Annotated in this window: 36 protein-coding genes; 15 read left to right on the forward strand and 21 right to left on the reverse strand. The window is 55.4% G+C overall.

Features of this window, described 5'->3' with window-relative positions; all coding sequences use genetic code 11:
• Positions 1–62: 62 nt before the first annotated feature.
• Positions 63–314, reverse strand: coding sequence for a hypothetical protein (locus tag QN359_RS11810; protein ID WP_323493582.1), 252 nt, complete (start codon positions 312–314; stop codon positions 63–65).
• A gap of 192 nt (positions 315–506) precedes the next feature.
• Positions 507–1,709, reverse strand: coding sequence for an ammonium transporter (locus QN359_RS11815; RefSeq protein ID WP_322250184.1), 1,203 nt, complete (start codon positions 1,707–1,709; stop codon positions 507–509).
• Positions 1,710–2,000: 291 nt separating this feature from the next.
• On the opposite strand from QN359_RS11815, the gene QN359_RS11820 reads away from it, so the two are divergent.
• On the forward strand, positions 2,001–2,393 hold the full coding sequence (locus tag QN359_RS11820; RefSeq protein WP_322250185.1) for an MAPEG family protein: 393 nt from the start codon (positions 2,001–2,003) through the stop codon (positions 2,391–2,393).
• A gap of 27 nt (positions 2,394–2,420) precedes the next feature.
• Positions 2,421–2,672 (forward strand): hypothetical protein, encoded by a 252-nt coding sequence (locus QN359_RS11825; protein WP_322250186.1) that lies wholly within the window; start codon positions 2,421–2,423, stop codon positions 2,670–2,672.
• Here the strand turns inward: QN359_RS11825 and QN359_RS11830 are convergent.
• Positions 2,649–3,212, reverse strand: a complete 564-nt coding sequence (locus QN359_RS11830) for a GNAT family N-acetyltransferase (protein WP_322250187.1) — start codon at positions 3,210–3,212, stop codon at positions 2,649–2,651. The two genes, QN359_RS11825 and QN359_RS11830, sit on opposite strands and share 24 nt — an antisense overlap.
• A 121-nt stretch (positions 3,213–3,333) precedes the next feature.
• Here QN359_RS11830 and QN359_RS11835 point away from each other — a divergent pair, with 121 nt between their 5' ends.
• The 3 genes from QN359_RS11835 to QN359_RS11845 all read left to right on the forward strand — a co-directional run bounded on the left by QN359_RS11835 (position 3,334) and on the right by QN359_RS11845 (position 8,351).
• Positions 3,334–3,825, forward strand: coding sequence for a low molecular weight protein-tyrosine-phosphatase (locus QN359_RS11835; protein WP_322250188.1), 492 nt, complete (start codon positions 3,334–3,336; stop codon positions 3,823–3,825).
• Positions 3,826–3,966: 141 nt separating this feature from the next.
• The gene (locus QN359_RS11840; protein WP_322250189.1) at positions 3,967–5,136 is read left to right on the forward strand and encodes an efflux RND transporter periplasmic adaptor subunit; all 1,170 of its coding nucleotides are present in this window, start codon (positions 3,967–3,969) and stop codon (positions 5,134–5,136) included.
• 2 nt (positions 5,137–5,138) lie between these two features.
• Entirely contained in the window at positions 5,139–8,351 is a 3,213-nt protein-coding gene (locus tag QN359_RS11845) for an efflux RND transporter permease subunit (RefSeq protein ID WP_322250190.1), read from the forward strand.
• Between the two features lie 92 nt (positions 8,352–8,443).
• Here the strand turns inward: QN359_RS11845 and QN359_RS11850 are convergent, their stop codons facing one another.
• Positions 8,444–9,427 carry an LLM class flavin-dependent oxidoreductase gene (locus QN359_RS11850; RefSeq protein ID WP_322250191.1) on the reverse strand — a complete coding sequence of 328 codons (984 nt, stop codon included), beginning with the start codon at positions 9,425–9,427 and terminating at the stop codon, positions 8,444–8,446.
• 204 nt (positions 9,428–9,631) lie between these two features.
• Between QN359_RS11850 and QN359_RS11855 the strand changes: the two genes are divergently transcribed.
• Positions 9,632–9,880 carry a hypothetical protein gene (locus QN359_RS11855; RefSeq protein WP_322250192.1) on the forward strand — a complete coding sequence of 83 codons (249 nt, stop codon included), beginning with the start codon at positions 9,632–9,634 and terminating at the stop codon, positions 9,878–9,880.
• Between the two features lie 258 nt (positions 9,881–10,138).
• Positions 10,139–10,681: a hypothetical protein gene (locus QN359_RS11860; RefSeq protein WP_322250193.1), complete on the forward strand. Its 543-nt coding sequence runs from the start codon at positions 10,139–10,141 to the stop codon at positions 10,679–10,681.
• Positions 10,682–10,736: 55 nt separating this feature from the next.
• Here the strand turns inward: QN359_RS11860 and QN359_RS11865 are convergent, their stop codons facing one another.
• From QN359_RS11865 to QN359_RS11875, 3 genes are all read right to left on the reverse strand, one after another.
• Positions 10,737–15,494, reverse strand: coding sequence for an NAD-glutamate dehydrogenase (locus tag QN359_RS11865; RefSeq protein ID WP_322250194.1), 4,758 nt, complete (start codon positions 15,492–15,494; stop codon positions 10,737–10,739).
• 246 nt (positions 15,495–15,740) lie between these two features.
• The gene (locus QN359_RS11870) at positions 15,741–17,840 is read right to left on the reverse strand and encodes a hypothetical protein (protein ID WP_322250195.1); all 2,100 of its coding nucleotides are present in this window, start codon (positions 17,838–17,840) and stop codon (positions 15,741–15,743) included.
• A gap of 172 nt (positions 17,841–18,012) precedes the next feature.
• Positions 18,013–18,510 carry a hypothetical protein gene (locus QN359_RS11875; protein WP_322250196.1) on the reverse strand — a complete coding sequence of 166 codons (498 nt, stop codon included), beginning with the start codon at positions 18,508–18,510 and terminating at the stop codon, positions 18,013–18,015.
• A 323-nt stretch (positions 18,511–18,833) separates the two neighbouring features.
• Between QN359_RS11875 and QN359_RS11880 the strand changes: the two genes are divergently transcribed.
• Positions 18,834–19,790: a peptidylprolyl isomerase gene (locus QN359_RS11880; RefSeq protein WP_322250197.1), complete on the forward strand. Its 957-nt coding sequence runs from the start codon at positions 18,834–18,836 to the stop codon at positions 19,788–19,790.
• A 119-nt stretch (positions 19,791–19,909) separates the two neighbouring features.
• Positions 19,910–22,027 (forward strand): C1 family peptidase, encoded by a 2,118-nt coding sequence (locus QN359_RS11885; protein WP_322250198.1) that lies wholly within the window; start codon positions 19,910–19,912, stop codon positions 22,025–22,027.
• A gap of 74 nt (positions 22,028–22,101) precedes the next feature.
• On the opposite strand, the gene QN359_RS11890 is transcribed toward QN359_RS11885, so the two are convergent.
• Together QN359_RS11890 and QN359_RS11895 are read right to left on the reverse strand one after the other, a co-directional pair.
• A complete protein-coding gene (locus tag QN359_RS11890; RefSeq protein ID WP_322250199.1) occupies positions 22,102–24,420 on the reverse strand; it encodes a DEAD/DEAH box helicase in 2,319 nt (772 codons plus the stop codon).
• 214 nt (positions 24,421–24,634) lie between these two features.
• Positions 24,635–25,567 carry a 1-aminocyclopropane-1-carboxylate deaminase/D-cysteine desulfhydrase gene (locus QN359_RS11895; RefSeq protein WP_322250200.1) on the reverse strand — a complete coding sequence of 311 codons (933 nt, stop codon included), beginning with the start codon at positions 25,565–25,567 and terminating at the stop codon, positions 24,635–24,637.
• 60 nt (positions 25,568–25,627) lie between these two features.
• On the opposite strand from QN359_RS11895, the gene QN359_RS11900 reads away from it, so the two are divergent.
• Complete coding sequence (locus QN359_RS11900; protein ID WP_322250201.1) at positions 25,628–26,299, forward strand: GGDEF domain-containing protein; 672 nt, start codon at positions 25,628–25,630, stop codon at positions 26,297–26,299.
• Between the two features lie 2 nt (positions 26,300–26,301).
• On the opposite strand, the gene QN359_RS11905 is transcribed toward QN359_RS11900, so the two are convergent.
• The 5 genes from QN359_RS11905 to QN359_RS11925 form a co-directional block, all read right to left on the reverse strand.
• Positions 26,302–27,180, reverse strand: a complete 879-nt coding sequence (locus QN359_RS11905; protein ID WP_322250202.1) for a DMT family transporter — start codon at positions 27,178–27,180, stop codon at positions 26,302–26,304.
• 82 nt (positions 27,181–27,262) lie between these two features.
• Positions 27,263–27,700: an ANTAR domain-containing response regulator gene (locus QN359_RS11910; RefSeq protein ID WP_322250203.1), complete on the reverse strand. Its 438-nt coding sequence runs from the start codon at positions 27,698–27,700 to the stop codon at positions 27,263–27,265.
• 106 nt (positions 27,701–27,806) lie between these two features.
• Positions 27,807–29,132 carry an MFS transporter gene (locus tag QN359_RS11915; protein WP_322250204.1) on the reverse strand — a complete coding sequence of 442 codons (1,326 nt, stop codon included), beginning with the start codon at positions 29,130–29,132 and terminating at the stop codon, positions 27,807–27,809.
• A gap of 68 nt (positions 29,133–29,200) precedes the next feature.
• A complete protein-coding gene (locus tag QN359_RS11920; RefSeq protein WP_322250205.1) occupies positions 29,201–30,409 on the reverse strand; it encodes a porin in 1,209 nt (402 codons plus the stop codon).
• Positions 30,410–30,462: 53 nt separating this feature from the next.
• Positions 30,463–31,641 carry a M20 aminoacylase family protein gene (locus QN359_RS11925; RefSeq protein ID WP_416200214.1) on the reverse strand — a complete coding sequence of 393 codons (1,179 nt, stop codon included), beginning with the start codon at positions 31,639–31,641 and terminating at the stop codon, positions 30,463–30,465.
• A 171-nt stretch (positions 31,642–31,812) separates the two neighbouring features.
• Between QN359_RS11925 and QN359_RS11930 the strand changes: the two genes are divergently transcribed.
• Positions 31,813–32,721: a LysR substrate-binding domain-containing protein gene (locus tag QN359_RS11930; RefSeq protein WP_322250206.1), complete on the forward strand. Its 909-nt coding sequence runs from the start codon at positions 31,813–31,815 to the stop codon at positions 32,719–32,721.
• Positions 32,722–32,904: 183 nt separating this feature from the next.
• Positions 32,905–34,434: a peptide MFS transporter gene (locus QN359_RS11935; protein WP_322250207.1), complete on the forward strand. Its 1,530-nt coding sequence runs from the start codon at positions 32,905–32,907 to the stop codon at positions 34,432–34,434.
• Positions 34,435–34,494: 60 nt separating this feature from the next.
• Here the strand turns inward: QN359_RS11935 and QN359_RS11940 are convergent, their stop codons facing one another.
• The 6 genes from QN359_RS11940 to QN359_RS11965 form a co-directional block, all read right to left on the reverse strand.
• On the reverse strand, positions 34,495–35,670 hold the full coding sequence (locus tag QN359_RS11940) for an acetyl-CoA C-acetyltransferase (protein ID WP_322250208.1): 1,176 nt from the start codon (positions 35,668–35,670) through the stop codon (positions 34,495–34,497).
• A gap of 178 nt (positions 35,671–35,848) precedes the next feature.
• Positions 35,849–36,409, reverse strand: coding sequence for a phasin family protein (locus tag QN359_RS11945; RefSeq protein WP_322250209.1), 561 nt, complete (start codon positions 36,407–36,409; stop codon positions 35,849–35,851).
• Between the two features lie 161 nt (positions 36,410–36,570).
• Entirely contained in the window at positions 36,571–37,113 is a 543-nt protein-coding gene (locus tag QN359_RS11950) for a methylated-DNA--[protein]-cysteine S-methyltransferase (protein WP_322250210.1), read from the reverse strand.
• Positions 37,110–38,630: an AlkA N-terminal domain-containing protein gene (locus QN359_RS11955; RefSeq protein ID WP_322250211.1), complete on the reverse strand. Its 1,521-nt coding sequence runs from the start codon at positions 38,628–38,630 to the stop codon at positions 37,110–37,112. Before QN359_RS11955 ends, QN359_RS11950 begins: the two co-directional genes overlap by 4 nt.
• A 256-nt stretch (positions 38,631–38,886) precedes the next feature.
• Positions 38,887–39,171, reverse strand: coding sequence for an energy transducer TonB (locus QN359_RS11960; RefSeq protein WP_416200229.1), 285 nt, complete (start codon positions 39,169–39,171; stop codon positions 38,887–38,889).
• Positions 39,172–39,312: 141 nt separating this feature from the next.
• Positions 39,313–41,037, reverse strand: a complete 1,725-nt coding sequence (locus QN359_RS11965; protein ID WP_322251048.1) for a methyl-accepting chemotaxis protein — start codon at positions 41,035–41,037, stop codon at positions 39,313–39,315.
• Positions 41,038–41,525: 488 nt separating this feature from the next.
• Here QN359_RS11965 and xdhA point away from each other — a divergent pair, with 488 nt between their 5' ends.
• The 3 genes from xdhA to guaD are packed head-to-tail and all read left to right on the forward strand — an operon-like array spanning position 41,526 to position 46,624.
• Entirely contained in the window at positions 41,526–42,989 is a 1,464-nt protein-coding gene (gene xdhA / locus QN359_RS11970; protein ID WP_322250213.1) for a xanthine dehydrogenase small subunit, read from the forward strand.
• Positions 42,986–45,325, forward strand: a complete 2,340-nt coding sequence (gene xdhB / locus QN359_RS11975) for a xanthine dehydrogenase molybdopterin binding subunit (RefSeq protein WP_322250214.1) — start codon at positions 42,986–42,988, stop codon at positions 45,323–45,325. Before xdhA ends, xdhB begins: the two co-directional genes overlap by 4 nt.
• A 3-nt stretch (positions 45,326–45,328) precedes the next feature.
• The gene (gene guaD / locus QN359_RS11980; protein WP_322250215.1) at positions 45,329–46,624 is read left to right on the forward strand and encodes a guanine deaminase; all 1,296 of its coding nucleotides are present in this window, start codon (positions 45,329–45,331) and stop codon (positions 46,622–46,624) included.
• A gap of 330 nt (positions 46,625–46,954) precedes the next feature.
• Here the strand turns inward: guaD and QN359_RS11985 are convergent, their stop codons facing one another.
• Positions 46,955–49,888 carry a TonB-dependent receptor domain-containing protein gene (locus QN359_RS11985; RefSeq protein WP_322250216.1) on the reverse strand — a complete coding sequence of 978 codons (2,934 nt, stop codon included), beginning with the start codon at positions 49,886–49,888 and terminating at the stop codon, positions 46,955–46,957.
• Between the last annotated feature and the right edge of the window lie 371 nt (positions 49,889–50,259).

Consider the following 50,259-nt stretch of genomic DNA (forward strand, 5'->3'; position numbering starts at 1 on the left):
TTCAGATAAAAAAACAGCGCTGAAAAATTCAGCGCTGTTTTTTTAAACTTTTTCGTGAGAAATTATTTGCTCATTGCCGGTACTGCTGCCGGTGTTGCTGAATTTGCAGGCGCAGTAGTTTCTGCTGCTTTTTTCGCTTTCTTGTGATGCGTTTTTTTCGCTGTCGGCGCTGGTGTTTCCACACTCGCTGCCGGTGTCGCTGCAGCGCTGACTACCGCTGGCTTGGCAACGACTTTTTCAGCGGCTGGTGCTTGAGCAAAAGCGCTTCCAATTGCGCAGGAAGTGACGAGCAAAGCGACGATGATTTTATTCATGATAAATCCTGTTCTGGTGGGTTGGTCTGCTGCAGTACATTGTGTGCTGCATGAGGAGATAACGCCGGCCAGAACGGTGAGGTTGACGAGTTTTTTATTTATTTTTTTAATCGGCAGCCTGGGGGGGCAATGACGAAAAAAAAGCGTGCTGGTATCGCACGCTTTGTGTACCGCATAGTTACTGGACTACGGCTACCAGCGCGATTCCCGCTCCGGCGTCGAGGAGATATGATGGATCGACAGATCGGCACCTTGGAATTCTTCTTCTTGGCTCAGGCGTATGCCCATACTCCGTTTCAGCGCGCCGTAAATGACAAAGCCACCGGTCAGCGCAATCGCCACGCCCAAGCCGGTACCGATGAGCTGTGACATAAAACTCACGCCCCCCATACCACCGCAAGCCTTGAGTCCGAAAATACCAGCGGCCAAACCACCCCAGGTGCCGCATAAGCCATGCAAGGGCCAGACCCCGAGGACATCGTCGATCTTCCATTTATTTTGAGTGCGTGCAAACATCGAGACGAAGATGGCACCGGCAATTGCACCGGTGGCGAGTGCGCCGAGCGGATGCATGAGGTCGGATCCGGCACAAACGGCCACCAAGCCGGCCAATGGCCCGTTATACACGTAACCTGGATCGTTTTTTCCCAATACCAAGGCCGCCAGCGTACCGCCGACCATGGCCATGAGAGAATTAAGCGCCACCAAGCCATTCATTTTTTCCAGCGACTGCGCGCTCATGACGTTGAAGCCAAACCAGCCTACCGTCAAGATCCATGCACCGAGCGCCAGAAAGGGTATCGACGAGGGCGGATGCGCGGCTACGGCACCGTTTTTCATATAGCGACCGCTGCGAGCGCCAAGCAGTAAGACGGCTGGCAGGGCGACCCAACCGCCAACTGCATGCACCACCACGGATCCGGCGAAATCGTGGAATTCCGCCGAGAAGCTGGCCTTCAACCAGGCTTGTATGCCAAAACGCTGATTCCAGGCGATGCCTTCATACAGTGGGTAGACGAAACCGACCAGACAGGCGGTGGCGATCAATTGGGGATAAAACTTTGCGCGTTCGGCAATGCCGCCAGAGATGATGGCAGGTACTGCGGCGGCAAAGGTGAGCAAGAAGAAAAATTTGATCAACTCGTAACCATTTTTATTTGCCAGTACCTCGGCAGAGGCGTAGAAATCAACGCCGTAAGCGACGCCATAGCCGATGAAGAAATAGGCTAGCGTTGAAATAGCGAAATCAACCAGAATTTTCACCAGCGCATTCACCTGATTTTTCGACCTGACCGTGCCGAGTTCAAGAAAAGCAAACCCGGCGTGCATCGCTAAGATCATGATTGCGCCAAGTAATACAAAGAGCGCGTCGGCGCCGTTTCTCAGTCCATCCATTTTTATCCCCAATTTAGTGCAACTATGAAATAGAACTGTTCGATTAAGCAAAAACCGTTCCATTCTGGTGCGCATTCGTAATTCCTTGATATTTATGAGGAATATGAAAAAAATATATTTTTTTCGAGGCTGGCGCGCTGAAATGATGCGTTATTACTCCGCATTTTGGTGCGATCGAATAATCTTGCCGTACAGGAAGAGCGCGAATTGAATCGGCTCTTTCAAGCAAAAATTAGCCTGCGAAGAGAAGGATGCTTGCTATGATGGCGGCTCCACTGTGAAAGGAAGACCATGAACATTGCCAACTGGTGCGTACTCAGCGCCTGCTTACTACCGATTGTCACGATTGGTTTAGCCAAGGCCGCCTCAGCGCGGCGCGGCAAGGCTGACGAACTGTATGATAATCATGATCCGCGCAGTTGGAGCAATGCGCTCAAGGGCTGGCAACAACGTGCGAATGCCGCGCAGAATAACGGCTGGGAAGCCTTGCCCTTGTTTTGTGCGGCAGTGATTTTGGCGCAGCAAGGGCATGCCGAGCAAGCGCGCGTCGATCAGTTGGCGATGCTGTTTATCGGTTTGCGCATCGTCTATATCGCGGCGTATCTGGCGAATCTGGCGACACTACGCACCCTGCTCTTTAGTGCAGGCATATCTACCTCGATCGCAATCTTGCTGCTGTCTTGAGCGCGGACCTGCCGCCGGAGAGCTATGATGAACCCCGATGAGGCACAACAGTTGTTGCTCGGCTTACTGCCCTCCCCAGCCTATCTGTTCGGGGCTATCGTGTTTGGCATCATCGGTTACGCCGCCTACCGTTTCGGTAAAACCCACGCGCACAGCAAAATCAAGTGGACTGGCGTGGCCCTGATGTTCTATCCCTACCTCAGCGGCAGCGATACCGGCTGGCTCTACGCCATCGGCAGCGCGCTGTGTGTTGCTTTATGGGTGTTCCGGCGTCAGTGATTTTTCCAACACATCAAATTCCAGATGCTCAACGAGCATGCTTTCTTTGGCATTGTGTGGAAACGGCAGGGTGCGCCCGGTACGGACATAGCCACGCCGCTGGTAGTAGGCGATCAGTTCGGGACGGATGCTGATGACAGTCATCCACACCGTTTCGGCTTGCCACAATTGACGCGCATGCTGTTCGGCCGCGTGCATGAAATATTTGCCTAAGCCTTGGCCTTGCAAACCGGGACGCACGACGAACATACCTAAGTAGGCCGAGCTACGGTCTTTTTTCAATTGCACGCACGCGATCAGCTCGCTGTCGCGTACACATAACAAAATAAGAGAATCGGCGGCGGCCACCAAATCGAGCACCTCGGGTGCCAAGATGCGTGGGCCAGCCAGTAAATCGGCTTCGGTGGTCCAGCCTTGACGGCTGCTGTCGCCGCGGTAAGCGCTGTTGACCAGCGTGGCGATGGCAGTGGCATCGGCCGCCGTAGCGGGCCGCAAGGTACAGGGAAAAGGGGCACTGGCCGTAGCGCTGAAAGTCATCATCGAGGGAACTCAAAATAGGAACGAGGGCATCATAACACGGCCCGATTTATCGATTTTTGACATTTCATTTCAGTTGTCACGTGTAAGATAAACTACCGGAACTTATAGCCGCCATCCCGACATGCATGCCATTACCTCGATACTGTTCGTTTGCACAGGCAACATTTGCCGGTCGCCAACAGCAGAAGCTATCCTACGCGCCAAGCTCGAAGTGGCCGGCTTAGGTCAGCGTTTACATATCGATTCGGCCGGCACACATCTGCAACATATCGGCGAAGCGCCCGATTCGCGCTCACAACATTTTGCCTTGCTGCGCTCTTATGATTTACAACACCTCCGAGCACGGCAAATCAAGGCCGACGATTTTGCCAGCTTCGATTTACTACTGGCAATGGACAAACACAATTTGGCATTGTTAGAAGCGGCCTGTCCGCTGCCGCATCGTCATAAAGTGGCCTTGTTCATGAACTATGCGATCACCACCGAGGCGGACGAAGTGCCCGATCCATATTATGGCGGTGCCGCAGGATTCGAACAGGTGCTCGACTACATAGAAGATGCTGCCGCAGGCTTACTGGCCACTTTACTGGCAGAGCAGTCGCTCGATTGCTGACACACGGCTGACCGTTCATCCCTCAAATTTTGCGTTTCATCCACAAATAGTGCAACTTTGGCATTTACCGCTTGTCCAAGTCGGCTAGCTGCGGAATACTGCTGGATTCGTCTATCCCTGTGCCTTTCAACCGGATTTGCCATGTTACCTAAATTACTCTTCATCGCCGCCATCGGTGCGTCCTTGGTCGGCTGTAGCAATCAAAAAGATGCTGAGGCGACAAAATCGCCCATGCCAGTTGCGGCCACGGCTGGGCAGGGGGGAAATAAGACGACGCCAGCGCTGCTGATCGCTCCCGAAGATGTGTTTATCGTCAGCAGCAATGAAATCAACTCCGGCCCGGTGATTACCGGTTCGGTACAGCCGGAACGCAAAGCCGATCTGCGTGCGGAAGTACAAGCCATCGTGCTGCAGGTGTTGAAAGAGAACGGCGACGGCGTCAAGCGCGGCGATGTGCTGGTCAGATTGGATGAAACGGCGATCCGCGATAACCTCAATTCGGCCGAAGACAATGCCCGCAGCGCCACGCTGGCGATGGATCAGGCCGACCGCTCGCTGCAAAGGCTCAAGACGCTGCGTGCCTCGGGCATGACCTCATTGCAAGCGCTCGATGATGCCGAGCTCAAAGTCGACGCGGCGCGCAGCGAAGTATCGGCCGCCCGCGCCCGCGCTACCACGGCACGCCAACAATTACAGCGCACGGTGGTGCGCGCGCCGTTTGACGGCGTGGTCAGTGAACGCAAAGTCTCGGCGGGAGACACGGCAACGCTGGGCAAGGAATTAGTGAAAGTGATCGATCCGACCAGCATGCGCTTCGTTGGCAATGTGTCGGCTGATAAGATTGCCATCGTTAAAGTTGGACAAGTGGTGAGTTTCCGTATCAATGGTTATACCGGTCAAGAATTTCATGGCAAAGTGACGCGGGTCGATCCGGCGGCCAACGATGTCACGCGTCAGGTCGAGGTACAAGTCGGTTTTATCGATGCCAACCAACCGCGTGTGGCCGGTTTGTTTGCCGAAGGCGTAATCGAAGCCAGTACGGTGAATGCCTTGACGCTGCCGGAAGCGGCCTTGGTGCGCGCCGGTGATCAGGTCTATGTCTGGCGCGTTGCCGGCACGATACTCAAACGGGTCGACGTCGTGCTCGGCAAACGCGAGCAACGCAGCGGTAATTATGAGGTGCGCAGCGGTTTGGCACCGGGGGATGTGCTGATGCGTAGTCCGAACTCGGGCTTTCACGATGCCCAGACGATTACCCGGGTAGCAGCCAATAAAGCGGCACCGGTGGCACCTGCTGTGCGAGGAAATTAATCATGTTTTTATCTGATTTCAGTATCAAGCGGCCGGTCGCGACGATTGTCATGATCATCGCGCTCATGGCCATGGGCTTACTGGCCTTGAGTAAATTACGCGTGAATCAAAATCCCGATGTGGAAGTACCGGGTTTGTCGGTCATCATTAATTTTCCTGGTGCCTCGCCCGATACGGTGGAACGCGAAATCATTAATCGTTTGGAAAAATCTTTACTCAGTGTGCAGGGCGTGACCGAGCTCAATGCCTCGGCCAATGAAGGCGTGGCGCAGTTCGATATCATGTTCAATTTTAAAAAGAATATGATCGAAGCCTCGGATGAGGTACGCAATGTGATCTCCAGCGTGCGCTACAAAATGCCGACCGAAATGCGCGAACCGGTTATCCAGCGTTGGGACCCGGCGGCCCAGCCGATTTTAAATATGGCTTTGTCGTCGAAAACTTTAAGCCATGCGGAAATTTCGCGCTTAGCCGAAGACAAGCTGGCCGACCGCTTGCGTGGCATATCAGGGGTGGCGACGGTGCGCGTGAACGGCTCGCTCAAACGTGAGTTGTCGGTATTGCTGCGGGCCGAAAAATTGCGCGAATATAATGTGTCGGTCAGCGATGTAGTGAACGCCTTGCGCAATCAAAATACCAATGCGCCGGTGGGTAAGCTGCGCGGAAACTTGGATGAAGAGAGTATCCGTCTGGTAGGCCGAATCGAGTCGCCCGATGAATTTCAAAGTGTGGTGGTCAAACGCAATGGCGAGCAAATCGTGCGCTTGGCGCAGGTGGCGACGATAGCCGATGGCTTCGCTGATCTGGACAGTTTATCTATCCGTAGCGGTAAACCCAACGTCGGCATGCAGATCACCAAGTCGCGCGATGCCAGTACGGTTTCGGTGGCCAAGGCAGTGCATAAATTGGTCAAGGAAATCAATCACGAGTTCGAGCAAACTCATCCCGGTACGCTGTTGGAAGTGACACGCGATGGCGGCGAGGAAGCGCAAAGCAGCCTCGATAATGTGATCGATTCGCTGGTGCTTGGCGCTTGTCTGACCATTTTTGTGGTGTACGCTTTTCTCAACTCATGGCGCTCTACCCTGATCACCGCGCTCAGTCTGCCGACCTCGGTGGTGGCAGCATTCATCGCGGTGTGGTTATGCGGTTTCACGCTCAACTTCATGACCTTGCTCGGCTTGTCGCTGGCGATCGGCGTGTTGATCGATGACGCGATTGTGGTGCGGGAAAATATCGTTCGGCACATGCAGCTTGGCGCGGACCGTCGTACCGCCGCGCTCGAAGGCACGGCAGAAATCGGCATGGCAGTGGCCGCCACGACGTTTTCCATCATCGCTGTGTTTATTCCGGTCGCATTTATGCCCGGCATGCCGGGCGAGTGGTTCCGTCCGTTTGCGCTGACGGTGACCTGTTCGGTGCTCGTCAGTTTGGGGATTTCGTTTACGCTCGATCCGATGTTGTCGGCGTATTGGGGCGACCCAGTCGATCACCATCTGGCACCGAAACGCGGCATCAGCAAGTTGCTGGCGCGCTTCAATGATTGGTTCGATCAGCAAGCCGACCGCTATGGCAGAGTGATCGCCTGGGCCTTGCATCATCGCCGTGCCATGGCTGCCATCGCCTTCCTGAGTTTGGTGCTGGCCTTGGGCTTGCAGGTCAAGTGGGGTGGCACCAGTTTTTTACCGGCGACCGACTCGGGTACCTTGATGATAGAAGTGCGCACGCCGGCTTCGTCGTCGCTCGAATACGCCAAGTTGAAAATGGAACGCGCAGCCGAATTAGCGCGCCAAATTCCCGAGGTGCGCGATACCAACAGTACCATCGCGCCGTCGGGTGGGCGGATTTACGTCGACATCGGTAAGCGTCATCAACGGCTGCGCAATGCCAAGGCAATCAGCGCTGATTTACGCGCCAAAATACAAACCTTGGTCGGGGCGGAATATGTGGTGCTCGATGATTTGAACAATGGCGCGCAAAAGCCGGTGCAGATAGAATTCACCGGTCCCGATTCGCGCAAGCTGCTCGAAATTACCAGCGCGTATATGGAAAAATTGCACAGTGTGCGCGGCGCGGTCGACATCGGCTTGTCGCAGCAAGATCCAAAGAAAGAATTGAAGATCGAGCTCAATCGCGGCCTCGCCAATTCCATGGGCATTTCCTCGAATGATGCGGCACAGGCTTTACGGGTAGCGTTTGCCGGCATCGAAGTCGGTGATTGGGTTGATCCTACCGGTGAAACGCGCGATGTGGCGGTGCGCTTGCACCCGGACGATCGGGTCAACCGCGAAAACATCGAACGCTTGCCGATCGCCGTATCCGGCAGCAACCAGATGGTGCCGCTCGATCAGATCGCCACCATCAGCATGGGTAAGGGCCCTTCCGGGATTAACCACAGCAAGGGCAAACGCACGATTACCGTATCGGCCAATGTGGAGGGCCGTTCGACCGGCGAGGTGATTTCGGAAGCGAAAAAATTGGCAGAATCATTCGATTATCCACCTGGCTACGGTTTGTCGGTGGCCGGTTCCGGGCAAGATCAGGAAGAAGTGTTCGGTGCCATGGCGATTGCTTTATTATCCGGCATCGGCCTGATGTATCTGATCTTGGTCATGCAGTTCGGCTCGTTTACCGCACCATTGGGCGTGATGTTATCGCTGCCGCTGTCACTGATCGGTGTGGTACTGGCCTTGCTCATTACCAACAGCACGATCAATTTGATGAGTTTGATCGGTGTGATCATGCTCATGGGGCTGGTGGCAAAAAATGCGATTCTCTTGCTCGATGCGGCGCGTAAGAATGAAGCCGAAGGCATGGACCGGGAAGACGCGCTGATGCAGGCTGGCCGCGTGCGCTTGCGACCGATTTTGATGACCACGTTTGCGCTCATCGCCGGCATGATGCCGGTCGCACTGGGGCTCGGTGAAGGTGGTGATTTTTATCGACCACTGGCGATTGCTATCATCGGCGGCACCATCACCTCGACCTTTCTGACCTTGTTAGTGGTGCCGACGTTTTACGACAGTATAGAAATTGCACGCGAACGGATGATGGACAAAATGCGCGCGCGTATGAGCCGTTACAATGCCTTGTTCGGCTTCCTTGTTACCATGCTCGAGGCGCTGTGCACTTTGTGTCTGCTGCGTTTGGTGTACCGCGTGCTGGCACGGAGTGTGCGCTGGTTGGGGCAACACTTGCGCGCCCGTGCTGCCTGAGTATCATCGCCATCATCAACAGTCTGGCCTGTCAACTTCGGTTGACAGGCTTTTTTTTCAGCCTACGGCGTCGCTGATTTTTCTACTCAGACTCAGCGCAGCGACAACTGACTGACGATTTCATACGAGCGCAGTCGCATTGCGTGATCAAAAATATTGGAAGTAATCATCAATTCATCGGCACCGGTGCTGTCGATAAAATTTTGCATTTGTTTTTCGACCGTGGCAGCACTACCAATGGCTGAGCAAGCGAGGATTTGTTCCAGCAGACCGCGTTCGGCTTGGCCTAGCTGTTGCATAAAGCCGGCTACCGGTGGCGGCAAGGGGCCGGGACGGCCGCTACGTAAGTTGAGAAAAGCTTGCTGCGCAGATGTGGCGTGAAACTGCGCCTGTTCATCTGTTTCGGCTGCAAAAACATTAAATCCTAGCATTACATATGGTTTCGCGAGATAAGCCGAGGCTTGGAAACGCGTGCGATAGAGTTCGATGGCGGCCATCATTTGTTGTGGTGCGAAATGCGAAGCGAAGGCATAGGGCAAGCCGAATTCGGCGGCCAGTTGCGCGCCGAACAGGCTCGAACCGAGTATCCATACCGGTACTGCCAAACCCTGTCCTGGCACGGCCCGAACCGAGAGTCTGGCGTCGTCGGCGAAGTAAGCGAGTAATTCGGCCACGTCTTGCGGGAATTCATCAGCGTCACTGTTTAAATTGCGGCGCAGCGCACGTGCAGTGCGTTGGTCGGATCCAGGTGCGCGGCCGAGGCCGAGGTCTATGCGCCCGGGAAAGAGTGATTCCAGCGTGCCGAATTGTTCGGCGATCACTAAAGGTGCATGGTTGGGTAGCATGATGCCGCCGGCACCGACGCGTATGCGCTTGGTGCCGCCGGCAATATGCGCGATCAGCACGGCCGTGGCGGCGCTGGCGATGCCGGGCATGCCATGGTGTTCGGCCAACCAGTAGCGCCGGTAGTCCCAATTCTCAGCGTGTTGCGCTAGGGATAATGAATTGCGAAATGACTGCGCCGCCGTACTGCCTGCCGCGATCGGAGATAAATCGAGTACCGAGAGATGTGCCATTTGACGCCTGCCTGACTAGTCTGTGCGCGAAATAAGAAACTGCCGGGTAGCGCGCATTGTATCCCTACCCTGCTCTATTATGCGACAGTTCCGCTGCGGGGGTTTGCCGACCGGAATTGATGAGGCTGGCATGACGAGGTCCTCGGCAGTAAAATAGGCGGCATGGGCATACCTGATTAGAAAACTTTTTTTTAAAGGACTACGATGTTCACCCCTATTTCTCACGGCATCAACACAAGCACAACAGCCACTAAGGCGCATACTGAGCAGCAAGACGGTCTGGTCAGCTCGGCACTGGTAGTTGAACTCAAACAAGTCAGCACTTCAGCGCTGCTACCAACAGCAGCTGCACCAGCGCTGCAAAGCCTGAACCTGGCCGATCGCACCAGCATCTCTATGCGCTTCGCGCGGCTCAGCGTGACGCAGCCAGCAGCATCTCAGGATGCTGACTGAGAAAATAATTCGGCGTTCGTCAAACACAGGATATTGTTGCCATCAAGGGCAGATGTATGGTCTTTTTCCCATGCTTCATCGTACTGGTACGCAATGCTATCAGTGATTATTTCGTACTTGCTGCCAAACAAAAATGCCCTTTTTTTAAGACTGTTTTTCAGTGCTGCGCACGAGTGAACTTAACTAAAAATTAATGCTCCTATTGGTTCCGGAGCACTATCCGGCCATGCGTTTCACCATCCCTGTTAAGGAGTTTTAATGAAAAAAAATATCGTGCTCGGCATCTTGTTAATGGCTGGTGTTCCGATGTTAGCCGCAGCGGCGGTCAGCCTTCCTCGCAACATCGAGGTCGAATTGCGCAATCCGCGCGGTACGCCGGGCTTACCGGCTGATTTGACCGAGATCACCGGCGCCATTGTCTGTGCCAGTAAGGTGTTTGCGCTTGAGGCCAGTCAGTTCAATTTCAATATCAACCGCGCGTCCCTGCCGGTGATTGCCGATGAACGTTGTACGGTGATGTTGAGCAGCATGACACTGAAAGTGCGCGGTAGCACAAGCTTGATTACCTATCGCGCCAGCGATAAGCCCTTGCTGTTGCCACTGCGATCGCTGAGCCAGCGTGGTAGTGCGCAGCAACCTTTGCTGGCACCGGAAGACAGCGCGGTCAGCATCGATTTGCAATCGACCGTGCCGGGCTTCCCGGCCCAGTTGTGGATTGCCGCGATTGCCGCACCGGGCATGCGTGCTATCGTCGGGCTGGATTTTTCGCGCACGCAGGCGATCAGTAATGTGATGCCTTGATAAAAAAAATCCCCGACACCGTAAGCTGCCGGGGATTTGCATACTGATACAGTCTTTATGCCAGTTGTCGCAGTTCGCGCAAAGCCACCGAGACCGGTGCCAGATCGGCCGCTTGGGCGCTGATCAGCGCCAGCAAACCGGTCAGGCGCTCCACCACGGCCGCATTGCGCTCATGCCAAGCACTCAGTTCTTCCTGCCGCGATAACAAACCACGCGTGATTTGAGTAGCGATCGAATACACATCGTCACGCGCACTGCCACGCGCCTGGGTTTGCCACAGTGTTTCGGTTGGCAAGCGATTGATTTGACTGCGCCAGCCACTCAAGCCGAGCGCATCGTCGACCCCAAAATAGCTGCGGGCGACTTGTTCGAGATTGCTGCCGGTAAGCGCGGCCAGATCGACCAGATCGAGCGCCGGGAACAGGTACTCGAGCGCGCTGAGGTTTTGCGCCAAACTGGTTTCAACACCGGCGGCGGCAAGCGTCGCGGCGTCGTTCTGCCAAGCCGTGTAGGCGGCCGGCGGTAACCAATCATTCAATTGCGAACGCAATTCGCGCGCCGCCGGTTGGTAGCGCTGAATCAGGGTCGGCAGATCGCTGCTCTGTGCACGGATGCGCAACATCCAACGTGAAGCACGTTGGGTGATGGCGATCAGCTTGCTCAGTAAATCGAGCTGTAAGGTGGCGTCGACGACGTAGTCGAGCACATCGATCTGATCCCATAATACTTCGAGGTCGAAAATTTCACGCGCCAAGGTGAAGGCACGGATCACATCGGCCGCGCCGGCCGCCGCTTCGGTGGCGATGAAATTGACGAAGGTCGCGCCAACCCGATTGAGCACGGTGTTGGTGATGTAGGTGGCGACGATTTCACGCTTCAGGGGATGGACGGCAATCGCGGCCGGAAAGCGTTCGGACAAAACCTGCGGGAAATAGGCTTTGAGAGCACTGCTGAAGAACGGGTCATCCGGCAGATTGCTGGCCACCAAATCGTCGAATACCGACATTTTGGCGTACGCGAGCACGACTGCGCCTTCCGGTGCGGTCAAGCCCTGTTTGCGGCCCTTGCGGTGGAAAATTTCGTCATCGCTAGGCAGGTATTCGATGGCGCGATTAAGGCGGCCCTGCTTTTCCAAGGATTGCATCAAGCGTTGCTGACCATCGAGTACATACAGAGGACGGTGGACGGCGATGTCGAGTGCCTGCGACTGATAGTAATTATCGGTCAGCACCAGATGACCGACTTCGTCGGTCATCGAGGCGAGCAAATCATTGCGCTGTTTGAGCGTGAGGTCACCAGCTTCGACGATGGCACCGAGCAGAATTTTAATATTGACTTCATGATCGGAGCAATCGACCCCGGCGGAATTGTCGATCGCATCGGTATAGATGCGCCCGCCTTTTTGGGCGAATTCGATGCGACCGTTTTGGGTACAGCCGAGGTTACCGCCTTCAGCCAGCACTTTGCAACGCAAGTCATTGCCATTGACACGGAACGCGTCGCCGGCTTTATCTCCAACTTGGGCATGGCTTTCGAAGGTGGCTTTGACGTAGGTGCCAATGCCGCCGTTGTAGAGCAGATCGACCGGTGCTTGTAAAATTACGCGTAACAATTCTACTGGCGTGAGTTCGGCCTGGCTGATGCCGAGTACGGCGCGGGCCTGCTCGCTGAGTTTGATCGATTTGGCGCCGCGCAGATACACGCCACCGCCGGCTGAAATCAGGCTCTTGTCGTAGTCATCCCAGCTCGAACGCGGCAAATTGAACAAGCGTTGACGCTCGGCGAATGAAGCGGCGGCATCGGGCGAGGGATCGATGAAGATGTGTCGATGATCGAAGGCCGCCACCAGTTCGATATGCTCTGACAGCAGCATGCCGTTGCCGAACACATCGCCCGACATGTCGCCGATACCAGCGACGCTGAAGGCCGTCTCTTGGGTGTTCACGCCAACGGAGCGGAAATGGCGTTTCACCGATTCCCAGGCACCGCGGGCGGTGATGCCCATTTTTTTATGGTCATAACCAACCGAACCGCCGGAAGCGAAGGCGTCACCAAGCCAGAAACCGTAGTCGGCCGATACGCTGTTGGCGATATCGGAGAAGGTCGCCGTGCCTTTGTCGGCCGCTACCACCAGATACGGATCATCGGCATCATGGCGCACCACCTGGGCTGGCGCGACGATGCTGCCTTTGACGATGTTGTCGGTGATGTCGAGCAGACCGGAGAGGAAGATCTTGTAGCAGGCAATGCCTTCGGCTTGAAAGGCTTCGCGCTCAGTCGCAGGCGGCGCATTTTTAAGCACGAAGCCACCTTTCGAACCGACTGGCACGATAACGGTGTTTTTAACTTGCTGAGCCTTGACCAAGCCCAGCACTTCGGTACGAAAATCTTCGCGCCGATCAGACCAGCGCAAGCCCCCGCGCGCGACCTTACCGCCACGTAAATGGACCCCTTCGACGCGTGGTGAATACACCCAAATTTCAAACAAGGGTTTCGGTTCCGGCACGCCCGGCACTTCGCGCGGGTTGAGCTTGAAACTCATGTAGGGTTTGAACGCACCGCTGGCATCGGTTTGCCACAAATTGGTACGCAGGGTCGCCATGATGGTGGCAAAAAATTGCCGCAAAATGCGATCTTCGTCGAGGCTGGCGACCTGCGCCAGTTGGGCTTCGAGTTGTTGAGCGATGTGTTGCTGCGCCGAGGCGCGGTCGCCGGCAAAGTCGGGTTTGAAACGGGCACCAAACAGTTCGGCAATCAATTGCGTGATGCCGGCATTTTTGTTCAAGGCCGTTTCGATATAGCTTTGGCTGTATGCGAAACCGAGTTGTTTGAAATAACGCGAACAGGCACGTAACACTGCAATCGAGCGCGCATCGAGCGCGGTATTGAGCACCAGACGGTTGAGATCGTCACTCTCGACTTCGCCGCGCCAGGCTTGCGAAAACAAGGTTTCAAAGCGCGCCTTGATAGCGGCCAAATCACTTTTCGGCGGCAATTGCAAACCGAGATCATGGATCCACAGTGGTTCGCTGCCAGCGGTGATTTGATACGGATGCTCGTCGAGCACGCGCGCGCCCATATGTTCAAGGACCGGCAAAGAATCGGATAAGGCAACTTTGCTGGTATTGTAGATTTTAAAGCGCAGCATGCCGGCATCGGCATCGAGCGGACGATACAGCTTGACGACCATGGGCGCAGTGGCACACAGACCGGCCAGCATTTCGGCATCTTCGGCCCCGACCAGGGCGGAAAAATCTTCGCGGTAGGCGGTTGGAAAGGCGTTGGCGAAGCGGTGTGCCAAGGCCAGACCCAGACCTTCGCCATGGGTGCGCAGCAGTTCGGTGGTGCAGTCATCTTCCCAACGCTGCGCCAGTCTGGCGACGCGCGCTTCGAGCGCGGCCAAATTGATATTTTGCGGCGCCCGTTCTTTGGCGCGTACTTGGTAGTGAATTCGCGCCAGCGGGCTGTCGGTCAGCATGGGGGTGAATTCTATCGATTCGCCGTTCAAGGCTATCATCAGTTCATTGCTGACTTTGACGCGCAATTCGGTGTTGTAACGGTCACGCGGCACGAACACTTGGGCCGAGGTGAAGCGACCGAAGGGATCACGCCGCAGGAACAAGCGAGTCCGCTGACGCTCTTGCAAACGCAAGATGCCGATGGCATGCTCGGTCAGGGTGGCGGTGTCGATCTGGAATAATTCGTCGCGCGGGTAATCGTCGAGAATCGCTTGCAAGGCCTTGGCGGCATGACTTTGCGGGACCACGCCGGCACTGGCCATGACGGCGGCAACGCGTTGCCGTACTTGGGGAATTTGGTCGACCGGTGCCGCATAAGCGGCTGAGGTGTAGAGCCCCATGAAGCGCGATTCACCGATGACTTTGCCGCTGTCATCATAGCGTTTAATAGCGACATAATCGAGCCAGGCCGGACGGTGTACGGTGGAACGCGTCATCGCCTTGGTGACTAACACGGTTTCATCCGATTCCATGATGGCCAGTACTTCCGGTGGCAAATGGGCCATGCTGGTTTGTACTTTGCCACGCAAAATACCAAGACCTGATTCGGCAATCGCGACCAGACTGACATGCTCGCCATCGCGTTTGAGATCGTAGTCACGCGCACCGAGGAAGGTGAAATGGCGGTCTTCCAGCCAACGCAGGAAGGCCACACCTTCATTGCCGCATTCGGCCGGCGCATGGGTTTCACAGGCGCTGCAGACGCTGTGCACGCGTTCTAGCATGGCCGGCCAGTCGGCCACGGCACTCGATACGTCGACTAACACTTGATGCAGTTCTGCGGCCAAGGCTTGCTGATCTGTCAGGTTGACGATGCGGTCGCATTCGACCATGATCAGCGATTCCACCGGGTCATGGCGACCGGCGCTTTTTGCTGCGGCAACCGTGCTGACTGCGGCGATGTCACCACCGGCCTTGCGACTCACGCTCATGAGCGGATGCACGATCCAATGCGCGGTGCGGCCGCTGCGGTTGATCGCCATGGTGACCGAATCAACCAGGAAAGGCATGTTTTCATTGACGATCTGTACCACCGTGTGTTCGCTGACAAAACCGTCTTCAGCCAGGGTGGGATTGAACACGCGGATGCGGGCACTGCCAGCAGTACCGGCGGCATCGAGCAAACGCCAGTGAGCATTGGCTTGGGCAAACAGGGTCGCCGGGCCGCGCGCGATGATTTCATCGGGATCAGTATGGTCGAAATAAGTAGAAAGAAAACTACCTTGGCGTTCGGCTGCGGGGCCAGGGTGAGCTTGCGCGTAAGCGAGTAGCTCGGCGAAGTGCGTGATGGTCATGCGTTCTCCTATGTGTGTGTGAAGAGACGAGAAATCGGTTTTGCAAGATTGTTGCCGTTCAGGCTAAGGTCTCCTTAGGCAGTATCCTCTAATTCCTCTCTGCCAACAAATACCTGTGCGTTTTTTTGACAAACGACTTAGTCGGCTTGACCTCAGCGCGCTTTCTGAGACTCGCCGCGGATGAACAAAACCCGCACTGCAGATGCTGCAGCGCGGGTTTTTGCCGAATGTCAGGCGCGGCTTATTTTAAAAGTCGTATTCGTAACTGGTCGATAAATACAAGCCATTACCACGCATGGAAGAGAGGCCAAGGAAGCTGAAATTGCCACTGGCATTCAGGTCCGTGACCGCGGGGAACGCTACCAAAGCCACATCGGGGAACACATTCAAACTCGCACTCACGCCTGGCAACAGCGGCTTGCTGCTGGCGCTGCCGCTGACGACCGCACCGGTTTTGCTGGTCAAAATCTGTATCGTTGCGCCGGTCACAGCGGGGACGCCGTCGCGCCCGGTCCAGCTGACCGGAAAACTGGCACCACCGGCAAAAGCACTGGCACTGCTCGGTTTGAGCATAGCTAATGTCGCGGCCGAAGCATCTTGCCAGCGATAGCTACGCAGGCTGGTCGGTGTCGCCGGTGCACTTTGGGTCAGCACTTCGTAGTTGTGGCTCGGTACCGTTTTTACGCCACCCTGATAGGTGCGGATATGGTAGACGCTGAACGGTTTGATGCTCGCAAGCTGTGCGTCAGTGAGCAGTGGAGTAAGCCAATTGACCCCGGTCGGCGCAATGAACTGGCTTTGTTTGGCAGGATCGATGGCCACCCCGGCGAAGCGGAATTTATTGGCACAATTGGCCCGTGCTTTGATACGAGTCGCCGCTACCGTGGCGTCATCGCCGCTGATATCGGTGGCCAGCAATTGCCCGCTCAAATTGAGGGTACTGCAGACACCGCTCGATGGTCGCAACAGCATGCCGGCGGCCGGCAAGCCGGGACCGGTGACGATCGCGAAGTCGACCGCCGTACCACTTTTATCGGCCACGCCTATATCGAGCTGCAATTCCGCCGTGTAAGCATCGGTACCGGTAGTCGCATTGGCCGGGTTGAGCCAAATCCGCCGCGTTGCATACTGGCGTACCCGACTGAGCAGGGTGCGCTGATTGCCGACCAAACGCCAGCCTGATTCGCTGGTGCTCGGGGCGGTCACGATTTGGGCGACGGTATCGAGGCTGCCGAACAAACCATCGGAACGCACCCAGGTGAAATTGAGCCAGACTTTGTTAACATTGCCTTGGCTATCGGTGCTGTTGACACGGATGATCTGCGGCAGACTGAATACGGCATTATCCATCCCTGCATCGTTGATCAAGCTGCTGAACTGTGCGCTGCCGCTGCTGCCGCCGGCTAAATACGCCGACGGTACGCCGGCCAGTAAGGGGGCAGTCACATCGTCAACCAGTAAGCCGCCGCAATTGGCACTTTTACTGTTGCGCACCGCCACCATACTGCTGAAGCAATTTTTCAATGCAAGTTGCAAATTCGCGAGGCTTGCGGCGCTGAATGATTTTTTGGTCAAATCGACCGACACGCCACCTACCGTGGCCGTAACCGGCAATTGGGTTTTATCGCCGGTCGCGACTTGAGCCGGCGTTTGATTGACAAAGATCTGTAATTGCTTGGGCGTGTCATCGGCAGAACCGGCCATGGTCGAAATCGTGATACTGCCGCCACTGACGTCGAGATGGATGGCATCGAGCAGGGTATCTTGGGCACTGTTTCCTGCCACCAGTTTGCCCGATACCAGATCGGCACCTTGGTTGCCAGTTGCCGTCATCAAATCGCCGAGTAGCGTTTGATAGGCTTTTTTGGCATCATCGAAAGCGCTGGGATTGCTTTTTAAAATGGCTTGGAAATTGGCGAAATCGAGTCCGGCCGGATCGGCATTGGCGGTCGTGGCGACGATGGCATTCGTAATCGGTGTGATGTTGGTGGTGCCGGCAGTGCTGGTCGAGGCACTGCTCAATTGTACCGTGGTGCCATTCGAGACGCCGCTGACAGTGAGTAAAAATGGGGCGACGAGGCCGGTGGTATCACAGACAAAGGCGGCGCTGCTGGCGTCGGTGATGCTGCAGGCTTTGCTGCCGGCGGCGCTGGTCAGGGTGACGCTGGCATTGAGTATCGCCGCGCCGGTGGCCGCTACGCCGCTGATGCTGGTCGAAACGGGTGGTATCACCACGGGCGGTACCACGGCGACCCCCGAAGTACTGGTGGTCGAGCTACTGCCACCACCGCAAGCCGATAACAGTGCAGCGAGCACAACAGGAACAAGGATTGTTTGGTTTTTCATCAGACACTTTCACAGTATGAACTGGCGACAAGTAGAAAAAGCGATGGGTCGCGAATCAAATCGACGCGGCCCAAGCTTCTCATTTTAGTAAACAAGTTCACTGGAAAGAAATGCCATAAAAACAATACTCGTGTATTTAATACATTTTGGTGCTTTTATGCAACATTCATTCTCATTTATCATGCAAGGAACACGCTTGTACAGTTGCTCCAAAAAAATTCTTTTGCAGTTGAAAGGCTTGCAAAATTCTTTGTCGCCCAGCTTCGTCGTCCGGTAAGGCAAACACGACTTTCAAAAATTTTACCGCCGGCGCGGCGCGACTGCTGCCGATATCGTGCGCCAGCAAATCCTGTTCGAGTAAGCTCATGACCGTCGGGCCTGGGGGGCTCTCGCTGCTGCGCATCTGCGCCAACACGTCGGCTTCGCTGATAAACACCGCTTCATGCAAGCCCTGAAATTTTTTAACCCCGCCGATATTGACGGCAATGCCGCCGGTAATTTCAAATTCAGTCGCCGAGACTCGTTCGTAGTGGAAGGCTTCCCAGCCAGGCACGCCGCGTTTGCGTTGTGCTACTTCGGCCATGGCAGCAGCAGCGGTACCGCCACCGTTAATCATACCGACCGGCAACATTTCAGCCAGACTGTCGGGGATGGGGGGATGCTCGCTCATAGCTGCAGCTTTCAGTAGGGAATGATAGCTGCTATTGTAGCCCCTACGCGCTGTAACGGCAGTGCTGACTGAGGGCGAAGCGACTGCAACACCGCGCAAGCGCGGGCCGCAGGAACTTTCCAGCAAGTTTCAGGTCTGAATCAAACGAAAAAAATGCCTACATTTCTCGTAACGGCAATCAAATTGACTGACTGCTAGCAAGAATGCCCTGATCAAAGGTAGAATTCAGCGTCATTTAATTTGTAAACCTGCCCGCAAACAGTAAGCCGCGGGCGCAATGATAACTGTCCGCTCTACAGCGTTTCAACTTTAAGGAAAATTTCATGTCGATCAAATCCCGCGTGGTATTGGGTAGTGCCGTGGCCTTGTTCGTGCTCAGCGCTTGCAATGATAAAGATAAAGCAGCCTCAGCACCGGCAGCGGCAAGCACCGCAGCTGCCACGGCGACTGAGACAAAAGAAGTGGCAGCTGCCACCGTCAATGGCACCGCCATCAGCAAAAAGCAGCTGGACCAAATCATGCAGCAACAAGCTGCCCAAGGTATGCCGGATAATCCGGAAACCCGCAAAATGGTGATCGATAATCTGGCGATGCAAATTTTAGTCGCGCAAGAAGCGGCCACCAAGGGTCTCGATAAGGCACCGGAAGTCAAAGAGCAACTGGAAATGGCGCGTTTGTCGATTCTGGCGAATTCCTTCGTTAAAGACTACATGAAAACGGCCGTTGTCAGCGACGAAGCACTCAAGGCTGAATACGAAAAATTCAAAGCGGCTCAAAGCGGCAATGAGTACAAAGCACGTCACATCTTGGTCGCCACCGAAGAAGAAGCCAAAGCGATTATCGCTAAGCTGAAAAAAGATCCGAAGGCATTCGAGGCTTTGGCTAAATCGAAATCCAAAGATCCTGGTTCGAAAGACAAAGGCGGCGACCTCGGCTGGTTCAATGCTAAAAATATGGTGCCGGAATTCGGTAATGCCGTGGCCAAATTGAGCAAAGGTCAAATGACTGAAGAACCGGTGAAATCGCAATTCGGTTTCCACGTCATCACCCTTGATGATACTCGTCCATTGGCGGTACCGCCGCTGGAAGAAGTCAAAGCCGGCATGTCTCAGCAGTTGCAACAGCAAAACCTGAAGAAAATGCTCGATGATTTGAAAGCCAAAGCGAAGATAGAAATTACCGCGCCACCAGCTGCAGTTGTAGCACCGGCCGCCGCTTCTGCGGCTGCTGCGCCTGCGGCATCAGCAGCACCTGCGGCCGCTTCGGCAGCGCAGAAATAAGCAGTCCCCCGACCGGGCCCGCGTGCGGGCCCGGTTATCTGTACCCCGACTCCGCCTCGGACTGGGTCCTCCTCCGCAGGCATGCGTCATCGATGTGTCGCCATTTCCTACGGAACTCCATGCCCTCTCCCACCAAACCATGCTTTCCCGCCTTCGATGCGCGCGCCGACCGGCTCGATTTGCGCGATCGTCAGTATGCCCCCGGCTTGCGTGCCCTGCCCGGCGCTTTTCCCGATGCACTATGGATGAGTCAGAACATGCCGGCGTATTTAGCCGCCGGCCTGGTGCTCAATCAGGGTGCGGATGGTGCTTGCACCGGCTTCGGTTTGGCCGCGGTAATCAATTTATTATATTGGCGTCTCAATCCAGCGCAACCGCCCTGCAGCCCGCGCATGCTCTACCATTTGGCCAAGTTTTATGATGAGTGGCCGGGCGAAGACTATTCCGGTTCCAGCTGTCGTGGTGCCCTCAAGGGCTGGCATAAACATGGCGTCTGTCAAAGCCAGTTATGGCCCTACACGATCGCGCGCAACGGCAGCGCACCGAACTGGGAAAGTGCACGCCCCGGCTGGGAAGCCGATGCCGAGAGCCGTCCGCTGGGCAGCTATTACCGTATCGACAAAAACAGCATCAGCGATATACAGGCGGCGATCGTCGAGGCCGGTGCCGTGTATGTGTCAGGCAATGCCCACAGCGGCTGGGGTCTGCACCAATTCAAAGCCGATACCAGTGCGCCGCTACTCAGTCTCGAGCAATTACCGCTTATCCGCATCGAAGAGAAATCGATAGGCGGACATGCCTTTGCTTTCATCGGTTACACGGCCGACGGTTTCGTACTGCAAAATTCTTGGGGCCGTGACTGGGCGTATCAAGGCCTGGCGATACTCAGTTATGCCGACTGGCTGGCTTCGGCCACCGATGCCTGGGCGGTCGGACTCGGTGTGCCGGAGCGACATCTCGACAGCGCCAACGAAGACGCTGGCCCGAATGATGGCGTGCCGGCTTTGCGCCGACAAAGCTTACAAGCCTATGCACGTGCGCGCAGCAAGCGACGCGGGGCGCTCAACACCGATCAGGCATATGCGCAGACCGTGGTGATCGATAATAATGGCGCGGCCGTTCAAAGGCTACTGGCATTTGCCGATGCTGCCGCCGCCACCCGCCATATCGCTCACACTGCGCCCTTGGCCTGGTACCGACAACAAGCGCAAGCGACACCGCTGCGGCTGGTGCTGTATGCACTCGGCGGCTTGGGCGATGAAGCAAGTTCGCTCGACGATGTCGCGCGTTTGGCACCGTATTTTCTGGCCAACGGCATGTATCCGCTGTTCCTGTGTCCGCTCAATGGTTTGAGCGATGCGATTGTGTCGCTGTTGCGCGCCGAATTCGGCAGCGACACGCCGCCGCACTCAGTGGCGGAACGTCAAGCGCAAGACAGCAGTATCGAGGCCTATGCCGAAAGCAGCGGCGGCAAAGCCCTGTGGATACAAGTCAAACAAGCGGCACAACAAGCTGCGCTCAACGATACGCCGCCGCGCGCCTTGTATGCGCTGGCCAAAGCATTGCAGCAGTTGCAAAAAGATTGTGCCGGTAGTTTGGAAATCCATTTGATCGCGCATTCTGCCGGTGCCCATTTGTGCGGCTGGCTGCTCGACTTGCTCAAATTTTCAGCACCGAAAACCTGTACCCTGTATGCCCCGGCCTGCAGCATAGCCTTCGCCAATCAACACTTTTTACCAGCGCTGATCAGCGGCACACTGGCGCGTGAAAATTTCCATCTGCATGTGCTCGCCGATACGCTGGAGCAGCACGATGAAGTCGCTGGGCTCTACCATCAATCATGGTTGTATCTGATCGCACGCAGCTTGGAAAACCGCCACAAAACCCCCTTGCTAGGCATGGCTTGCAGTGTCGATGCCGATTTTCTGAGCGCGCTCGGCGGCCACCCGGCACAATGGAATCACAGCGAATTGGCGGCACTGCGCAAGTGGCAGCACCATTACTGGGATGGTAAAACCGTACGCGGCTTTGCGACTGGGAGTAAGCCGCTCAGTCGTGCCCACAGCAGTACCCTGCATGTGCAGCAACAAGCCATTGTCAACAGCGGCCACCATACGCTGCGCGCCAGCCATACCAGCTTCGATCGCGATATCCTCACCGTCACGGCGACGCTGCGCCGTATCGCCGGACTCAAAGCCAGCCAGCCACTACCCTGCCCGGTCGACGATTTGTCGTGACGAAAAAAAACCGCCGGCGTACTGCCGGCGGTTTTTTTTCAGCGAGCGACTTGTTAGCTCACTTATTTGCTCACTTATTTGCTCGGTTTGCGACGGGTAGTGCCACTGTCTTTATCAAACTTCGATGGACGGCCGTTGGAGAATTTACCGGCCGGTTTGCCGCCGGCTTTTTCCATCACACGACGGTCGCCGCCGGTTTGCTTGGCACCGGAAGGAAAGCCTTGCGCCACACCGCCACTCGACGGTTCGCCGGTGGCAGTGATTTTGATCTGCTTACCAGCGACCCACACGCCTTTGAGTTGCGTGAGCAATTCATCCGGCATACCAACCGGCAAGTCGAGCGTGCTGTAGGTATCAAAGATATCGATGCGGCCGATGTACTTGGCTTCCATACCGGCTTCGTTGGCGATCGCACCGACGATATTGGCTGGGGTCACCGTGTCGGCTTTACCGACTTCGATACGATAGGTTTGCATAGGCACGCTGACTTTCGGCTTGCCCTTGTCTTTTTTCGGCTTGGCCGACAATTCTTCCTGCTCTTCGCTGTCGGGCGTGCGCACGGCACGGTCGACCACTTGGTTCAGACGGCTGCTTGGCGCGGCATCGCTGCGGCTTGGACGCGGTGCCTCGCTGCGTGCTGGGCGTGCAGCGGCCGGAGCGGCGGCACCGGCGCGTTCGGCACTGATGCGCAGCGACTGACCGGCTACGCGTACTGATTTCAAATGGTCAAGCATGTCGGACGGTAAATTGTCCGGCAAATCGAGGATAGTGTAATCATCGTAAATATCGATGCGACCGATGAATTTGGATTCGATATTGGCTTCATTGGCAATCGCACCGACAATATTGCCCGGTTTGACACCATGCTCATGACCGACGGCGATGCGGTAAGTTTGCATGCCTGGTTCGGCCGAGCGCGGGCTGTGCTCACGGCGTACGCCACGTTCTTCCCGTTCAAAACTGCGTTGTGGACGGTCACCACGATCGCCACGATCGCCACGATCACTGCGTTCGACACGGGCCGGACGCTCATCGCGCCAGCTGTCGTCACCGCGGGTATCACGACGGTTTTTGTCGAGCAGCAGCGGTTCATCGCCGCGTGCCATTTTTGCCAATGCAGCGGCAATTTCAACCGCTGGAACATTTTGTTCGCGTTCGAAATCTTCGATCAAGGAAGTGAATTCTTCCAAGCCACCCTGTGCCAGCGTGGCCGTGATCTGATCCTTGAAACGGGCGATACGAACATCGTTAACCGTTTGGATAGTCGGCAATTCCAGCGGTGACACCGGTTGACGGGTAGCCCGTTCGATCGCCTTCAAGAGATTTTTTTCACGCGGCGTGATGAACAATATCGCCTCACCACTGCGACCGGCGCGGCCGGTACGACCGATACGGTGGGTATAGCTTTCCGGGTCCGATGGCACGTCATAGTTGATGACGTGGCTGATGCGCTCAACGTCGAGACCGCGCGCGGCGACGTCGGTGGCGACCAGAATATCGATCTTGCCGTCTTTGAGTTGTTGAATCGTGCGTTCGCGCTGCTGTTGGTTCAAATCGCCATTGATGGCGGCGACCGAGAAGCCACGGGCATTGAGTTTCGAAGCCAATTCTTCCGTACCGAGCTTGGTGCGCGAAAAAATAATCATGCCGTCGAAAGTTTCGGCTTCCAAAATGCGCGTCAAGGCGTCGAGCTTGTGCATGCCGCTGACGAGCCAATAACGCTGACGAATATTGTCGGCGGTACCGGTTTTGGCAGCGATCGTGACTTCGGCCGGCTGGTTCAAATAAGTCTGGGCGATGCGCTTGATGGCCGACGGCATGGTGGCCGAGAACAAGGCGGTTTGACGGCCTTCCGGTGTTTCTTGCAAAATGCGTTCGACATCGTCGATGAAACCCATGCGCAGCATTTCATCGGCTTCGTCGAGCACCAAGGTTTTGATTTTTGACAGATCGAGCGAACCTTTGTCAAGATGGTCAATCACCCGACCCGGAGTACCGACGACGACGTGTACACCACGGCGCAGCGCCGATAATTGTGGACCATAGCTTTGACCACCGTAAATAGGCAAAACGTGAAAGCCGGGGATGTGACGCGCATAGGTTTGAAACGCCTCAGCCACTTGGATAGCCAATTCACGCGTCGGTGCCAACACCAGCGCTTGTGGCGTGGTTTGGTTGATATCGATACGCGACAAAACCGGCAAGGCAAACGCCGCGGTCTTGCCGGTGCCGGTTTGCGCTTGGCCGAGAACGTCACGGTTAGCCAACAAAAGTGGGATGGTTTCGGCCTGGATAGGCGATGGGGTTTCATAACCGACGTCTTGCAAGGCGCGCAATAATGGCGCACTCAATTGCAAATCGGAAAAGGAAATCGGGGAAGTAGATTCAGACATGGCGATGCTCGCTCGTTCGCTCGAATCGCAGGATGCGACAAGATTTGGGGTGTAGTTTACTCTGTTGTCATGCGCAACGGGAGAAAGTCGGGCCCGGAGTGCGCAAAAATTAAGCAAAACGATTAATAGCGGTGGCAAATCATGTCGGAATACTACCTTCGCTGGCTATTTTTCCTTGTGATGAGCGTTTTTTTCCATTCGCGATCGCCGCATTTCATGCAAAGCCGCGCAAACCTTGCAAGCCGCCGGTATGGATCGCCAGCAGCCGCGTGCCGCGACGGAAATAGCCGGCGTGGCACAGCACATGCAGGGCATACAGCATTTTTCCGGTGTAGACCGGTTCGATCAGGATGCCGGTTTCGGCTTCGAAGCGCTGACAAAATGCCAGCAGCGCGGCGCTGGTTTTGGCGTAGCCGCCGTGGTGAAAAGTAGTTAGCAAGCGGTAGTTCGGATAGGCCGGATAGCCGGCTTCAAGTAGCAAGCGCGCCATTTCAGCATGCAAGTAATGGGCATTTTTTAATACCGCCACAGCGAGCACCGCACTGTGCCCCTGCAAACCGGCCAGCACGCCGGCCGTGGTCGCGCCGCTGCCGCAAGCCAGCGCCACCACCTCGGGCAAAAAACCGAGCTGGGCCTGGGTTTCTGCTACCAATTCGGCCACTCCATGCAGGGCCGCGGCACTGCTGCCGCCTTCCGGCAGCCAGTGGTAAGCACTGGCATCGGCCGGCACATGCCGACGCCAAGCCTCGGCCTCGGAGCGCAAAGCGCGGTAGCCGAGGCGATCGACGAAATGAATTTGCATGCCGAGGGCGCGACAATCATCGAGCATGGCGCTGTGCATGCCAGCTTGGCCGCGGATGAGTGCGCTCGACGCTAAGCCGGCCGCCGCCGCCGCATGGGCGAGCGCGTGGATGTGATTGGACCACAAGCCGCCCATGCTGACTAAATGAGCCGGCTGCCCGGCCAAGGCCTGCAGTGGAAACTTCAGCTTGCGGAACTTATTGCCCGACACCTGAGGATGTAATAAATCGTCGCGCTTGATCCACAATTGCAGTTGCGGGAACAGGCTACTGACGATGCGCTGGCAAGGTGAGGCAGCGGGAGCGGAGAAGAGCATGCGTTGACGGCTGACAAATGGTAAAGTCATATTGTACGCGCCGCATCGGCGTGGCAAATGGTTTATCCTGTAACCACGAATGGAGAGGACATGCCGGCAGATTCAGAGCAAGATCAGCCCTTGGTCAACGCCAGACAGCAGTTGTCGCTGTTAATCAAGCAAATCAAGGAAACCGGCCGGCAAGATAACTTGCTGCCGACGCTGGAAACCGTGCTCACGCAACTCGAGGGGCTGGCGCAGCACGATCATCTGACCGGGGCACTCAATCGGCGCACCCTGCTCAATATGCTCGATGGTGAACTGGCGCGCTCTTACCGCACCGGCCACACATTTTCCTTTGCCGTCATCAGTGTCGATGGTCTCGAACTGATTTTGGAACAACATGGTCAGGCCGTGGCGCGCACGGTACTGCAATTGCTGGGCAAAGAAGCCTTGACCATGCTGCGCACACTCGATTCTTTCGGCCGCGTGGCGGCCAATGAATTCGCGATTGTCATGCCGACCACTTGGCTCGAACAGAGCATGAAGGCGATCGCGCGCTTGAAACAACGCGTCGCCGCGCTCGATTGGGATAGCGTGGCAGCGGGACTGGTAATCACGTTTTCCACCGGGCTGACCACGAATGTCATCAAAGACACGCCGGAAACCATGCTACAACGAGCCAATACCGCGCTGGCTCAAGCCAAGTCCGGCGGGCCCGACCGTATCGTCGAAGCCGAAGCGCCGATGCCGCATTACGACCCGAACGCAGCCGACAACTGAGTTCAAGTGCCGCGCTCTGGCGTAGCCGGAGCAAACACCACCAACCAGGTTGCCAGCACCACCGCTGCGCAGCCGAACAAGGTGCTCGGCGCGATCGTTTCACCGAGAAACAGCGCGCTCCACAATAAGGCAAACAAGGGAATCAGAAAGGTGACCGTCAGTGCCTTGCTCGGGCCAAGATCGCGCAACAAGCGGAAATACAAGGGATACGCGGCGGCGCTGCACAATAAAGCCAAGGCCACCGCCGCCAGCAAGACCAGCGAGCTGACCGTGCCTGTGACGCTGGCGAGCGGGAAGAATGGCAGCAGAACGATGGCCGCCCCGAGCTGTGAACCACTGGCCATTTGCATGGCACTGATACTGCCCGAGATTTTTTTCGAATAAATACCGGCCAAGGCATAGCAAATCGTCGCACCGACACAGGCAAAGACGGCCAACAACAATTCTCGGCTCATGGCGACCGGCCCGAGCCTGACTAATAAGGCGACGCCAGCGACACCGACCGCCATGCCGAGCAATTTCCGCCCGCTCAGACGCTCGCCGAGCCAGAGCGCACCGCACACAGCACCCCACAGCGGACTGGTGGCGTTGACAATGGCCGAATACCCGGCCGGCATATGCATGGCCGCATACGCATACAGCGCCACCGGCAGCGCCGAGTTGACCGTACCCAGCAGCAGCAAAGATTGCCAATGCACGCGCCAACCGGTGGCGCGCTGGCTGAACCACATCAGCAACAGCAAGGCCAGACCAGCCAGCCCGACCCGGATTTCCGAGGTCCAAAAGACCCCCAACACCGGCGCGGCGACGCGCATGAATAAAAATGAGGCACCCCAAATGGCGGCCAAACTCAGAAGACGGATTACATCACTGCTGCGCATGCATTGCTTTCAAAAGTAACAGAAGCAGAGCATAACAAATTGGCCAACAGCGCGCTGGCCGATTCCGGCCAGCCAATTGCAATTACTGCACCGCCCCGGCATTGTCGGGCGCATCAGCGGCGAGCGGCGCGACCATGGCGGCACGCTGCTGCTTGGCGATACGCACGATGGTATTGCGGATCGCTGTCAATACCGCGACGGAATTGAAAGGTTTGACGATGAAGCCGTGTACGCCGCGTTCTTGCGCCGCCTGCAAAATGCTGGCATCAATTTTGGATGACACCATGAACAACAGCGCTTTCGGCAATTCGCCGCGCAGCTGGTCGATCACCGCCATGCCATCGGCCGCAACTTCACCGACATCGATGCAAATGATTTGCGGCTTGAGTTTGATGATGCGCGCCAAACTGGCCGGTGCCAGATTGGCGTCGCCGACCACTTCGTGGCCACCGTTATTGAGAACGGAGGTGAGTAAGTTGCGGGCAACCGCATTGGCATCCAAGATAACTGCTCTGAGCATAGGTAACCTGTTAAGTGGTGTCCCTTGCATCATAATGCAATTTATTGCGCAGAGGGAAAAAAGCAGGCGGCGTCGCAACGCCGCCCACTCACACCAGGTATCTCAGCTACAGCGTGCGCTGCGCGCGCGCCGGCCGTATGGTCCAGGCCAACAGTAAGCCAGCCAACAGATACAGGGTGATCACCAGATACAAAGCCGGTGCCACGCTGCCGCTGCGCGCGGTGATCATGCCGGTTGCCACCGGGCTAGCGGCCGCGCCCAGCATGCCCAAGCTGGTGATGAGACCGATGCCGACGGCACTGGAATTTTTCGACAGGTATTCAGTGACGATGGTGATGAACAATGGCGTCGTCGCGGCCACACCAACGCTGGCGATCGACATGCCAAGCAAGGACATCGTCAAGTTGCCGATCGACCAAATCGTGATCAACAAGCCGATCGCGGCAATGCCGATGCTGCCGACAAAATGCCAGCGCCGTTCGCGTTGGCGGTCGGAATGGCGGCAAATCAGCACCATGCCGAACATACCACACAGATTAGGAATCGCCGCGTACCAGCCGATCAGCACCATATCGTGTACGCCCCAACTTTTGATCAGCGAGGGCAGCCAAAATACCATGGCATAGGTGGCACCGATCTTGAGAAAATTCACCAGCGCGAGCAAATACACTTTCGGGTCGCGCATCAGGTCGCGGTTACCACTGTGGCGGCCGCTGGCAATCGCGCTCTGGTCGCGCGCTACTTGCTCGCCCAACCAATGTTTTTCTGCCGCAGTCAACCAACTGGCCTGGCTTGGTTTGTCATCGAGATAGTAGTAGGCGATCACCCCGAGAAACACCGCTGGTAAGCCTTGTAAAACGAACAGCCACTGCCAGCCGGCGTAGCCATAGGTGCCGTTGAAGTATTTTAAAATACTGCCGCACAAGGGGCCGGCCAACACGGTTGACGCCACCGCGGCGGCACCGAAGATCGCCATCGCCTTACCGCGCTGAGACGAAGGGTACCAGTAAGTAAAATACAGCACCACGCCGGGGAAAAACCCGGCTTCAAACACCCCAAGCAAAAAGCGCATGACGTAAAATTCGGTCGGGGTAGAGACGAACATCATGCCGGCAGCGACCAAGCCCCAGCAAGTCATGATGCGCAACAGCGTTTTGCGCAAGCCGATTTTTTCCAACAAGAGATTACTCGGCACTTCGCACAAAAAATAACCGATGAAGAAAATCCCGGCACCGAGACCATACACGGCGTCGCCGAACGGTAGGGTGGCTTTCATTTGTAGCTGTGCATAGCCGATGTTGATGCGGTCCAGGCAGGCGACGAGATAGCAAATCATCAGCAACGGCAGCAAGCGCCAGTGAATGCGCCGATATAAGTCGGCGCTGGCCTGAGACGAGAGCGGCGGCGCGCTGTGCGTTAAGGAGGTGGTCATGGTAGTGTTTTCTTAAAAGCGGAATCAAAAAGGCGCACCGTGCCGCGGTGACAGGTGGCCCGGGAACATCAGAACTGGTGCGCCATCCCCAGTGAGAACGAGGTCGTGCGCAGCCCGCTTTGCGGGGTTTGGCCATCGCTCATCAAGGGCAAAGGATTGCCATTGATGACAATGGTGGAAGCACCGCGGTTGTTGAGCACGCCAAAGCGGGCATACAGTGCGGTACGCTTGGAGATCTCATAATCGTAGCCCAGCATAAGCCCGAGCGCGCTGCTGCCCTGGCCGGGGCTGGCATTGCGCGCGCGGCCTAACACTTCGCGATACACGAGAGAAGCGCGATAGTGATGGCGCGCGTGACGTACGATACTACCAAGTGTGTAGACGCGCGCACTGGCATTGTCGGCACGGCGCGAACTCAGCTGCATCACCGATGAAGACAGCACCAGATCGCCATCGTCGTAAATCGCGGCCAAACCGCTGCTGTCGTTGCGCACGGCCGCAATCCCCTCGGCTTCCGAAGGCGTGCTCCAGGCTTGGTTATAACTGCCGGCCAAGTAGACATGACCGGCGGCGTAGGACAGCACGCCGCCGCGGTTGACGATGTTGGGACTGCCGACGGCATTCGCCGCGCCTTGGTCTTTAGTGGCCATCATAAATTGCGCTTCCACGCCATAGCGCCGTGGCGTGGTATAGGTGATGGCACGCGCAACCCGACTCGGTGCCGCCATCGAACCGGCACCGAGATCGCTGTTGTAGCCGATGCCGGCAGTACCCTGGCTGGCACCACCACCGACCCAGGAATAGACCGAGTTGGTTTCCACTGCGCCGAAGACATCGACAAACAAAGGCAAGGCGCTGGCCAATTGCTTACCAAAACGCAGCGTGCCGAATTGGCGCGACTTCAGGCCTACCCACGATTCGCGATTGAACATGGATTTGCTGTCTTGCAACTTACCGGTATCACCGTACAAACCGCTTTCGTGGTTAAATTCGACGGACAGATCGGCCGAGATATTTTCGCGACCGTACAAGCCCAACTTGGTGGTATGTTCACCGCCACTCTGTAAGCGCAGCGTGCTCGCGGCGTCGCCCGAACGGATGACATTGATGCCACTGTCGACACTGCCGTACAAAGCGACGCCACCGGCACTGAGACTGCCGTTATAGCGCGGCAGGTTGGCGGCCCGATCCAGCAAGTACGATTCTGCGTAACTGTAAGCCGGCAGCGCACTCGCCGACAGCAAGGCGAGTGAACTGGTGATTTGTTTAATGCGCATTCTGGTCTCCATCATTATTGCGTGTTTTGTAGTTTGTAATAGCAAGATACTCACTACACCAGATAGCGCTCGACCAAATGGCTCCAATAGCTCGCGCCCAGCGTCAGCGCTTGATCATTGAAATCGTAACCAGGATTGTGCACCATGCAAGCACCCTGTTGGTCTATGCCGTTGCCGAGTAAAACGTAGCAACCAGGCACTTTCTCCAGCATCCATGAGAAGTCTTCGCTGCCTAGCAATCCTGATGGCATTTCAATGACTTGCTCGCGACCGAGCATATCGATCAGCAGTTGGCGCGCAAAATCAGTCTCCGCTGGGGCGTTCATCAACACGCAGGAGATCGGGCTGATCTCAATCTCGGCCCGCACGCCGAAACTGGCGGCCTGGGCCGTGACGAGTTCGTGCAAACGCCGGGCGACCAAGGCTTGCACCTGCGGATTCATGGTGCGGATAGTGAGCAGCAAGGTCGCCGTGGGCGGTATCACATTGGCGGCGGTGCCGGCATTGAGTGCGCCGACGGTGATGACGGCGGTTTCATCGGCGGCCACGTTACGCGACACGATTGTTTGCAAAGCCATCACGATACTGGCGGCAGCGACGATGGGGTCGTGGCCGAAATGCGGCATGGCCCCGTGCGTGCCCTTGCCGTGTAAAGTGATTTTGACCGAATCAGACGAGGCGGCGGCGGCACCGGTGCGCAGCGCGAACTGACCGACCGCAACGCCGGGAGCGTTATGCAGCGCAAACACGGCGTCGCACGGGAAGCGCTCGAACAAGCCGTCAGCGATCATGCGCGGGGCACCGCCTAAGCCCTCTTCGGCCGGCTGAAAAATCAGATTGAGTACCCCGTTGAAAGCACGGCTGTGCGCCAGATAATGGGCTGCTGCCAGCAATACCGCAGTGTGGCCATCGTGGCCGCAGGCATGCATTTTGCCATCGATCCGACTGGCATACGGTAAACCGGTCTGCTCGTGAATTGGCAAAGCATCCATATCAGCGCGAATGCCGATGCGCTTACTGCCGTTACCAACTTTTAATTGGCCAACCACGCCGGTGCCACCGATACCCGTGCTGACCGTGTAACCCCATGCACTGAGGCGATCCGCTACCAGGCGACTGGTTTCAAATTCTTCAAAGCCGATTTCCGGATGGGCGTGTATGCGTCGACGTAATTGTATGAATTCGTCGGCGTTGGCTGCAATTTCAGCAATAATAGGAAAGGCTGCTGGCACTGAAATACTCCTCGATAAAGTTCAGGGGTGAGAACGGCGGATAGAAACAAAGCGCGCCGCTTGTGGCATGATGATTTTGTTGGAATTACTTAAAAACGAATACGCACAATTTTTCATCACGATAAGTAACGCTTATCGAAGCAATAGTGCGGCTTATCATTTGCACCAAATATGAAACCTAATCAATTACGCGCACTCGTCGCCATCGCTGAGCACGGCAGCATCCATGCGGCCGCGCGCGCGTTATGCCTGACCCAGCCGGCCGTCACCAAGGCGATCCACGAATTGGAAGCGCACTTGGGCCTGAGCCTGCTTAACCGGCAATCGCGCGGCGTGACCTTTACCGAACCGGGCCGCGTCGTGTTGGCCCGAGCGCGCTTGATCGTGCGCGAATTTGAACGCGTACAGGAAGAAGTCGGTCTGCTCAAAGGGACCAGTGCCGGGCGACTGATGATAGGGGTGACGCCGCTGGCCGGCCTGACCGTGTTGCCGAAAGCTTTTCAGCAGTTCCGCGCGGTATGTCCCGATATTGAATTGAATTTTCTGGAATTTTCGGCCGACAAGCTCGACGAACATTTGCGTTGTGGCACGCTCGATTTCGCCGTCGGCGCACTACCTGATTTGCGCCGTCATACGGCCACCAAAAATCGCCATCTCTTGTCACTGCCGACCTCGCTGGCGGTACGCCGCGGCAGCCCGCTATGTGACTGCCGCAGTTTGGCGCAGTTACAGAAGGCCGAATGGCTGCACACTGAAGTGAGCAGCCATTTTGAGTTATTTCTGGCCGAACTGTTCCAGCAGCACGGTCTGCCGCCACCACGCCGCATCACACGCTGCAGTTCGCAATCGCTGTTTCTAAGCTTGGCCTTGGAAGCCGACGTGGTTATTTTTTGGTCGCAATTCTCGCTGCTGCTGCCAGCCTTGCGCGAACAATTAAGCCCGCTGCAACTCGATACGGTGCTGCCGCATCTCGGTTTGCATTTGATGCAGCGCGAAGATGGCTTGCTAACCCCAAGCGCAGAATATTTCATCCGTTGTATAGAACAAGTTGCCGCTGAGGCTAGGGAAGCGCAGATTTAATCCATGCGGTTTGCCCCACCCGTGTTTTTTTGCAACGCAGCATATGTCTTTCTATATGAGTTTTTCATCGTGGTAAGCTACGCGCAGAATTGACAAAATTCGCATCATTCCTCGACTTGCACTGAAAACTATTTTGCGGCATCAGGAACAATATCTCTATACCAATGACAATATGGACGGCAAATGAATAATATTCAAACACCAGTGCGTCACACGATTCTCGGCCATCCTGAGAGCCTGTTCGTACTGTTCTTTACAGAAATGTGGGAACGCTTTTCTTACTACGGCATGCGTGCACTGCTGGTCTTATTTCTGGTAACAGAAACCGCCAAGGGCGGCTGGGGCTGGAGTCGTGCCGACGCCACCGCTCTCTACGGCTGGTACACCGGCTTGGTGTATTTAACGCCGATTTTAGGTGGCTATCTGGCCGATAAATTCCTCGGCAGCCGACGCGCGGTGGTCTTGGGCGGCTTCATAATTGCTGCCGGGCATGCCTCTTTACTGTTCGATACACCAACCATGTTCTACGTCGGCTTGACGCTGGTCGTGGCGGGTACCGGCCTGTTCAAACCGAATATTTCCGCCATCGTCGGCCAACTGTATGGCAAAGACAATGAAGCTGGTCGTGACGGTGGCTATACGCTGTTTTATATGGGCGTCAATTCCGGTGCGTTTTTCGGTATTTTGCTGTGCGGTTATGTCGGCGAAAAAATCTCTTGGCCTATGGGTTTCGGCTTGGCCGGTGCCTTCATGCTGCTTGGCGCTGCGCAATTTTATTTCGGTCAAGGCATTTTCGGTGATATCGGACTGGCCAAATCGCAACAGACCGGTCCGGCCGAGGCCATCGAAGAAGCCGAGCCGCATATCGTGGCCGACCGCTTGAAAGCAATCTGCGTGTTTTCCTTCTTCACAATTTTCTTTTGGTTCGCGTTTGAGCAAGCCGGCGGTTCGATGACGATTTTTGCCGCCGACTATACCGACCGTAGCTTGAGCGGCACCAGTGGCTTGATATTTAAGATCGTCAATAGCCTGATCACGGTGATCCCGACCATCATTCTGTCTTGGTTGTTGGTTAAATTGTTTTATGGCACAGCAAAACGCTATTTATTGTCGAATTTGCTGCTGTTGCTGTGTATAACGGCAATCTGGGCAATGGTGATCTGGATGCTCTCGCGTGAATTTTCGCTCGACCACTCGGCCATACCAGCCACTTGGTTCGGCATTCTGAACTCATTCTTCCTGGTTATTTTGGCCCCGATGTTTTCCAAAATGTGGGAAAAACACTGGAATCCTAGCGGCCCGGTCAAGTTCGGCGTCGGTTTGATCTTACTCGGACTCGGCTTTGCGGCACTATCTTATGGTTCGGCACAAATTCCGGCCGGTGCAAAAACAGCCTCGGTCAGCATGGTCTTCCTGATCGCCGCCTACTGGTTCCATACCATGGGCGAATTATGCCTTTCGCCGGTAGGCTTGTCGTATATCAGTAAATTAGCCCCGCCGCGTTTGCTCGGCCTGATGTTCGGCGTGTGGTTTCTCAATGCCGCATTGGCGAACAAACTGGCCGGCATGACCGGCAGTTACATCGATGCGATTTCGGAAACCTACTCGCTTTCGACCTTCTTCCTCATTTTTACCATCATCCCCATTGCTGCCGGTTTGGTATTGATGAGTTTGAATGCTTGGATGAAAAAGAAAATGCACGGCGTGCATTGACGCGCATTGCGCCCAAAAAAAATCCTCAACCTTAGTTGAGGATTTTTTTTGCCGTCTGACTTAACGTTCGATTGCCAGTGCCACGCCCATGCCGCCACCGATACACAAGCTGGCCAAGCCTTTTTTCGCATCGGTACGTATCATTTCATGGATCAAACTGACCAAAATACGGCAGCCTGAGGCACCGATAGGATGACCGATAGCAATGGCGCCGCCATTGACATTGATCTTGCTGGTATCCCAAGCCATTTCCTTATTGACAGCAATCGCTTGGGCCGCAAAGGCTTCGTTGATTTCCATCAAATCGAGGTCGGCGTGAGTCCAACCGGCTTTTTTCAGACACAACTGAGCAGCTGGAACCGGTCCCATGCCCATGATGCTAGGATCAATCCCGGCCGAGGCATAGGCTTTAATGCGCGCCAGCACTGGCAAACCGAGTGCGGCCGCTTTGGCAGCCGACATCATGATCACTGCAGCCGCGCCGTCATTGAGACCGGAAGCATTGCCAGCAGTCACGGTGCCATTCTTGTCGAAGGCTGGACGCAAAGACGAAAGCGACTCAAGCGTGGCACCGTGCTTGATGAATTCATCGGTATCAAACACGATGCTGCCTTTTTTACTGACGATTTCAACCGGGATAATTTCATCCTTGAATTTGCCAGCTTTCTGGGCTGCTTCGGCTTTGTTTTGTGATGCCAAGGCAAACAAATCCTGCTCTTCGCGCGTCACGCTGTATTTTTTTGCGACATTTTCTGCCGTGATGCCCATATGGTATTGGTTATACACATCCCACAAGCCATCGACGATCATGGTGTCGACCAACTTGGTGTCACCCATACGGAAACCATCGCGTGAACCATTGAGCACGTGTGGCGAAGCGCTCATGTTTTCCTGACCACCGGCGATGATGACATCCGCATCACCCGCCTTGATTGCCTGCGCGGCCAAGTGCGTCGCTTTCAAACCGCTGCCGCAGACTTTATTGATGGTCATGGCTGGAACCATGGCTGGTAAACCGGCCTTGATCACGGCTTGACGTGCGGCATTCTGGCCCACGCCGGCAGTCAACACTTGACCGAGCAATACTTCATTGACTTCTTCGCCGCTCAAGCCGATTTTGGCGAGCAAACCCTTGATGACGATGGCACCGAGTTCTGAGGCGGGGATTTTTGACAAAGAACCACCGAATTTACCTACAGCGGTACGGCCGGCAGCTACGATAACGACGTCTTGCATAAAAATTCTCCTGTTTTTTCAAAAAATGCAGCACAGTCAGCGTACCGTTTTGTTAGCAACGCGACTACCCTACAGAGTACACCAGCTCTAGCCTGTGTAAGCTCCAAGGCAAAAAAAAAGCTCCTGCCGGTAACAGGAGCCTTTCTATCAGCGCTTGAAGAACACGCTGTAAATCAATTTATTTCTTTTTGCCTGTGGCTTTTTCAGCAGCTTGGGTGAATTGCTGAGTTGCTTTGCTCAGGTTTTCTTCCAAAGTTTGCACAGCTTGTTTCGTTGTTTTCGACAATTGTTCGTAGCCGGCGTTAATATTGCCAACAACAGATTTCAGTGCAACAACAGCTTGTTCCGAACCGGCAGGAGCATTTTTAGTGACTTCGTCGATCAAGGAGATGACTTTAGTGTTTGTTTCAGCGATATGGGCTTCAACCGCTTTCGTGAATTCTTGCTGAGTAGCATTAGTGATACTGGCCAAGTGACGACCATATGCCAAGGCTTTTTCAGCGCTTGGTTGAGCTTGAGCAGCTGTCAAAGTGAAGAATTCTTGTGGGTCTTTCGCGCTCAACAATTGTTTTGCAGCAGCAGTGCTTTCTTCGAAGCTCGCTTTGGCAGCGTTAACATTCAAGGAAAACAATTGTTCGAAGCCTTCGAAAGCTTTTTTGTTCAAGGCTGTCACGGAAGCGAATTGGGCTTCTAGGCTAGCTTTAGTCGAGGCGATAAATTGTTCTGGTGTAGTAGTCATAACATTCTCCGTTTGGAAGTAGGGTAATCGGCAGCGCTATCAACAAATTTTCGAATGGTGCACCGCAACAAACCCGATTTTACACCAGCCGTAAAAAACGTCAAGCTTTTTTTGTGCGACGCAACAAAATGAACTAAATGATATCATTTATTATTTTAGCACTAAGCCTGATGCGGGTTTGCGGCCGATATCATGTTTTCAGGCCGGTAAAACGGTGTTGAAAACTGATGTTTTTTTGCCTCAAAGGCAAGTAAATCCTGTTTATTCTGCAGCCCGCCGGCATAGCCACTCAGTGCGCCGCTGGCGGCGATCACGCGGTGGCAAGGAATCAGGATGGAGAGTGGATTACGAGCATTGGCCGAACCGACGGCACGCACCGCGCCGGGCTTGCCTATGCTTTGCGCCAACTCGCTGTAGCTGCGGGTTACTCCGGCTGGGATGGTTTGCAGCGCACGCCAGACCGTTTGTTGGAATGCCGTGCCGCCACTGATATCGAGGGGTAAATCAAAGGCGACGCGGATGCCAGCAAAATATTGCTGTAATTGCAATTCCGCAGCCAACAACAAGGGATGCTCTGGCGCAGAGTGCCAAGCGGCGCTGCCTTTGAAATGCCGATGTGATTCAAAGTAGACACCGCTGATGCCCTGTGTGCTGGCGGCAATCAATAGCGGGCCCAGCGGACTGGCGTAAGTGAGCATGTTCATAAGTTTTCCTTCTTGTGAGCTGACGCAGCATCCGCGCTCAGCGATTGCCACAGCAGCAGAGCCGCATACGAGCGCCACGGTGACCAGTCGGCTGAGCGCGCCAGTAATTGTTTTTCACTACAACGCGGACTCGGCGCGGGAGCGAGCTGCGCCGCAGCTTTTTGCAAGCCGAGATCACCGGCAGGAAAGGCATCGGGAAAACGCATGGCACGCATGGCAACGTATTGGGCCGTCCACTCACCGATGCCACGCAAAGCTTTCATCTTCGCGATCCATTCATCTTGCGAGCCTGGCCGCTCAAAACCGTTCTCTAAAGCAAACTGCGCCACCACTTGCAGCGTCGCCGCACGAGCACCAGGCATGCCGAGACCGGCCAAGTCGGAAATGGAGGCGGCAAGCAATTGTTGCGGCGTCGGGAAATGCCTGTTCACTTCGGCAAATGGCGTCCGCACCACATCGCCGAAACGCCCGACCAAACGACCGGCTACGGTACTGGCACCGGCCACACTGACCTGCTGACCGAGCACGGCCCGCAGTGCCAGCTCGAAACAATCAAAGGTCCCCGGCACACGCAAGCCTGGCGTGGCAGCCAATTGGAGCGCGAGCATGCTGTCTTTCTGCAACTGTTGTTCTATGCTGTCGGGATTGGCTTCCAAATCAAATTGCTCGCGTATTCTGGCCAATACGCTCAATACCACCGGCACCAGAGTCGGCGCCAGTTCGACGCATAACTGATGACTTTTTTCACTATGGCTGACTTTCAACCAGCCGCTGTAGGCACCGATACGCACGCTGCGCACATACGCCAGCCCCTTGCCATCGACGATCACCGCTTCGAGTCCGTGCATGGCGCGGCCGCGCAAATATTGCATCAAGGCGTCCCACGCATAGGGTGGACGATACGCCAAGCGCAGGCAAATGCCACCGCCGGGCGCGCTGCTGCTGCGACGCATGGCCCCGGGTGCCATGCCATAGCGTTGTAAAAACAGGGCATTGAAACGTCGCACGCTGCCGAAACCGGCCGCATAGGCGAGTTCGGTCAAGCTTAATGACGTCTCGTGCAGTAATTTTTTAGCAAACAACAAGCGTTGAGTTTGCGCCAACTCCACCGGCGTGACACCGAATTCCTGCAGCACCACCCTTCGCATCTGTCGCGACGACAGCCCGACTTGCTGCGCCAAGACTTCGACACTGATGTCGTTCAATGCGCCATCGGCGATCCGTTTCCAAATTGCATGAGCCAGATTTTGTTGCAGCGCATACGGTGCCAACTCAGGGCGACAGCGCAGACAGGGGCGAAAGCCGGCCGCCTCGGCAGCGGCGGCGTAGCGAAAGAAGGTACAGGAGCTTGCACGCGGGGTTTTTGCCGGACAAATCGGCCGACAGTAAATACCGGTGGTTTTGACACCGGTAAAGAAGACACCATCAAAACGGCTGTCTCTGGCCTCCAATGCGCGGTAGCAATGCTCGCCGTCGATGGCCGGTGCTGCCTGGCTTGGCGTAAGGGACAATGGCATAGTAAGACCTGCTCCGGTGTGCATAGTCGGAAGGCGCCGACGGCGCTGTATAGCTTCCTTTATACGCGGCCCGGCCCTCTGCTTCCAGCCATTTTCGGACGCCACTAAAAAAAACCGCAGACTGGCTGCGGTGGGTTCGAGCAGACGACGCGGACAACTACGCAAGAATGACGAGGCGAGAGCATGGGGGAGTGACATGTCTGCCGTTAGAGTAATGATACCGACTGAAAACCCTAGTCAGGTTTTTGATGAGGGCTTATTCGAGTTTCCAAACGAAGTCAACTTTGGCCCAGCTCTGATCGGCTTTGCCATCTTTGGTACCGGGTTTGAATTTACACTGGCTCAGCGCACCCAAGGCAGCTTTGTCCAGGCTTTTCGAACCGCTCGATTTTTCCACTTTCGATTCCATCACCTTGCCATCCGCGCCGACCAAAAAACCCATGGAGACGGTGCCGGTTTCTTCATTCATCAAGGCAGCTTTCGGATATTTCGGCGCATCGCAGGATTTACTATCCATCAGCGGTGCGCTGTCGGCCGCCATGGCGGAAGCGGCAACGGTCAACAACAAAGTACAAAGCAAGGTAGAGAGCGGAGAGGTAGTCATGATCGTTTTCGTTTCTGATAAATATAAAGTGCCCGTCAGGCGTTGCTGGTAATACCTACTGCTATCTGCAGTGCCAGCTTAAAATTCTTCCCAGCCATCGTCGGCCGCCGCTTTTTTCGCTGCCGAACGTGCTGGCGGCAAAGATTTCATCGGCGTCACACGTTTCTTGTTAAGCGGGGCGACTCGGGCCGAGGCTTCGACGCGTCGCGCTGGCAGCGCGGCTGGCCGCTGCACAGCGGCCGGCGCATGGCCACCGAGTTTGAATACGCTCACTACCTTGGCCAATTCTGCCGCCTGATCTTGCAAGCTCTGCGCCGCGGCGGCCGCTTGTTCAACCAAGGCGGCATTCTGTTGCGTGACGCTATCCATTTCTATGATGGCGTGATTGACTTGTTCTATTCCTGCGCTTTGTTCCTGACTCGCGGCGGTAATCTCGGCCATGATATCGGTGACCTGTCTGACGCTCGTGACCACTTGGTCGATCGTGACGCCGGCCTGCCCGACCAGTTTTGTGCCGATTTCGACTTTTTCCACCGAGGTGTCGATCAGGTTTTTAATTTCCTTGGCGGCTGCGGCACTGCGCTGTGCCAAATTGCGCACTTCTGCCGCCACGACGGCAAAGCCACGACCTTGCTCACCGGCTCGGGCCGCTTCGACCGCCGCGTTCAAAGCCAGAATATTGGTCTGGAAAGCAATGCCGTCGATCACGCTGATAATGTCGACGATTTTGCGCGAGGATTCATTGATCGAACCCATGGTATCGACCACTTGCGCGACCACCACGCCACCTTGGCGCGCCACTTCGGAAGCGGAGGCGGCCAATTGGTTGGCTTGACGCGCATTGTCAGCATTCTGTTTGACGGTGCTGGTCAACTCGCGCATCGATGAGGTGGTTTTTTCCAGCGAGCTGGCTTGCTGTTCGGTACGCGCAGAGAGATCCAAGTTACCGCTGGCAATTTCGCTCGAGGCGGTGGCGATGGTATCGGTGCCGGAACGAACCTGGGTGACGATGTTAACCAAGCTGTCGCGCATGCTTTTCATTTCAAAAATCAAACTGGCCTCATCACCGGAGACGACGGCGATATCGCTGGCGAGTTCACCGGCGGCAATTTGACCGGCGATCCGCGCCGCATAATCGGGCTCACCGCCCAATTGACGCAACAAACTGCGACTGATGAACAAGGCTGCACTGATGCCGCCAAGCAAAGCCAAAGCACCGAGGATGAGCATAAGACTGGTCGCGGCTTTAAAGGCAGAATTAGCTTCGTCGGCGACTTGCTGATTGACTTGATCTTCGAGCTTCACCAGTTCATCGAGGGTATCGAGCCAACTTTGCTGTATCGGGCGAACTTTTTTGATCAAGCCTATCGTCGCCACTTCAGGATTATTTCCCAAACCGAGTTCCTGTGCTTTGGCCGGCAAGGCGGCGGCGGCCGTTTCACGCTCTTTCAACTTAGTCAGCAAAGCTTTTTTATCGGCATCGGGCGCGCCATTGAGTTCGCTCAGTTTGAGCAGTTTTTCATTGGCTAGCTCGTATTTCTTCGATTGTTCGGCGATTTTCGCCAAATCCTTTTCCATGTCAGCCGCATCGTTGAGCAGCGTCAAATTGCGCAGCGAAACCAAGCGGTCATAGACGATGGCACGCATATCCAAAGCCAAACGGCTTTCGACATTGCTGACATTGACGATACTTTCCAGTCGTCCCTGTATCTGCGCCATGCGCGATATACCAACAACGGTGACGGCAACCAGCAATGCCAATACCAGGGCAAAACCCAGCCCCAGACGTTTACTCACGGTCATAGTTGAAAAATTCATTTACTTGTCTGGTTCGGTAGATGTGGGGGGAAACAGCTTCGGCTCGATGCGCTGATCGGGCCCAACTCTGTGCGGCGCTGTGCATAAAAATACACCGGCGTATGTAAAATTATTTACATCTTACAAGGAGTAAATATACTGTACTTTTGCTTGTCAGCAATTTGTTTTTTTGCCTCTTTTTATCAGTAAATGCGCGCTGTTGTCAGAAACTTCAGTTTAGATGGGCTTTTATTAAGTAATCTGTGATGCATCAATATGGTGCGAATTAATTTTGCATTGTGAAAGAAAGCAAGTTCTGAATATTCTTCGGTAAGGCCGGCGATTTCTCCGCTCCGGTGCTGACTATTTGCCATTTGATATACGCCATCATTATTTTGATATGGCAGGGCCTATCCTCGATGCTACTCTTGCGTGTATCTACTGACGCGCGCAAAAAAGTGTCATTTCACAACAGTTTTCGCTACGGAGTCCGCATGTCTGCCCCGCTTCGCTATTATTTTCAGCATCAAGTTCACTCTGTCGATCAGATGCCGCTTACCCGCACCCTGTTGCAGCACTTGCGCGAGGATTTACATTGCACCGGCACCAAAGAAGGCTGCGCCGAAGGCGATTGCGGCGCGTGTACGGTGGTGATTGCCGATTTACACGAGGGTGAAGTCAGGATGCAATCGGTTAATGCTTGCCTGCAATTCATGCCTACCTTGGCCGGGAAAGCGATTTTTACCATCGAAGATTTAACAGAAAAGCAGTGTTTACATCCAGTTCAACAAGCACTGGTGGAGTGCCACGCGTCACAATGCGGTTTTTGTACGCCGGGGTTTGCCATGTCTTTATGGGATTTGTATTTACAAAACCCGGCACTGCCGCTGCCGCGACGTCAGATTGACATCGCTTTGTCGGGAAATCTGTGTCGTTGCACCGGCTATCGCCCGATTATTGCCGCAGCACAAAAAATGACGACTTTGCCGCGCGTCGATTTTGACCGCCAAGCGCTCAAGCTCGCCTTGACGGCGCTCGATGACGGCCAGCCATTCAGTTACCAGCATGCCGGCCAAGCGTTTCACGCGCCACGTAGTTTGGCGCAGTTGTTGACCTTGCGCGAGGCCCATCCGCAGGCGACGCTGTTGGCTGGCGGCACTGATATCGGCTTGTGGGTCAACAAGCAATTTCGTGATCTCGGCAGTGTGATTTACCTCGGCCAGGTCAACGAGCTATGCCAGGTCAGCCAGGTCGATGGCCTACTGTGTATCGGTGCCGGTGTCAACCTGGACGATGCATATCGGGAAGTAAGTGCCTACTATCCGCAATTGACCGAGCTCTGGCAACGCTTTGCCTCGCTGCCGATACGCCATGTCGGCACGCTGGGCGGCAATGTCGCCAACGGCTCGCCCATCGGTGATTCCATGCCTTGGTTGATCGCACTCGGCAGCCGCATCGTACTGCGCAGTGTGCGCGGCGAGCGCGAACTGGCGCTGGAAGATTTTTATCTCGGCTATCAACAGAAAGACTTGCAAGCCGATGAAATCGTCGCCGCCCTGCGCATTCCACTGCCACAGCCCGGGCAAATTTTTCGCGTGTATAAATTGGCCAAGCGCTTTGATCAAGATATTTCAGCACTCTGTGCCGCTTTTTCTGCTCACCTCGAGGGCGAGCAGTTGTCGCAAGTACGCATCGCCTGTGGCGGCATGGCCGCGACTCCAAAGCGCGCTACCCACGCCGAAGCGCAATTGCAAGGGCAAGCCTGGGACGAAACGAACTTGTGCGCGGCCATGAAGGCATTGGCGCAGGATTATGCGCCGCTCTCGGATTTGCGTGCCAGTGCAGACTACCGCATGCAAGCGGCCGGCAATTTATTACGGCGTTGGTGGTTGGAAACTCGGCCGCAGGCGCCTCTGCCGGCACATGAAGTCAATGCTTTTGCAGCGGAGTTGCCATGACGAATACTGCCCATGAGGCGACTCATGCCGCTGCCACCCCCGTGGTCGGCCACTCCCATCAGCATGAATCGGCGCGGCTACATGTGAGCGGTAGCGCCACCTATACCGACGATATTGCCGAACTACATGGCACGCTGCACGCCGCCTTAGGCTTGTCGACGGTGGCGCACGCACGTCTGCGCGCGCTCGATCTGAGCGCCGTGCGCGCCGCGCCTGGGGTGCTGGCGGTATTGTGCGCGGCCGATTTTCCCGGCACGAATCAATGCGGCCCCATCATTCAGGATGAGCCTATCTTGGCCGAAGACGTGGTCGAATATGTCGGCCAAGCAATGTTTATTGTCGTCGCCAATAGCCACGAGCAGGCACGCCGCGCCGCGCGTTTGGCGCAGGTCGATTATGAACTGTTGCCGGCCGTGCTAGATGCCCGTGCCGCCCATGCCGCGCAGTCGTATGTGCTGCCGCCATTGGCACTGGCGCGCGGCGATGCCGCCGCTGCGCTGGCCACGGCAGCGCATAGCTTGTCTGGGCAATGGCAAGTCGGCGGACAAGAGCAGTTTTATCTCGAAGGCCAGATCGCCTATGCGCTGCCACAGGAAGATGGGGCGCTGCGGGTACTGTGCTCGACCCAACATCCCAGTGAGATGCAACACATCATCGCGCACGCCCTGGCATTACCGACGCACAGCGTGCAAGTCGAATGCCGGCGCATGGGCGGCGCCTTCGGCGGGAAAGAATCACAATCGTCCTTGTGGGCCGCCGCCGCCGCCTTATGCGCTTGGCGGCTGCAACGTCCGGTCAAGTTGCGCGCCGATCGCGATGACGATATGCAAGTTACCGGCAAACGCCATGATTTCCATTACGCTTACGAAGTCGGCTACGACGATAGCGGGCTCTTGCTCGGTGCCCGCTTAGAACTGATTGCCCGTGCCGGCTATTCGGCGGATCTGTCGGGCCCGGTGGCGACGCGCGCGATTTGCCATGTCGATAATACCTATTTTCTCTCCGATGTCGACATCCGTGCCTTCTGTGCCAAAACCAATACGCAATCCAATACCGCCTTTCGCGGTTTCGGCGGCCCGCAAGGCGCACTGTTGATCGAACATGTGATCGATGAAATTGCGCGTGCCTTAGGGCTCGATCCGCTCGATGTCAGAAAACGTAATTTTTACGGACGCAACGCTGCCGAGGGCCGCAATGTCACCCATTACGGCCAAACAGTCGTCGACAATGTGATCCACGAATTGGTCGCCGAACTGGAAGAAAGCAGCGCTTACCGCGCACGTCGCGTGGCGATTGCCGAATTCAATGCGCGCAGTCCGATACTGAAAAAAGGCTTGGCGCTGACGCCACATAAATTCGGCATTGCCTTCAACGTTACCCATCTCAACCAAGCCGGCGCCCTGGTACATGTGTATCTCGACGGCTCGATCTTGGTCAATCATGGTGGCACCGAGATGGGCCAAGGCTTGCACACCAAGGTTTTGCAAGTGGTGGCACACGAACTCGGCGTGCCCTTGGCAGCCTTGCGCATCAGCGCCAGCGACACCGCCAAGATCGCTAACACTTCGGCCACCGCCGCCTCCACCGGTGCCGATCTCAACGGCAAGGCAGCACAAGACGCGGCGCGGCGGATTCGTCTGCGCTTGGCCGAATTTGCCGCCGCTACCTGGGGCGGCAGCGCCACTGCCGTGCGTTTCGAGGCCGGTACGGTCGCCGTCAATGGCACGCTGATGGGATTTGCTGAATTAGTGCAGAAAGCGTATCTGGCCCGAGTTCAACTATGGTCCGATGGCTTCTATGCCACACCGCAATTGCACTGGAATGGCAAAACCATGAATGGCAACCCGTTTGCCTATTATGCGTATGGTGCGGCGGTGTCGGAAGTACAGGTCGATACCCTGACTGGGGAATGGAAACTGTTGCGCGTCGATGCCTTATACGATGCCGGTCAATCACTCAATCCGGCACTCGACATCGGCCAAGTGGAAGGGGCGTTCATTCAAGGCATGGGTTGGTTGACCACCGAAGAGTTGGTCTGGAACGCGGCTGGTAAGCTGATGACACATGCGCCGTCGACCTATAAAATACCAGCGATTTCCGATTGCCCGGAAGATTTTCGGGTGGCGCTGTTTAATAACAGCAATCCGTTTGACAGCATACACCGCTCAAAAGCGGTCGGCGAACCGCCCTTGCTGTTACCATTCTCGGTCTTTTTCGCCATCCGCGACGCCATCTCCAGCTTGGCCGGACATCGCCACGCCCCGGCCTTGGCCGCACCGGCTACCAGCGAAGCCATTTTGCGCGCGATCAGCGCGCTCCCTACAGAGAAGCCCTAATTTATGCCAATTACCGCCGCCTTTCGTGCCAGCCTGTTGTATTTTCATGCTGATCCGCGCCTACAAGAACAGGCCATGCACTGGCATCGTGATGGTTTGCTGCTGCTTGATGGCGACAAAATCAGCGCCGCCGGCGATTACCACGCCTTGCAAGCGCTGCTGCCGCCTGACTTGGTAGTGCAACACTTTCCCGGCAAAATTTTACTGCCCGGCTTCATCGATACCCACATTCATTACCCGCAAACCGACATGATCGCCTCGCCCGCGCCGGGCTTGCTACCGTGGTTGGAAAAATATACTTTCCCCAACGAACGGCGCTTCAGCGACGCGACCCATGCCGACGAGGTGGCGAAATTTTTCATCGATGAATTGCTGCGCAGCGGAACCACCAGCGCCATGGTGTACTGCAGCGTGCATCCGCAATCGGTCGAATCCTTATTCGGCGAGAGTGAACGGCGTAACTTGCGCATGATCGCCGGCAAAGTCATGATGGACCGCAATTGCCCGGAATTTTTACGCGATACGCCCGAGAGCAGCGCCCGCGAGAGCGAACAATTGATCAACAAATGGCATGGTCGTGGCCGCGCACTGTATGCGATTTCACCGCGCTTTGCGCCGACGTCGAGCGCGCAGCAATTACATTTGGCCGGTGAACTGGCGCAACAATACCCGACTACCTATATTCAAACCCATGTGGCAGAAAACCGCGATGAATGCGATTGGGCACGTGCGCTGTTCCCGCAGGCGCGCAGCTATCTCGATATTTACGACCAGGTCGGTTTGATGCGCGAGCGCGCCATGTATGCCCATTGCGTTTGGCTCGACGATACCGACCGGAGGCGACTGGCCGAGACCGGCTCGGCTATTTCCCTGTGTGCAAGCTCGAATTTATTTCTCGGCAGCGGCTTGTTCGATTTCGCTGCTGCCGATGCGGCCGGCATCGCCCTGTCGTATGGCAGTGATGTCGGCGGCGGCACCACGTTTTCGATGTTGCAGGTAATGAACGAAAGCTACAAAGTCGCACGCATGGGCGGCCATTATTTGCCGGCCCTGACGATGTTCTACAGCGCCACCTTGGGTGCCGCGCGCGCCTTGCAACTCGAGGGCCAAATCGGCAGTTTCGCCGCCGGCTGCGAAGCCGACTTCATCGTGCTCGACCCGGCCGCCACGGCCTTGTTGGCACGCCGCAGCAGTCACTGCGACTCATTGGAAGAATGTTTGTTTGTGCTGGCCATGTTGGGCGATGACCGCTGTATCGCGGCCACGTATGCGGCTGGGCAGCTTGTGCATCAACGCTAATCGGCAAGGCTGCCGCTCATAATCCTCGTCGTTAAGAGGCTGTCGCAAAAGCCTGATGAACGCTTTTTTACATCTGAAACACCGCATACCTCGTCATTCCCGCATGCCACAGCCTCGTCATTCCCGCATGCTTTTGGCGGGAACCTAGTGTCGTTTTTCACACTGAAAATGCCACAATTTCTGGCATTTTCAGTTAACCACGAACGCCGCTGGATTCCTGCCAAACACTCGCAGGAACGACGTTATATGAAAAAAGCCCCCGATATTGCTATCGGGGGCTTTTTCTTGACAGAACAAGGGCATCGCTGCCGCTGTCAGATCAACACAGATTTAGAACTTGTAGTTACCGCGAACATACAGGGCACGACCGTATACATCAGCATAACGTGGATCGTAACCGGCAGCATTACCGACAACCGATGGTTGCAAGGACAATGGTGGGGCACGATCAAACAGATTGCGGATACCGGCTGTGACGCTGATAGTTTTGCTGTAATCGTACTTACCTTGCCAATCGAAGGTTGTATACGATGGAACTTTCAAACCAGCAAACGCGGTAGTCGCACCGAGTGAACCGTCAGCCTTGACCAAATACACACCGCTGTCGGCTGTATAAGCTACATCTCTGTAACCGGATTTGTAGTTAGCCGACAAAGCATTGGTGAACTTGCCAGTTTGCAGGGACGCACCCAGATGCATCTGAATACGGAACACTACGGCTTGATCCGCACCGAACTGACCCAGATCGCTGTTGACTGTACCACCTGGTGAGAGCGTGTAGTCTTGCTTCATCATGTAAGTACCAGTGAAGCTGGTGCTCAGATTACCGATAGGTGTAGCAGTGCGATAGCTGGTATCCCAGTCAATACCTTGGTAATGAGCAACACCACCATTCAATGGGAATTGCTGCAAGGCGATTGTCGCGCCGGATACTGCATCAACATAACCATCGACGAACAGGTTTTTATACACGGCCGGGTTGGAGAACGCTACTTGCTGCGCAATACCACTCGACAAGACTTGGTTTTTGATTGTGACATTCCACAGATCGAGACCGAGTGACAAGCCTTTGAGCGGGTCAACACGGAAACCTAAGGTCCATTGTGTCGATTTTTCCGGTTTCAAACCGCCATCACCAGACAAACCATTACCACCTGTCAGCAAGTCATACTGCGAGCTACCTGGCAAGCAATTTGGCGAACCTGGCAATGGGCATGGGAAGCTGTTCGAGCTGCCACCGTAAGAAACGGCACCGGCCAGATCAGAGATCGCTGGTGCTTTAAAGCCTGTACCGTAAGCACCACGGAACAGCAAAGTTTCTTGCGGTGTCCAACGGAAGCTCAACTTGTACGTTGCGGCGCTGAAAGTATTGCCAAGATCAGCAGCGGCCAATTTAGGTTGTACGCCAGAAACTGGATCTACCGTTGACGAATAGACTTGTTCACTATGGGTACGACCAAAGCTGTCATAACGACCGGAAATGGTGGCTTCCAGAGTCTTTGTGATTGGCAGCAACAATTCGCCATAAACGCCATAGTTATTGCGTTTTGCGTCGAATGGTGCGGCACCGTAGCTGCCACCCAATGGGAAGTTAGTCAAGTTTTCCGAACCTTGCAAACCATTACCGTACAACAGCAGATCGCTGTAGTTGGTCGAATAGTGCTGAGTCGAATAATCGGCACCCATGGAGATGATCGATGTACCGCCTGGCAAATCAAACCAATCATGCTGAGCGCCAACGTGGGCAGTATTCATGTCCGACACCGTGGTCGAGAACAAAGTACCGTTCAACAATGCCGGTTGCAAGGCGGAGCCTGAAGAACCACCGAGTGGGTCAACTGAGCCGGCACCGACCAAGGCATTGAATTTTTCAGCATCGAGGAAGCCGCCGGCCGAATAATCTTTCACCGTGCTGCGTGACAGAGTCAAGCTGGCTTTGTAATTCCAACCGGAAACCAAGCCGTCAATACCCATGGCGAAATGCTGCGCATTGGTGTTGTAATCATCAGCACGGCCGCCTGTGGCGATCGGGCGATAACCCATTTTGACTGGCGATTTGGAACCCGATGGGTTGTACAAATCGAGGTTGTTGGCTGCCAAGAAAGGCAAGACATAATTGTTGTACAGGTTAGTGTACTTGCCAGGGCCGATCGCCAAAGGCTGCGATGGTGGCGCAAACTGTGCTTTCACATCGACGGTCGACATGATCAATTCGGCCCACGCTGTGGTGTCGTCATTGATCTTCAAAGTGCCTTTCAACAAGCCGCTGTCGCGGACTGTCGATGGATTGTCTTCAACGAAAGAAGCGAAGTTGAAGTTGCAATAGCCACCGGCAGCAGCGCCTGGGCCGGCTGGTGTTGTCAGGAAGTTCGAGTAAGGATTGCCGCAGTTACCATTCTTCGTATAGTAAGGGCTGACGGTATACACCGTTTGTGTTCCCTTGGTCTGTGCTGCACCTTTTGGTACGGTAGGAATGAACAGATTGCCCGGTTCATTGTTACTGCTGGTACCAAGGTAGCGATAGGCTTGACCATTGGAATTGAAATTGATGATGCCGCCAGCTTTGGAGAAATCACGCTGACTGGCACGGATGCTGCCTTCATAATCGTGGCTGTACGAAGCCAAGACGTTGAAGCCGTCGGTGTCCAGATCACCCCAGCCTTTGCTCAGACCGGCGCTGTAGCTGCGGCCGCCCGGGTGCTGTGGCACGTTGTAGTTGAAGAAGGCATTGCCGTCGGTTTTGTTTTTCTTGGTGATGAAATTGACCACGCCGGCAATCGCGTCGGAGCCATAAGTCGCCGAAGCGCCATCAGTCAGAATTTCGACGCGTTCGATCGCGTCAAGTGGAATACTTTCCAGATTGACCGAGAAACCGCCGCCGGCCGTATTACCTTGCAATGCAGGGGCCATACGTTGGCCATCCAACAAGACCAAGGTGTATTTCGATTGCATCGAGTGCAGTGCTGCCGTCGTGCCACCACCACCACCGGTGTTGATCGAGCTGGCAGCTGGTACGAAACCTTGCATGGCCGGCAGATTTTGCATCAACTCGGTGACCGAAGTCGCGCCCGATTTTTTGATGTCTTCCGCTGTCAGTGTTTGAACTGGCAATGCGCCTTCTTTAGCGATACGTTTGATCGACGAACCGGTAATTTCAATACGTTGTGTACTTGACGCAGCTTCTTCTTGCGCCATGACTGGCTGTGCCAGTGCTCCGACTGCGACGCCACCTACGAACATCAGGCGTACGGATCGCGATATCATTTTTTCTACCATCACGGAAACTCCTCCAAGGAAATTATTTTCATTACATTAATTGTTCAACCAACTTATCGCTGACCTACAAAATGCATGCTGTCCACAAACACTGATTCAAAAAAGGCCTTCGCACTACCTATTGCGTCAATTCAAGGCCAAAACCCCGCTTCACGTAAATTTTGTAAAACTGTGTAAAGTAATTATGAAAAAATATTTATGTTCCATGGAACCATTTTGCGTAAGAGCATGTCAACTGCGACTTTATTGCGGTGGCGCAAAAAAACCACACATGAAAAATTAAGACTTATAATTTAGTCAATTTATTCATACTTCGCGGTGCAAACTGTGGTTTTCGTAACTATTTGGTGCAAATACGG

Origin of the sequence: Undibacterium sp. 5I2, from assembly GCF_035019605.1 — a bacterium.
Classification (GTDB): Bacteria; Pseudomonadota; Gammaproteobacteria; order Burkholderiales; family Burkholderiaceae_D; genus Undibacterium.

Excerpts from the sequence above, each read along its gene's own strand:
- QN359_RS11810 (WP_323493582.1), bottom strand. The coding sequence starts at position 314 with ATGAATAAAATCATCGTCGCTTTGCTCGTCACTTCCTGCGCAATTGGA.
- QN359_RS11815 (WP_322250184.1), bottom strand. The coding sequence starts at position 1,709 with ATGGATGGACTGAGAAACGGCGCCGACGCGCTCTTTGTATTACTTGGC.
- QN359_RS11820 (WP_322250185.1), top strand. The coding sequence starts at position 2,001 with ATGAACATTGCCAACTGGTGCGTACTCAGCGCCTGCTTACTACCGATT.
- QN359_RS11825 (WP_322250186.1), top strand. The coding sequence starts at position 2,421 with ATGAACCCCGATGAGGCACAACAGTTGTTGCTCGGCTTACTGCCCTCC.
- QN359_RS11830 (WP_322250187.1), bottom strand. The coding sequence starts at position 3,212 with ATGATGACTTTCAGCGCTACGGCCAGTGCCCCTTTTCCCTGTACCTTG.
- QN359_RS11835 (WP_322250188.1), top strand. The coding sequence starts at position 3,334 with ATGCATGCCATTACCTCGATACTGTTCGTTTGCACAGGCAACATTTGC.
- QN359_RS11840 (WP_322250189.1), top strand. The coding sequence starts at position 3,967 with ATGTTACCTAAATTACTCTTCATCGCCGCCATCGGTGCGTCCTTGGTC.
- QN359_RS11845 (WP_322250190.1), top strand. The coding sequence starts at position 5,139 with ATGTTTTTATCTGATTTCAGTATCAAGCGGCCGGTCGCGACGATTGTC.
- QN359_RS11850 (WP_322250191.1), bottom strand. The coding sequence starts at position 9,427 with ATGGCACATCTCTCGGTACTCGATTTATCTCCGATCGCGGCAGGCAGT.
- QN359_RS11855 (WP_322250192.1), top strand. The coding sequence starts at position 9,632 with ATGTTCACCCCTATTTCTCACGGCATCAACACAAGCACAACAGCCACT.
- QN359_RS11860 (WP_322250193.1), top strand. The coding sequence starts at position 10,139 with ATGAAAAAAAATATCGTGCTCGGCATCTTGTTAATGGCTGGTGTTCCG.
- QN359_RS11865 (WP_322250194.1), bottom strand. The coding sequence starts at position 15,494 with ATGACCATCACGCACTTCGCCGAGCTACTCGCTTACGCGCAAGCTCAC.
- QN359_RS11870 (WP_322250195.1), bottom strand. The coding sequence starts at position 17,840 with ATGAAAAACCAAACAATCCTTGTTCCTGTTGTGCTCGCTGCACTGTTA.
- QN359_RS11875 (WP_322250196.1), bottom strand. The coding sequence starts at position 18,510 with ATGAGCGAGCATCCCCCCATCCCCGACAGTCTGGCTGAAATGTTGCCG.
- QN359_RS11880 (WP_322250197.1), top strand. The coding sequence starts at position 18,834 with ATGTCGATCAAATCCCGCGTGGTATTGGGTAGTGCCGTGGCCTTGTTC.
- QN359_RS11885 (WP_322250198.1), top strand. The coding sequence starts at position 19,910 with ATGCCCTCTCCCACCAAACCATGCTTTCCCGCCTTCGATGCGCGCGCC.
- QN359_RS11890 (WP_322250199.1), bottom strand. The coding sequence starts at position 24,420 with ATGTCTGAATCTACTTCCCCGATTTCCTTTTCCGATTTGCAATTGAGT.
- QN359_RS11895 (WP_322250200.1), bottom strand. The coding sequence starts at position 25,567 with ATGACTTTACCATTTGTCAGCCGTCAACGCATGCTCTTCTCCGCTCCC.
- QN359_RS11900 (WP_322250201.1), top strand. The coding sequence starts at position 25,628 with ATGCCGGCAGATTCAGAGCAAGATCAGCCCTTGGTCAACGCCAGACAG.
- QN359_RS11905 (WP_322250202.1), bottom strand. The coding sequence starts at position 27,180 with ATGCGCAGCAGTGATGTAATCCGTCTTCTGAGTTTGGCCGCCATTTGG.
- QN359_RS11910 (WP_322250203.1), bottom strand. The coding sequence starts at position 27,700 with ATGCTCAGAGCAGTTATCTTGGATGCCAATGCGGTTGCCCGCAACTTA.
- QN359_RS11915 (WP_322250204.1), bottom strand. The coding sequence starts at position 29,132 with ATGACCACCTCCTTAACGCACAGCGCGCCGCCGCTCTCGTCTCAGGCC.
- QN359_RS11920 (WP_322250205.1), bottom strand. The coding sequence starts at position 30,409 with ATGCGCATTAAACAAATCACCAGTTCACTCGCCTTGCTGTCGGCGAGT.
- QN359_RS11930 (WP_322250206.1), top strand. The coding sequence starts at position 31,813 with ATGAAACCTAATCAATTACGCGCACTCGTCGCCATCGCTGAGCACGGC.
- QN359_RS11935 (WP_322250207.1), top strand. The coding sequence starts at position 32,905 with ATGAATAATATTCAAACACCAGTGCGTCACACGATTCTCGGCCATCCT.
- QN359_RS11940 (WP_322250208.1), bottom strand. The coding sequence starts at position 35,670 with ATGCAAGACGTCGTTATCGTAGCTGCCGGCCGTACCGCTGTAGGTAAA.
- QN359_RS11945 (WP_322250209.1), bottom strand. The coding sequence starts at position 36,409 with ATGACTACTACACCAGAACAATTTATCGCCTCGACTAAAGCTAGCCTA.
- QN359_RS11950 (WP_322250210.1), bottom strand. The coding sequence starts at position 37,113 with ATGAACATGCTCACTTACGCCAGTCCGCTGGGCCCGCTATTGATTGCC.
- QN359_RS11955 (WP_322250211.1), bottom strand. The coding sequence starts at position 38,630 with ATGCCATTGTCCCTTACGCCAAGCCAGGCAGCACCGGCCATCGACGGC.
- QN359_RS11960 (WP_416200229.1), bottom strand. The coding sequence starts at position 39,171 with ATGGCGGCCGACAGCGCACCGCTGATGGATAGTAAATCCTGCGATGCG.
- QN359_RS11965 (WP_322251048.1), bottom strand. The coding sequence starts at position 41,037 with ATGACCGTGAGTAAACGTCTGGGGCTGGGTTTTGCCCTGGTATTGGCA.
- xdhA (WP_322250213.1), top strand. The coding sequence starts at position 41,526 with ATGTCTGCCCCGCTTCGCTATTATTTTCAGCATCAAGTTCACTCTGTC.
- xdhB (WP_322250214.1), top strand. The coding sequence starts at position 42,986 with ATGACGAATACTGCCCATGAGGCGACTCATGCCGCTGCCACCCCCGTG.
- guaD (WP_322250215.1), top strand. The coding sequence starts at position 45,329 with ATGCCAATTACCGCCGCCTTTCGTGCCAGCCTGTTGTATTTTCATGCT.
- QN359_RS11985 (WP_322250216.1), bottom strand. The coding sequence starts at position 49,888 with ATGATATCGCGATCCGTACGCCTGATGTTCGTAGGTGGCGTCGCAGTC.